Source organism: Streptomyces sp. NPDC020597, assembly GCF_044335095.1.
In the GTDB taxonomy this organism is placed as follows: Bacteria; Actinomycetota; Actinomycetes; order Streptomycetales; family Streptomycetaceae; genus Streptomyces.
In genome coordinates, this window is record NZ_JBIRUL010000004.1 from 391,048 (window position 1) to 446,893 (window position 55,846).

Sequence of the window (55,846 nt, forward strand, 5' to 3'; positions counted from 1 at the left end):
CGCACCTCCGACTATCTGCCCTGGCTGAAGTGGCCGGTGCTGGTCGGCGGGCTGACCGCCGCGCTCGGCCTGGTCTTCGCGGGCCGCATCAACCGGCGGCTCGCCCTGGCGGCGGCCTCCGTCGGCCTCGTCGCCGCGCTGGCGGGACCGACGGCGTACACCGTCAGCACGCTGCAGCAGGGTCACACCGGCTCCATCGTCACCGCAGGTCCGGCCGGCGCCGGGATGATGGGCGGCGGCCCGGGCGGCGGCCGGGGCGGCTTCGGCGGCGGCATGCCCGGCCAGAACGGCAACGGCACCACGCAGAACCAGGGCCAGGGCCAGAACCAGGGCGGCCAGAGCCGGCAGGGCGGCGGCACCGGCGGCTTCCCCGGCGGCGGTCTGCCGGGCCAGAACGGCAACGGCACCACACAGCAGGGGCAGGGCCGGAACCAGCAGGGCGGCATGCCCGGCGGGCAGACCGGTGACGGCGGCGGCATGGGCGGTGGCGGTGGCGTCGGCGGCCTGCTGAACGGCGCGAGCGTCTCCGCCGAAGCCGAGAAGCTGCTGGAGACCGACTCCGGGAAGTACACGTGGGCCGCGGCGGCGATCGGCGCGCAGAACGCCGCGAGCTACCAGCTCGCCACGGGCGAGGCGGTGATGGCGATCGGCGGCTTCAACGGCACGGACCCGTCTCCGACGCTGGCGCAGTTCAAGCAGTACGTGGCCGACGGCGAGATCCACTACTTCGTCAGCAGCGGTTCCGGCGGCGGCATGGGCGGCAGCGGCAGTGGCACGTCCTCGCAGATCACCTCGTGGGTCGAGGCCAACTTCAAGAAGGTGACGGTCGGTTCGTCCACCTTCTACGACCTGACCCAGAAGGCGAGCGTTTCTGAGACGGATTCCTGAGACGGATTCCTGAGACGGTTTCTGCGAATGCTTCTGAGACGGGGCGGTGGCTCGGTGCCACCGCCCCGTCTCCGTCTTCCGGGACGGTGTGACCGCAGCCCCGGTGGGGACCGCACCGCTGCGGAGCGAGGGCCGCCGCTTAGCATCGTCCTCAGTGACCGGGAGTTCAGGAAGGTGCCGCGCGATGGCCGAGACCGCCAAGAACCCCGCCCCGCACACCAGCGTGTGGCTGGAGGGCAAGGCGCGTCGCCGCGGCCGTGGCGCGGGCAAGCCCTCCGGGCTCGACCGGGACCGGATCACCGAGGCCGCCGTGCGGCTGCTGGACGCCGAAGGACTGGCCGGGTTCTCCATGCGGCGGCTTGCGGCCGAGCTGAACGTGACGGCGATGTCCGTCTACTGGTACGTCGACACCAAGGACGACCTGCTCGAACTCGCCCTGGACGCCGCCTTCGGCGAGTTGGCGGAGCTGCTGCCCGATCCGGCGGACGAGGACGTGGACTGGCGCGACCAGCTGCGCGCACTCGCCCGGGCCTACCGCGACCTGCTGGTCCGGCATCCCTGGCTGTCGCCGCTGGCCGGCACGTTCCTCAACGTCGGCCCCGAACACCTCGCCTTCACCCGGGTCGTGCAGCGCGTCGTCCGCCGCACCGGCGTCCCGACGCGCGGCCTCATCGCGGCCGTCGCCGCCGTCTTCCAGTTCGTGTACGGGTTCGGCACCGTCGAAGGTCACTTCCTCGCCCGCTGCACGGCCGTCGGCATGAGCCCGGACGACTACTTCCGCCGTGCGATGAGCGAGGCCGGCCAGGTCCGACCGGCCGCCGACGTGGTCGAGGAGGCCAAAGACATCATGGCGGCCCGCGGCGGCGACACGGTGGAGGAGATGTGGGAGCGCGACTTCGACTTCGCTCTGGACCTGCTGATCGCGGGCATCGAGGCGATGGCCGAGCGCGGCTGACGGACCGCGGCGGACGGAGCGCAGCTGACCGATCGCGACCGGGCACGACCGCCCGGGCACGACCGCCCGGGCACGACCGCCCGAGCGCGACCGCCCGAGCACGGCTGACGGACCGGACCCGGCGGAGCCCCCCTCCCGCCGGGGTACGTACGGCCTACGCGTCGGAGTCGACCAGGCGTGCCGGGAAACCGCCGGTGGCCACCGGGCCCCAACGCTCCGGTGTGATCCGGATGATCGACTTGCCCTGCTTCCGCATCGCCTGCCGGTACTCGTCCCAGTCGGGGTGCTCGCCGGCGATGTTGCGGTAGTACTCCACGAGCGGTTCGACGGAGTCGGGTGCGTCGACCACCTCGGCGGCCCCGTCGATCTGGACCCACGGCCCGTTCCAGTCGTCGCTGAGCACGAGGACGCCGACGCGCGCGTCCCGCTTGGCGTTGCGCGTCTTGGCCCGCTCGGGGTACGTCGAGACCACGATGCGCCCCGAGTCGTCGACCCCGCAGGTCAGCGGCGACGCCTGCGGGCTGCCGTCGGCACGCCGGGTCAACAGGATCGCCCGGTGGCGGGGACGGACGAAGTCCAGCAGCTCGTCCAGGGAGACCTTGGTGTTCGTCGCGATGTTCGGTGCCATGCCCTCAGCCTAGGCCGCGGCACGTCCGGTCCGGCTGACCCTGCTGCGCCTACGCCCGCGGCGTCGCCGAACTGCGGCGTTGCCGGACTGCTGCGTCGCCGGACTGCGGCTTTGCCGGACTCCTGCATCGCCGTCGCCGTCGCCGTCGCGGACCGTCCCGGTGCTGTCTATGCCTCGAGCTGCGGCAGCGCGTCCCCCTGCACCGCCTGGACGTCCAGCTCGACCTTCAGCGTCGTCCCGATGGCCGCGATGCCGGCCTGGACGACCTGGTTGTAGTTCATGGCGAAGTCCTCGCGCCGCAGCTGCGCGGTCGCCCGGAACGCGGCCCGGGTGCCGCCCCAGGGGTCGGATCCCGTGCCGAGGTAGGCCAGGTCCAGCTCCACGGGGCGGACGACGCCGCGCATGGTCAGCTCTCCGTGGACCGTCCAGCGGTCGGGGCCGGCCGGGGTCAGTCCGGCGGAGCGGTAGACGATCTCCGGGTACCGCTCGACGTCGAGGAAGTCCGCGGAGCGCAGATGGGCGTCGCGCACGGCGTTGCCGGTGTCGATGGAGGCCGCCCGGATCACCGCCTCCACCCGGGACTTCGTGACGTCGTCCGGGGCGACCTCGACGGCCGCCGAAAACTCCGTGAACCTGCCGTGCACGCTGGAGATGCCCAGGTGCTGGGCGACCGCGCCGACGGCGGAGTGCGCCGGGTCGACGGTCCAGGGGCCCGGCGGGGGCAGCTCCGATCCGCCCTGCCGGGCCAGGGTCACGGTCCCGACCTCCGCCCTTCCGCTCGCCGTGACGATCGCGCTGGAGGCCGTGGGCGCGTACCCGACGGCGGTGACGATCACCGTGTAGGCGCCGGGGGCGAGTTCGGTCGCGTCCCGGACGGCCCCTTCCGCGTCGGCCTCGGCGCGCAGCACCTGACCGCCCGTCATGTCGGTCACCGTGACGATCGCGTGCGACACGGCCCACCCGTCCCGCGTGCGGATCTTCGCGGTCAGTCCCATCTCACGTACTCCTCGACTGGAACCGGCCCGGTGCGGGGGGCTTTCCCCGCACCGGGCCGGAGCGATTTCTGCGACAACAGGCCGGTCTCCGGCTTACGGCGTCCGGCTTACGGCATCCGGCCTGCGACTACTCGCCGGGGTGGGCGAGCTCGATGTCGTGGCCGTCGACGCCGGGTCCCGCGACGGTCAGCGCGGTGGCCACCGGCGGGTAGCCGGTCGCGATGACCGTGTACTCGCCGCCGTCGAGGTCGGCGAAGGCGTACGCCCCGTCGGGGCCCGTGGTGGCGGTGCTGACCACGTTGCCCGCCGCGTCCACGAGCGTCACGCGCGCGTCGGCAAGCGGCCCGTGCGGGGCCCGGACGACGCCCTGGAGCAGGGCTCCCGCGTCGAGGACGACCTCCGCGCGGGTCACGCCCGTGACGCCGATCTCGACGGGCAGGGCGCGCGGTCGGAAACCGACGGCGTTCACCGCCACGGTCACCGCGCCCGGCACCAGCTCCGCGAACGAGAACTCGCCCTGCTCACCGGTGGTTCCGGTGGCCAGCAGATCGCCGCGCACGTCGGTGACGATCACCATCGCGTCCTTGACGCCCTCGCCGGACTCGGCTGCCCGCACCGCACCGGTGAGCCCGCTGGTCCCGCTGAGCAGGACGTCGTACGCCACCGGCTCCGCGCCGTTCACCACGATCGTGCAGGCCTGGGGCTGGAAGCCGTCTGCCGAGGCGATCAGCACGTACGAACCCGTGCCCGGGGCGTCCACCGCGTAGGACCCGTCGGCCTGCGCGACCGCCCGGCCGAGCTGCCGGCCGGTCAGTGAGATCAGGGTGACGGCGGCCTGTGCGACGGGCGCGTTCTCCGCGCCACGGACGAAGCCGTGCACGGGGATGCCGCCCGAGCGGGCCTCCCGGGACTCGCCTGCGACCGCCACCGCAGCCGTCCCCGCGGCCGGAGCCGCAGCCGTCCCCGCGGCCGGGGTCTCCGCGTTCGCCGGGGTCTCCGCGGTGGCCGCGGTCTTCTCGGACGCCGCGGTCTCCGTGGCGGCCGGGGTGTCGCCCTCCGCCGCCTGCGCCAGCGCGCCCTTGGTCCGCAGCGGGACCTCCTTGATGAACAGGGTGATCAGGAAGGCGAGCAGCGCCAGCACCGAGGCGATCAGGAAGACGTCCGCGATGCCGTGGCCGTAGGCGCTCTCCATGACCGTGCGCAGCGGCGCGGGCAGCTTGTCCATGTCCGGGATCTGGTTCGAGGAGTCGGAACCGGACGCGAGAGCGGCGTACTTCGGGTCGAGGCCGGCGATGCCGTCCTTGGCGTAGTCGGTGATGCGGTTCGCCATGACGGCGCCGAGCGCCGAGACGCCGATCGCACCGCCGAGCGAACGGAAGAACGTGACCGTGGAGCTGGCCGAGCCGAGGTCGGACGGGTCCACCTGGTTCTGCGTCGAGAGCACCAGGTTCTGCATCATCATGCCGATGCCGAGACCCAGCAGCGCCATGAAGACCGCGGTCTTCCAGTAGTCCGTGTCGTAGCGGATCGTGCTCAGCAGACCGAGGCCCGCGGTGATGAGCACACCGCCGCTGACCAGCCAGGCCTTCCACTTGCCGGTGCGGGTGATGAGCTGACCGGAGACGGTGGAGGAGACGAACAGGCCGCCGATCATCGGGATCGTCATGATGCCCGACATCGTCGGGGACTCGTCCCGGGCCAGCTGGAAGTACTGCGCGAAGAAAACGGTTCCGGAGAACATCGCCACGCCCACGAACATCGAGGCGATCGACGACAGCGTGATGGTGCGGTTGCGGAACAGGCGCAGCGGGATGATCGGTTCGGCGGCCCTGGTCTCGACGAGCACGAACAGCAGCGCGAGCACGACCGAGCCCGCGATCATCGTGTACGTCTGCCACGACAGCCAGTCGTACTTGTCACCGGCGAAGGTGACCCAGACCAGCAGCAGCGAGACCGCGGCCGAGATGAAGAACGCGCCGGCCCAGTCGACCTTCACGTCCCGCTTCACGACCGGCAGGTGCAGAGTCTTCTGCAGCACGATCAGCGCGATGACGGCGAACGGGACGCCGACGTAGAAGCACCAGCGCCAGCCCAGCCAGGAGGTGTCGGTGATGACGCCGCCGAGCAGTGGTCCGCCGACGGTCGCCACGGCGAAGGTGGCCCCGAGGTAACCGGAGTAACGGCCGCGCTCACGCGGGGAGATCATCGCCGCCATGACGATCTGCGCCAGGGCGGAGAGACCGCCCACGCCGATGCCCTGCACGACACGGCAGGCGATCAGCATGCCCGGGTTCTGCGAGAGCCCTGCGGCCGCCGAACCCAGCACGTAGACGACGAGCGCGATCTGGACGAGGGCCTTCTTGCTGTACAGGTCGGCGAGCTTGCCCCACAGCGGGGTCGTCGCCGTCATCGACAGCAGGGTGGCGGTCACGACCCAGGTGTAGGCGGACTGTCCGCCGCCCAGGTCGCCGATGATCTCGGGGAGGGCGTTCGAGACGATCGTGGACGACAGGATCGCCACGAACATCCCGAGCAACAGCCCGGAGAGCGCTTCCATGATTTGCCGGTGGGTCATCGGGGCGTCCGCGGCGGAGCCGTGGGACCCTCCGCCGTGCTTCGCGTGGGCCCGCACACCGGCTGGTGTGGTCGTTGCCATGAGCTTCCTTCTCCTACGTCGCTTGTGCGGGTGTACGGGTGGTCTGCATCCGTTCGCCTTCGCGAACGGGATTCGGGGGTCCGGGCGGCCGGTGCGCAGTGGGCGGCGGCGGGTCGGGCGGCGGCGGGTCGGCCGGGGAAGGGCCGGCCAGTGAAGAGCCGGGCAGGGAAGGCGGCCGGTGGGCGACGGTCCGGCAGTCGCCGAAGCTGGCGCGCAGCCGGGTCAGCAGTCCCACGAGCTGGCCGACCTCGGCGTCGGTCCAGTCGCCCAGCCGCTCGGCCAGCAGGTCCGTGCTGCGGCGGTACAGGTCGGAGAGGATCGCGTGGCCCTCGGGGGTGAGGTGCAGGATGCGAGAGCGTTTGTCCGCCGGGTCGGGCGAGCGCAGGATCCAGCCCCGCTCGGCCAGATGCGCGGCGTGCCGGCTGGTCACGGACATGTCGACGGCGAGCAGTTCGGACAGGTTGCTCATGCGCATGTCCCCGTGGCGGGCCAGCAGCGTCAGCACCGCGGCCGAGCCGGCCGAGCAGTCCTGCGGCAGGATCCGCCCGAGGTCACGCTTCACGGCCCCGACGGCACTGAGCTGATGCGCCAGCTCCTCGAACTGCGCCTGCTCGGCCATCACACCTCCCGGATTCGTTGCTTGAGGCAACCATAGGAGCTATTGGTTGCTACAGGCAAATAAATGAGCTCGCTGTCGGCGCAAAAAGTTGGCAAAGGCAAGTATTGCGGCGGTAAACGACCAGGTCGGAGCGAGAAGGAGGCCGGCATGAACCCACCGGTCACACCGGGCCGGCCGCGCCCCGGCAAGGTGCTCCGCACCACCCCCACTTGGGCCCGCCCACCCGTTTTCGCTAGTGTCTCGGCCCATGGCTAACACCCAGGGCCCCCAGGGCAACCACGACCCCGCCGGCAGCACCCAGATGTTCCGCGCGTTCGTCGACGAGGGCGCACCCCGGGCCGCCGCGCCGGCTCCCGCGCAGGGCGGCTCCCGCATCGGCCTGATCGTGGGCGTCGTCGCCGCGCTGGTGATCGTCGCCGCGGTCGCCTGGCTCGCGATGAAGTAACCGGGCGTCCCGTGCACCCGCGCGACGGGTGCACGGCCCCCGGCCGACCCCGGCTCGCCCGACGGGGCTGACCGACTGGCGAACGGCCCCGCGCCGGCAGTCTCCGCGCGGCTCGCTCTCCGATGCCGTGTCAGCGCCCCGAGCGCCGGACCCGGGCCCGCGTGCGCCGGACTCGGGCCACGTGCGCCGCACTTGGGCACACGTGTGCCGTCTTGGCGTCCCCGCATGCCGTCTCGTTGTCGAGCCGCCCGTCGGCGCGCTCGCGCCGGAACTCCGCCGACACGCGGGAATTCACCTCGCACCGCCGTCGGCGTCCCGCACCGGGCTGCGGCCGGCGTCGTACCCGCGCTCCGCACCACCGGCCCGCACCGGAACCCCGTCAGCCCGCCGCACGTGCACCCCGCACCGGAACTCCGTCAGCCCGCCGCGACGGGGACGTCCCGCACCGGACTGGGTCACCGGAGGTTGTTCACCGGAGCTTCGTCACCGCCGCCGCGTCGGAGTCCCGCACGGGAGCTTGGTCAGCGCCACCGCACCGAGACGTCCCGGGTCTCGATGTGCATGCCCAGCGGTACGCGCCACGCGTCGACGCACACCGTCCAGGTCTTCTCCTTCCGTGCACCCGCGCGGATCGGAGTCGGCAGCGGGACCGTCGACTCGCGCGTGGCCCAGTCGATGCCGAGTGAGTCGACGACATGGGCGCCGAACGCGACGGTGCCGGAAGCGACCGCTGTGCCACCGGAGTTGTGGAAGACGAGGGTCACGTCCTCGCACCACCGCTGCTCCGTGCCCGCGCGGACCGGCTCGCTGACGGTGAGGGCGGCCGGACCGGGGGACGAGGGCCCGGAAGGGGTCGTGGGGCCGGGTGAGGACGGGACCGAGGGCGTTCCGCCACCGGGGCCGCCCGCGGCGTCCGAGGCCCGGGGCGGCAGCGGCGCGGAGTCGCCCGGTTCGACCGGCCCCGAAACGTTCGACGCGCCGGCCGCTCGCTCTCCCCCGGCATCGGCGTCGGTATCGGTACCGCCATCGGCACCCGCACCCGCACTCGTACCGCTGCCGGGAGGCCGGGCCTTCGTACCCGGACGAGAGCCTGGGCCCGGGGCTCCGGTGGGAGATCCGCTCTCGCCGTCCAGCGGAACGAGCCGAATCCCGCCCGTCGGTCCCTCGGACCCGGATCCGCCCGTGCCCGGACGGGCGGAATCGCCCGCAGAGCCGAGGGCGACGTAGCCGCCCCCACTGCCGTCTCCGCCGCATCCGGCGAGCAGGCCTGCCGCTCCCACCGCGACGACGACGGCGGCCGCCGACGCGCCCCAGAGGGCGCCCCGGCGGCCATGTGCCCGCGTCGGACTACGCATCGCGCCAGTGTGTCTGACGCACCGTCAGGGAGGAACCCCCGTGCGTGCGGCGGCGTGCGACGACCTGTTCGTGCCCTAGTCGGAGATGAGGCCTTCGCGCAGCTGGGCCAGCGTCCGGGTGAGGAGACGCGAGACGTGCATCTGGGAGATGCCGACCTCTTCGCCGATCTGGGACTGGGTCATGTTGGCGAAGAAACGCAGCATGATGATGCGGCGCTCGCGCGGCGGGAGCTTGGCCAGCAGCGGCTTCAGCGACTCGCGGTACTCCACGCCCTCGAGCGCGGTGTCCTCGTAGCCGAGGCGGTCCGCGAGGGAGCCCTCGCCGCCGTCGTCCTCCGGGGCGGGGGAGTCCAGCGAGGAGGCCGTGTAGGCGTTGCCTACGGCGAGGCCGTCGACGACGTCCTCCTCGGAGACGCCCAGCACCGCGGCGAGTTCGGCGACCGTCGGGGAGCGGTCCAGCTTCTGCGAGAGCTCGTCGCTGGCCTTGGTGAGCGCCAGCCGCAGCTCCTGCAGACGACGCGGGACGCGCACCGACCATGACGTGTCACGGAAGAAGCGCTTGATCTCGCCCACGACCGTCGGCATCGCGAACGTCGGGAACTCCACGCCGCGTTCGCAGTCGAAGCGGTCGATCGCCTTGATCAGGCCGATGGTGCCGACCTGGACGATGTCCTCCATCGGCTCGTTGCGCGAGCGGAAGCGGGCCGCCGCGTAGCGCACGAGCGGGAGGTTGAGCTCGATGAGGGTGTCCCGGACGTACACGCGCTCGGGGCTGTCCTCGGCGAGCGTGGCCAGTCGCAGGAACAGGGAGCGGGACAGGGTGCGGGTGTCGATGGCCCCCGTGGCCGTGAGAGCCGGGGCCTGCGGGGCCTCGGGGGCTGTGACGTCGTCGAGCACGTCGGGCTCGACAGGCGCGACGGGCGCGGACTCGCTCGGCGTGAGCGTGAGCGTGAGCACCTTCGAGCTGCCCTGTTCTGCGGACATGCCACCCCCTTTGGGTCGCGGGACGGTCGCGGCGCAACGCCCCCGCTTGAGGAACGTCAGCCTTCACCTGAATACCGGAGCCGAAGCCCCGGCAAACGCTCTTCCGGCAGAATGTCACATGTCGGCAACACGCTGTAGTGACATGTCGACATGTGAGTGACGAATCAGCCCTGGAAAAAGGGGGTGTGACGGTTTTTCAGAGGGGATCCACCAGGAAGGATCGAGGTGGGCGATTCGCTCCCAGTGGTGACGTGTCGGTCGTGCTTGCGATACCCCATCGAGCTACGTGTCGGGCGACCCCGAAGGGGAAGCCCGGGGGAAGCCCGGGGGCAGGGCGTGAGGCAGGGTGCCCGGGACCGGCAATCCGGGACCAGGGATCCGCGATCCGCAGTCGGCGGTCGGGGACCGGAGTCGGCGGTCGGGGACCGGAGTCGGCGATCCGGGATCCGGAGTCGGCGATCGGGTACCCGGAGTCATGCATCGGATACCCGGAGTCGGGGATCGGGGTCAGGCCTCGATGCGGTTGGCGGAGCGCAGTCGCTGGAAGCTGCGCGCCAGCAGGCGCGAGACGTGCATCTGGGAGACGCCGAGTTCCGCGCTGATCTGGGACTGCGTCAGATTGCTGTAGTAGCGCAGCAGAAGGATGCGCTGCTCGCGCTCCGGGAGCTGGACCAGGAGGTGGCGGACGAGATCGCGGTGCTCCACGCCGTCCAGCGCCGGGTCCTCGTAGCCGAGGCGGTCCAGCAGGCCGGGCAGGCCGTCGCCCTCCTGGGCGGCCTCGAGTGACGTGGCGTGGTACGAGCGGCCGGCCTCGATGCAGGAGAGCACCTCGTCCTCGCCGATGCGCAGCCGCTCGGCGATCTCCGCCGTCGTCGGGGTGCGGCCGAACGCGGTCGTCAGGTCCTCGGTCGCGCTGTTGACCTGCACCCACAGCTCGTGGAGCCGGCGCGGTACGTGCACCGTGCGGACGTTGTCCCGGAAGTACCGCTTGATCTCGCCGATGACCGTGGGCATCGCGAACGTCGGGAACTGAACGCCCCGTTCGGGGTCGAAGCGGTCGATGGCGTTGATCAGGCCGATGGTGCCGACCTGGACCACGTCCTCCATCGGCTCGTTGCGGGAGCGGAAGCGGGCGGCCGCGTAGCGCACGAGCGGGAGGTTCGCCTCGATGAGCGCCCCGCGCACGCGGTTGTGCTCCGGCGTGCCCGGCTGGAGGTCCTTGAGCTTGCCGAAGAGCACCTGGGTGAGCGCCCGGGTGTCGGCGCCGCGGCGTCGCTCCGGGGCCGGAGCGGGCTCCGTGGACTCCCCTGGCGGCGAGGTCTCCACGGCCTCCAGGGCGGGCGACGGAGCGGGCGCCGGGGTCGAGGCCGTGACCGGGCCCGGGCCCGGAACGGGGGCCGGGGCCGACGCCGTGACGGGTGTCGGGGGTGCCTCTGTCTGAGGCGGCGCAGTACTGGCCGACAAGGTCAACGCCACCTCTTCGTCAGGTCAACATCGGTCAACTCATCCGTCAAAAGCGGTCATAGCATCACAAGACATGTGCACTGTGTGCAAGCACCCCATAACGCCGTGTTGAGGGGTGAGGAGGTGCCGGCCCTGAACGGGGGCACGCAAAAGCCCCCCGCCGGCACGGCGGAGGGCTCCATGTCGACGATGTCGTCGTCGGGCGCCCGGCCTCCGCAGGCGGCCACGGTGGGCCGCTCGGACCTCGTGGACGGTGGGCGGCTCGGACCTCGTGGACGGTGGGTGGCTCAGACCTCGTGGACGGTGGGCGGCTCAGACCTCGTAGTCGGCGACCACCCACGTGGCGAACTCCCGCCACAGCGCGACGCCCGCCTGGTGGGCCGGGTGCTCGAGGTACCGCTTGAGGGCGTCCGCGTCCTCGACCGCCGAGTTGATGGCGAAGTCGTAGGCGATCGGCCGCTCGCTGATGTTCCAGCCCAGCTCCCAGAAGCGCAGCTCGTCGATCTGCCCGCCCAGGCCCCGGAAGGCCGCCTCGCCCTGCACCACCCGGGGGTCGTCGCGCTCGACGCCCTCGTTGAGCTTGAACAGGACCAGGTGGCGGATCATGGGAACTCCCGGTGCGTACGACGGTCTCGGCTACCGCGCCCCGTCGGCGAGCCAGGTGAAGAAGTCGCCGATGGCCTGGGCCGCGTCCGATATGCCCTCGAAGCCTATCTGGACGTAGTCCGCCGCCTTCGCCGGGTCCGTGATGATCACGTACAGCACGAACACCACGAGCACGTAGACGGCGATCTTCTTGGCGTTCACCGCCACCTGGCCTCCCCTGTATGTGGCCGCTCGGGCCCCGCTGACGGCGGCGAGTGTATCCGTAAGTGCGATTTACACACCGCTTTTGATCGCGTGCGGCGCGTTCGTGAACGCTTTCTGCGGCGGAGTCGTACCGCCAGGGCTTGTTCCGGCTCGTCGTCTTCGCCGGAGCGACCAGCCGGCCGTACGGCTCAGGAGCAGATGCCGCGCGAGGAACGTCGTTCCGGGTACGGCCCGCAGCGTCAGCGGACGGACCCGGGGACGGCCGACACGAAGTCCCACGCCGGGACGCCGAGCCGTGGACTGCCCTCACGGCTCGTGGACCCGTCGGCGGGGATGCCCCGTAATCCTGCGGTCCATGAGCAGGGCGCCCGCGGCCGGCCTCTGCCCGCTCCTTGCGGTCTTCTCGGCTCAGTGCCTGTCGGTCATGCTTGCCGACAGGCACTGAGCTGGATTGCCGTTCGCTTTGGGGCGCAGGTCGCGGCGGGGGGAGCGCATCGTGTCACGCAGAGGACAACCTGTTCGTCGTCGACGGGCCCGACATGAACCACGCATGGAAGACGTATGCGAACAGCCGTCCAGCAGGCTGATCATGATGGCGGGATGTGGCGGCCTCGCCACTCTGGCCGCCGCTGCCGTCTTCTCTCCGGAGTACGCCAGGAAGATCACCCGGCGATTCGATACGTCCAAGCCACTCGCGTTGATCCTCTCGGTGGAGGACATGAACGGTTACGTGGCCAAGCCCAAGATCGTCGCTTGGAAGCATTTCACCCGGCCGACCGGCGACTGAACCGCCGCCTGCTCGCGAACTGTCAGGGTGGCGACGGAACCGAGACGGGAACTGAGACGGGAACCGAGACAGAAGCAGAAGGGGCGTCCGGTTCGATGAACCGGACGCCCCTTCTATCTGCGGTAGCGGAGGGATTTGAACCCTCGGTGACTTGCGCCACACTCGCTTTCGAGGCGAGCTCCTTCGGCCGCTCGGACACGCTACCGAGGGAGACCTTACAGCAAGGTGGGGCCCGCTTTGAAATCGGTTCTGCGGCGAGTGGATCAGCGCTCGCGGAAGAAGTCGGTGAGGAGTTCCGCGCACTCCTCCGCGAGCACGCCCTCGATCACCTCGGGCCGGTGATTGAGCCGTCGGTCGCGGACGACGTCCCACAGGGAGCCGGCCGCGCCCGCCTTGTCGTCGCGGGCGCCGTAGACGACCCGGTCCACCCGCGACTGCACGAGGGCGCCCGCGCACATCGTGCACGGTTCGAGGGTCACGACGAGCGTGCAGCCGGACAGCCGCCACTCGCCGGTCGCCTCGGCCGCCCGCCGGACGGCCAGCACCTCCGCGTGGGCCGTCGGATCTCCGACGGCCTCGCGTTCGTTGTGGCCTCGGGCGAGGACCGTGGCACCGTCAGGAGCCAGCACCACGGCGCCGACCGGGACGTCTCCGCCCCGGGCGGCCAGCCGGGCCTCGTCCAGGGCGAGCCGCATCGCGGCCCGCCAGGGGGCGCGTACGGGGTCGGCCGGCGCCTCCGGTGCCGTCAGCGGACCGTCTCCAGGACCGCCGAAGCGCCCAGGGCGTCGGCGATCTCGGTGAGCGCGTCGTCGGACAGCCCCTTCAGTTCCTTCTCGCTGACGCCGAGATCGTCGAGGATGCCGGCGTCGCCGACCGGGCCGTGCGGCACGGCCTCGGCGGAACCGCCGCTCGTGGCGCCGTCGGAACCCTCGTCCTCGTCGTCGTCCTCACCGTCCTCGGTGCCGTCGAGATCAAGGGCGTCCAGGTCGTCGTCGTCCGGATCCCTCCCGAGCAGTTCGTCGGTGAGCAGGATCTCGCCGTACGAGCTGCGGGCGGCGGCGGCGGCGTCGGAGACGTAGATGCGGGGATCCTCCTCACCGTCGATGCGGACGACCCCGAACCAGGAGTCCTCCTGCTCGATCAGCACGAGCACCGTGTCCTCGTCCGGAGACGCCTCCCGGGCCAGGTCGGCCAGATCCGACAGGGTCTCCACATCGTCGAGCTCCGTGTCGCTCGCTTCCCACCCGTCTTCGGTGCGCGCGAGCAGTGCGGCGAAGTACACCGTGACTCTCCCACTGGTCCTAGGCGTGCCGGTTGGGGGTCCCCCCGGCGGAGGTTGTCTGGGCGGAGAGCTCGGGCTCCGAGCCCCGCCCACTCGGAATCGTGGCAGAAACAAGGCGTTCAGGGGACGTCTTCGGCTCCCTGTGTCCGGTGGTTTTGATCGCACGTCCGCGGTCACGTCCGTGCGGGACTCACCAGCGCACTCGTTGCCGCCACGAGCGGATCGTACGCGGCTTTCCCGAGAGGCCACGCACGCCCGCCCCACGGGACACTCCGCGCGACACCCGTGACGGTGGTGATCTTCCCCGTATGCCCCAAGTCCGGTACGCCGCCGCCCGCCGGGACTACCAGCGGAACGTGCGCATACGCATCGCGTGGCGCAGGCGGGCGGTCTTGGCGCGTCGCGGCTGGACCCGGTCACGCAGTTCACGGGCCTCGGCCAGCTCGCGCAGGAATCTGGCGCGGCGCCGGCGGCGTTCCGCGTCGGTCTCGGGCGGCCTCGTCGGCGGGTCGCCGTCGGTCGGGTCGGGCAGGTCAGGCATCAGCACACCACCCCGGGTACCCCGGTCCGTCTCCATATCCGCCTCCCACTTTCCCTCCGATGGGCGGCGCGACGCCAGCGAACGGCCCACGCCGGGGAAAGTTCGGGGGAAAGGTTCACCGAGTGTGGGGACGCCGGGCAGGACGGGCCCGGTTACTGTTGTCGACATGCGTCTCCACGTCGTCGACCACCCTCTGGTCGCCCACAAACTCACCACGCTGCGCGACCAGCGCACGGACTCCGCGACCTTCCGCCGGCTGGCCGACGAGCTGGTCACCCTGCTCGCCTACGAGGCCACGCGGGACGTGCGCACCGAACAGGTCGACATCACGACGCCGGTCGCCTCGACCACCGGCGTCAAGCTCTCCTACCCGCGCCCGCTGGTCGTCCCGATCCTGCGCGCCGGCCTCGGCATGCTGGACGGCATGGTCCGGCTGCTGCCGACGGCCGAGGTGGGCTTCCTCGGCATGATCCGCAACGAGGAGACGCTGGAGGCGTCCACGTACGCCACGCGCATGCCGGAGGACCTCTCCGGCCGCCAGGTGTACGTCCTCGACCCGATGCTGGCCACCGGCGGCACGCTGGTCGCGGCGATCCGCGAGCTGATCCGGCGCGGCGCCGACGACGTCACGGCCGTGGTGCTGCTGGCCGCCCCGGAGGGCGTGGCGATCATGGAGCGCGAGCTCGCGGGCTCTCCGGTCACCGTGGTCACGGCGGCCGTCGACGACCACCTCAACGAGCACGGATACATCGTCCCGGGCCTGGGCGACGCGGGGGACCGGCTGTACGGGGCGGCGGAGTAGCGCCGTCGTCCCGACCACAGGAGACCGTCACATCGAGATCCTGACGTCGAGATCCTGACGTCGAGATCCTGACGTCGAGGATTCTCACGTCGGATCTCACGTCGGGGATGTCTGCGGAGGATGCTGACGCCGCAACCGGGCGGCCGGGACCTGCCGACGGTCGGCGATGGGGCCGTCAGCAGCCCTTCTTCTTCGTGGTGGCGCCTGCCGTCGGGTGCGGGGCGCTCAGCGCCGTCAGGGCCTTGGTCGCCTCCGCCTGGCTGGTGAGGGCCTTGAAGCCGTTGCCGATGATCAGGTCGACCGCCGTGCCCGCGCGCGCGGCGTCGGTGCGGCGCTCGGCGGTGACGAGCTGCGTCGCGAGGACCGGCAGCGAGGTGTTGAGCGAGGACGCGGGACCCAGCAGCATCCCGGTCCCGGCGACCTTCTTGTCGTACTGCTTGGCGGCGTTGCCCACCTCGCCGATCTTGAAGCCGCGTCGCTTCAGCTCGTCAGCGGTCGTCTTCGCGAGGCCGCTGCGGGTGGTGGCGTTGAAGACGTTCACCGTGATCTGCGCGGGCTTGGGCACCGCACCCGCACCTGCTCCGGCCGGATTGCCCGCACCGGCGTCGGTGCCCTTGGCGGCGGACGCCGACGCGGAGGCCGCGGGGCCCGCCTTCGTCGTGTTCTTCGGGCAGCCGTCCGCCGCCGTGGCGGTGCCTCCGCCGCCCGTGAAGACGTCGATGAGCTGCAGGGTGCCCCAGCCGGCCACGCCGAGCACGGCGCCGCAGGCGACGACCACGACGGCAAGCCGGCCGCGTCGACGATGGGGACGCATGCGGGGGTATTTGTCCCCCGTGATCCGGTACTTGCCGCCCATGCCGGGGGGAGTCAGCATGCTCATGGGCGCAGCGTAGTGCGCCCGGGCGGCCGTGACTAATAAACGATCATCCGACACCGCGCGGGGCGCGGGAATGAACCCGAAAGGGTCAATCCGGAGGGCGCGGCAGGCCGGGTCGAGGCCCTGCCGGAGGCGCGACGAAACCCGGCGGCGACCCGAGAAACCGACGAATGTCCCGCCGAGGTCCGACGGAGGCCTGGCAAAAACCTGCGGAGGTCCGGGCGACGGCCCGGCCGGGCTCAGTCCAGCTCGAGGACGCGGGCGTGCAGCACCTGTCGCTGCTGGAGCGCCGCCCGCACCGCGCGGTGCAGGCCGTCCTCCAGGTACAGGTCGCCCTGCCACTTCACGACGTGCGCGAACAGGTCGCCGTAGAAGGTGGAGTCCTCCGCGAGCAGGGTTTCCAGGTCGAGCTGCTGCTTGGTGGTCACCAGCTGATCGAGGCGGACCGGGCGCGGCGCAACGTCCGCCCACTGCCGGGTGCTTTCCCGGCCGTGGTCGGGGTACGGCCGGCCGTTTCCGATGCGCTTGAAGATCACACGGAAAGCCTACCGGTCCCGACGTTCCGGGCGCAGCCATGGAGACGGAGTGCGACGCTGGAAAAGACATGATGAACGGGGGTAAAAGGGAACGATGGGCTGCCGATGAGCGAGCCGACTCGCGCAGGCTGACATCGCCGCCGGGTACGCCTTCAGCGGACCCGCCCTCGACCTGGGCGCCCTGTTGTGGGACGGGACGTGTCTGCCCGAGTCCCCCGTCCGCATCCCCCTCCCCATGCTGAACAGGCACGGTCTGGTCGCGGGCGCCGCCGGCACCGGGAAGGCCAGGCGCTCCAGCTGATCGCCGAGCAGCTCTCGGCGCAGGGGTGACGGTGTTCCTGGCCGACGTCAAGGGCGATCTGTCGGGAATCTCGGCGCCGGGGCAGGGGGACGACCGGGTGTGCGGGCAGGCCACGGAAGTCGGCCAGAAATGGGCGGCATCGGGTTTCCCCGCCGAGTTTGCACGCCCTCGGCGGCCTGTCCACAGCGACAGCCGCCGCCGGGGTGATCCTGCGGTAGCTCACCGCCTTCGAGGCGCAGGGCATGGCGAGCTTCTTCGGCGAGCCGGAGTTCGACACCGCCGAGTTCCTGCGCATGGGGCCGGACGGCAGGGGGACCGTGTCGGTGCTGGAGCCGGCCGCCGTCCATGACAAGCCGCAGCTCTTCTCTACCTTTCTGAGGTGGCTGCCGGCCGACCTCTTCCGCGTTCTTCCCCCTTCTCCGCCGACGCCTCGAAGGCGTTCCTCGACACCGTCACGCAGACGGTCCAGCTGCTCCGCTCGAAAGGGGTCGGCGTGTTCTTCGTCACGCAGCCCCCAAGGGCGAGCCCGGCGACGCCCTTGCCCAGCTCGGCAACCGCTTTCAGCACGCCCTGAGGGCCTTCACCCCTGACGGTATGCACAGGCTGTGGACAGAGAGTCGGCGTTCGGGAAGCTGTCCGCAGCGGTAGCCGCAGCCGCTGCCCGGCAGCCGCTGCCCGGCAGCCGGTAGCCGGACGGGCGTACCCCGTCGGCCCCGCCGGCGCCGGCGCCGGCGCCGACGCAGACCAGGACGGCGACGGCGACGGCGGCATCGAGGAGTGCCCCCGTCTCGGCCACCCATCCGGCTCCTTCCCCGGCCGAGCGCGACCCGTCCGTCGTGGAACAGGTGGTGAGCAGCGGAAACCTCAAGTGGCTGGCCCGCTCGGTCGGCACCCGGCTCGGCCGGGAGATCACCCGCTCCCCCTTCGGTACGTCCTGCAGAAGGCGCTGATTCCTGACGGGGCCGAGACCGGGGCCGATGCGCTGCTACCGCTCCCGGTGGCCCGAAGGCCTCTGCGGGCGGGTCGGCTGCTGGGCGGGGGGCTTGGGCGCGGTGCGGTCGGTGCGGGCGGCCTCCGCGCGGAGCAGGGCGCGCAGGACGGCGTACGGGTCTGTGGGCATGGTGATTCCTCGCAGGGTGCAGGTTGCTTGCCGACGGTTCCGGGGGACGGCACCGGTCAGCAGCGCAGGATCACCGTGCGCAGCAGGGACGAGGGGTGCGGGCGGTGCGGGAGTCGCGGATCCCGTCGCGGCGGGGGGAGCGGCCGGGCGGCCGGGTCGCCCGGCGGGGGAAGGGCAGGCCGCAGGGGGGCGGCAGCGGAACGGTGGAGGCAGGAGGCCGGGCGCAGCGGGGGGTCGAGGACGTCGTGCTCGACGGTCTCCGAGGCGGCGGCCGGGGGCGCGGCGAACCCGGTGGGAGCGGTCGGCGCGAGCAGGACCAGGAGCACGACGAGCACGCGCAGCCAGGTGTGGCTGCGCGGGTGCCTGCGTGCGGTGCTCATGGGAGGTCATCTCCCCGCGACACGCCCGGCGTTCAGCATGCCGGGCGGCAGAATCACCTGTTCGGAGCAGGGATGCACGGAGGACGAAGGCGCGGGATCCTGTTTCGCGACCGGCTTCCCGGCTTCCCGGCTTGCCCGGCCGTGCCTCCCGGTTACCGGGCTGCTTCCGGGGCTTGCGGTCGGGCTTGCTTCGAAGCCGGCTTCCGGGAATTGCTGTGGGGAGTGTTTCGAAGCCGCTTTCGCGGGCTTGCCAAGGGGAGTGTTTCGAAGCCGCTTTCGCGGGCTTGCCAAGGGGAGTGTTTCGAAGCCGCTTTCGCGGGCTTGCCAAGGGGTTTGTTTCGAAGCCGGTTTCGCGGGCCGCTCATCGGATTGCTACGAGGCCGGTTCCCCACGTTGCCGCCCCGGTTGCCTTCCAGCGGTTCCTCAGGCCGCCGTCCGGGCTACCTCGCGGCTACTTCCCGGCTGCTTTACCGGCTTTACCGGCTTTACCGGCTTTACCGGCTTTCTCGGCCTTGGCGGCCTTCGCCGCCGCCTTCATCTCCTGTTTGTGCGCCCGGACCTTGCTCAGCGACTCCGGGCCGGTGATGTCGGCGACGGACCGGAAGGACTTCGGCTCGCCGTAGGAGCCTGCCGCCTCCCGCCAGCCCGTGGGCCGCACGCCGAGCTGTTTGCCCAGCAGCGCGAGGAAGATCTGCGCCTTCTGCCGGCCGAACCCGGGCAGTTCCTCGAGGCGCTCGAGCAGTTCCCTGCCGGTGCCGACGTCCTTCCAGACGGCGGCCGCGTCCCCGTCGTAGTGATCGACGAGGTACTGGCAGAGCTGCTGGATGCGCTTGGCCATGGAGCCGGGGTAGCGGTGGACGGCCGGTTTGTCGGAGAGCAGCGCGGCGAAGGCCTCCGGGTCCTGGACGGCGATGTCCTGCGCGTCGAGGTCGTCGGCGCCGAGCCGGTCGGCGATCGTCCGGGGTCCCTTGAACGCCCACTCCATCGGGACCTGCTGGTCCAGCAGCATCCCGACCAGCGCGGCGAGCGGGGACCGCCCGAGGAGCTCGTCGGCCTCGGGATCCTGGGAGAGGTGAAGGGTGACGTCCATGGGTCGATGATCCCGCCTGGGCGGTCAGTCCGCGCGCCAGTACCCCAGGGCGTGCACGCGTTCCTTCGCGACGCCCAGCTCCTTGCGCAGGTACGCCGACAGCGTCCTGGTGGTGTGGGTGTCGCAGGCGATCCAGACGTACGGATCGGGGGTGGCCCCCAGCCGTTCGGGCAGCTCGGCCCTGACCCGCTCGACCAGCTCCGCGCCGGAGTCCCGCCGGGGCACGTGCCGTATCTCGTGGCGGGCGGGGTCGGTCCGGAAGGGCAGGCCGTCTGCCTCGCCCTCGAACCAGACGGTGGCCGGGAAGGAGCCGAGCGCGCCCTCGCCCTCGCCGAGCAGTGAGTTGATGGCCGGCAGCGAGGCCGGGTCGCCGATGACGAGGACGTGCGAGGGAGCCGGGGCGGGCGGCGCGAAGCCGGTGCCCTGGAGGGTCGCCTCGATGGTGTCGCCGGGCACGGCCGCCCGGGCCCAGTCGCTGGCGGCGCCGTCGTGCAGGGCGAACTCCAGGCTGAAGGAGCCGGCCGCCGGGTCGGGGTCGACCAGCGTGTAGGCCCGCTGGTGCGGCCGGCCCGCGTTGTCGAACCAGAGCCGCACCCACATCGTCGGGTGGACGCCGGTCGAGGCGAGCAGTCCGCCGTCCGACACGTGCAGCCGGCGGTAGTCGCCGGTGACGTCCTCCGCGTCTGTCACGGTGAGGGTGAAGTCCTTCGCCCGCATCAACTTGAGGACCGCGCCCTCCCAGCCCCGCCCCTGTGCCATGCCTTCTTCACCTTTCACGTACGATTCCGCAGTTACTTAGGAAAGCCTAACCTTATGGGAAGTGGGGCCGCAGGGTGACCACCGAGATCTACCGCGACGCCTGGGGCGTCCCGCATCTGCGCGCCGCCGACGCCCGGTCGCTCGCCCGCCTCCAGGGGCTGGTCACGGCGCGGGACCGTGCCTGGCAGCTCGAGGTGGAGCGGCACCGCGCGCGTGGCTCCTCGGCGTCGTTCCTCGGCCCCGACGCTCTCTCCTGGGACCTTCTCGTGCGCCGGGCCCGCCTCGACGACACGGCGCGACGCTGCTTCGACGACCTGGTCAGGCGTGACCCCGAGACGGCCGACTGGACGCGCGCGTACGTCGACGGCGTCAACGAGGGCCTGCGGGAGACGTCCCACGCCGGCGTCGCCCCCGAGTTCGCGCGCGTGGGCCTCGCGCCCGGCCGCTGGGAACCGTGGACTCCGCTGGCCGTCTGGCTGGCCACCCACATCCTGTTCGCCGGGTTCCCCGCCAAGCTGTGGCGCGAGGAGGCCGCCCGGCATCTCGGCCCCGAGGCGGTCGGGCTGTTCGCCACGGACGGGCCCGGCACCTCCGGCAGCAACGGCTGGCTGGTCGGCGGCGACCGCACGGTCACCGGGCAGCCGGTCATCGCCGGCGATCCGCACCGGTTCGTCGAGGAGCCCGGCGTGTACCAGCAGATCCGGCTGGCCTGCGACGAGTTCGACGTCGTCGGGCTCGCCGTCCCCGGCGTCCCCGGCATCGCCCACTTCGGGCACACCGGCACGGTCGCCTGGGCCATCACCAACGCCATGGCCGACTACCAGGACCTCTACCGCGAACGCCTGCGGCGCACCGGCGCGGGCGTCGAGGCGCTCGGCCCGGACGGCGGCTGGCGGCGGGTGGCCCGGCACACCGAACTCGTCCGGGTGGCGGGGGAGGAGCCCGTCGAGGTCGAGGTGCTCGAGACCGAACGGGGCCCGGTGATCGCCGGAGGACCGGAAGGCCTGGACGACGACGGCGCCCCCGGGACCCCGGCCGCCCCCAGGACTCCCGGCATCCCCGGAACCCCTGGTACCGCTGGCGGCCCCGGGACCCCCGGGACCCCCGGAACCCCCAATCCCCCCGGCCGGCCTGACGGACTTCCCGGCGACGTCGCCGGCGCGGGCCCCGACGACGACGTCTTCGGCGCCCCGCTCGCGGTGAGCCTGCGCTATCCGCCCCGCGTCACCTCCGACCTCGGCTTCCAGGCCCTGCTCCCGCTGCTGCGGGCCCGCCGGGTCGCGGACGTGGACCGGGCCTTCGACCAGTGGGTCGAGCCCGTCAACGTCGTGCAGGCCGCCGACACCGAGGGCGGTCTGCTGCACCGGGTCGCGGGCCGGGTGCCGCGCCGCGCCGCTGCCAACGGCACCCGGGTCGTGCCCGCCTGGGAACCCGGCCACGAGTGGACCGGCTGGCACGAGACGCCCCGCGCGGGGCTGACCGACGGCGTCGCGGTGATGGCCAATCAGCGAGGCCCGGCGGCGGGGCTGGGCGTCGAGTTCGCCGCGCCGCACCGCGCCGACCGGATCCGGACGCTGCTGGCGCGGCGGCGGAAGTGGTCCGCTTCCGACATGGCGGCCGTCCACACGGACACCCGTCTCGCGTCCGCCGAGCCCCTGCTGGAACACGTGTCCGCGCTCGACGGCCTGACCGGCCCGGCCGCCGCACTGCGCGAGCGGCTGCTGCGCTGGGACCGCCGGATGGACGCCGACAGCGAGGACGCCGGCGCGTACGCGGCCCTGCGCGGTGCCGTCGTCCGCCGGCTCGCCGCGCACCCGGCCTTCGCCGCCCTGACGGCCCCGCCCGCCTACCCCGACGTCCTCCTCCCCTGGCTGGCGCTCCTCCCGCGGATCGGATTCGCCCTCGAACACCTGCTGCGCGCCGAGGAGTTGTACGGGGTCGACCGGTCGCGGCTGGTGCGGGAGGCCCTCGAGGAGACGGCCGGGCAACCGGCCGCCCGCTGGGGCGACACCCACCGCCTCGCCCCCTGGCGGGCGCTGCCGGACCCCTCGTACCGGGGACCGGCTCTCGCGGGCGACCACGACTGCGTGCTGTCCACCTCGTCCGTGCCCGGCGGGACCGACCTCGCCGCCCGCGGCCCCGCCGCCCGCTACGTGTGGGACCTGGCCCGCCGCGAGGACAGCCTGTGGGTCGTCCCGCACGGCGCGTCCGGCGTCCCCGGACACCCCCACCACCACGATCAGCTCCCCTTGTGGCTCGAGGGCGCGCTGGCTCCCGTCGTCACCGACTGGGCGCTGCTGAAGAAGGAGAGCGACCATGACTGAACGTTCCGTATCGGACCTTGACCGTTCTCTGCCGGTGAATGGTCGTTCCGTTCCGGAAGATGCTCCCGGCGAGACCCGCGGGACACCCACTGGGACACCCACCGGGACACCCACTGGGACGCCCACTGGGACAGCCCCCGCGACGGCCACCGACGCAGCCTCCGCTACCTCCCTTGCGACCGCGACCGCGACCGCCCCCGTGCCCGCGACCGCCCCCGCGCCCCCGTACGTGCACCGGCAGACGGTCGGCGGGTTCGGCGCCGTCGCCATCCGTCCCGTCGTCGCCGACGCCGACGCGGACGTCCTCCACGGGTGGGTCCGCGAGGAGCGGGCCGCGTTCTGGGGCATGAACGGCCTGACGCGGGACCAGGTCGCGGACGTCTACGCGCACATGGCCGGCCTCGACACCCACCGGGCCTTCCTGGTCGAACTGGACGGCGCCCCGGTCGCCCTCCTCCAGACCTACGAGCCGACCGCGGACCGGGTCGGCGACTGCTACGACGTGGCCCCCGGCGACCTCGGCATCCATCTGCTGCTCGCGCCGGCGGACGCGCGGGGCGCGCGCAGCGGCTGGTCGTCGGCGCTGATGGGCGTGCTCGCCTCGTACGTCCTGCTGGTCCTCGACCGGCCGCGGGTCGTGGTGGACCCCGACGTGCGCAACGAGAAGGCGATCGCCCGCTTCCTGCGGCAGGGCTTCGAGGCGGGCCCGGTCGTCACCCTGCCCGAGATCGACCTGCCGGACGTGTATCTGCCCGAGAAGACGGCCCAGCTGGCGTTTCTGCGCCGGGAGGTAGCCTTCCCCGCGTGACGGCCACGCCCGCCCCGTGAGGCGGCCGCGAGGTGAACCGGATGGCCTGTGCACGCGTACGTATCCGCGAGTACGCGGGTCTCGGATTCTCGAGCAAGACGGAGCGGTGACGTGAGCGAAGGGCGCGATGGCGGGCGACCCCAGGGCCGGCACGGCGACGGGCCCGGACCCGACGGCGCACGCCGCAGTCGGCTCGGCGGCGGACTCGACGGTGATCCTTCAGGCCCGTCCCGTCGCGGGTGGGTCGGCGGATGGTTCGACGGTCGGTTCGGCGGTCGGTTCGACGGCGGGCCGCGCGTCGGCCGAAGGCGGCGGTTGCAGGGGCTGATGCTGCTAGGCGCGGTACTGGTCCTCCTCGGCCTCGGCGGCGGACCGGCCTCGGCCCACGCGGCCCTGCGCGGCGCCGACCCGGTGGACGGAAGCGTCGTCAAGACGTCCCCCGGCTCGATCACCCTCACCTTCACCGAGTCGGTGGGCCTGCTCGACGACTCGTTCCGCGTCTTCGACCCCGACAACAAGCGGGTGAAGACGGGCGCCGCGGGGCACGCCGACGGCCGCGCCGACACCGCGCGCGTCACCCTGCCCCGCAAGCTCGGCACCGGCACGTTCACGGTGGCCTGGCGCGTGGTGTCCGCGGACAGCCACCCCATCGCCGGCGCCTTCACCTTCTCCGTGGGCAAGCCGTCCGCCATCCCGCCGGCCCTGCCCAGCACCTCGGTGGAGGACCCGGCCACCAGCGGTCTGTTCAACATCGGCCGCTACGTCGCCTACGTCGCCGCCGCCCTTCTCATCGGCACCGGCGTCTTCGTCGCCGTCTGCGGCCCGCCGGACGTCCGCCCCCTGCGCAGGCTGCTGGTGGCCGGCTGGTGGGCGCTCGCCGGATCGACGGTGTGGCTGCTCCTGCTCCGCGCCCCTTACGAGACCGGTGCCGGCCCCGCGCAGGCCCTGGACCTCCCGGGCCTCAGCCGCACCCTCGGCACCCGTCCCGGCCTGGCCCTGGTGGCGCGGCTCGTGCTGCTGGCGGCGGTCGCGGCCCTGCTCCTGCGGCAGCGCACGCTCCCGCAGGGGCAGCGGCCCTCGCGCGCGTCGCTCGTGACGGGCGGCGCGCTGGCCGTGGCCCTGACCCTGACCTGGGCCGCCGCGGAGCACGCGTCGGCCGGCATCCAGGTCCCGGCGGCGATGACGTCCTCGGTGCTGCACCTGCTGGCGATGGCGGCCTGGCTGGGCGGTCTGACAGCCCTGCTCACCCTGCTCCACCGGGCGTCCGTCCCCTCGTACGTGGTCACCCGCTTCTCCCGGACGGCCGGCCTCTCGGTCGTCGTCCTGGTCGTCACCGGCGTCTACCAGTCCTGGCGCGGCCTCGGCTCCGCGTCCGCGCTGACGGACACGACGTACGGCCGGGTCCTGCTCGCGAAGCTCGCCGCGGTGACGCTCCTGCTGATGGCGGGGGCGTGGTCGCGCCGCACGGTCCGCGACGCGACGACGCCGAGGAAGACGACGGCGCCGAAAACGGCGAGGACGTCGACGGGGCCGAAGACGGCCGGCGCGGTGAGCGCGGCGACGACACCGGGGAACGTGATCACGGAGTCGGCCCGTGCGACGGAGGCGACCGGGACGAGTGCTTCGACCGAGGCGGTCGCGAAGCGGGAGTCCCGCGTGCCGCAGCCGGTGGGAGGAAGGGCAGCCGAGGCGGCCGACGCCGACCGCACCGCCCACCGGCCCGGCGCCCGCACCGACGCCGGTTCCGATACCGCTGCCGACGCCGACGCCGATGCCGGTTCCGACGTGCACCCGCCGCAGGCCGACGACGGTACGGACACCCGCCCGACGGCCGCCCGCGAGCCGGTCGACCCGCGCCGGTCGCTGCGCCGGTCCGTGCTGGTCGAGGTCACCGTCGCGGTCGTCGTGCTCGTCCTGACGACCGTGCTCACCGGCACCCTGCCGGGCCGGGCCGCGGCCGAGGCGGCGACGCCAGGGCAGGACGCCGGACTGCCCGTGGCCTCCGTGACCGACGTCCCCTTCGCCTTCGGCTCACCGGGCGTCAGCAACGTCCGGGGCAAGGTGCAGGTCACCCTCGACCCGGGCCGCGTCGGCGACAACAACCTCCAGGCGGTCGTCTACGGCCCCGACGGCGGCTTCGTCAGCGTTCCCGAACTGCGCGTCTCGTTCACCCTCCCCGACCAGAACGTCGGCCCCCTCGACGCCAAGGTCACCGACAGGGGCGGCTACTGGGGCGCCACCGCCGTCAACCTGCCCATCCCCGGGGAGTGGGAGATGAAGGTGACGATCCGGGTGTCGGAGGTCGACCAGGTGAGCGTGACGAAGCCGGTCCGCATCGAGCGCTGAGGCGGGCCGTCCGACGCCGTCCCGGGGCGCATCAGAGGTCAGCGTCCCGGCTCGGCGGTGGCGTGGCGGGCCGCGAGGGCGAGTTCCTCTTCCTCGAGACGGCGCGAGCAGCGGGCGTCGGGGTCGTACGCGACGGCCGTGCTGACGCAGGTGCAGAACACGCGGGCGTCTCGGGTGACGCGGCTGGTGACCCGGAAGGACGAGCGGCGCAGGTCGCCGATGGTCGTGACGATGGTGACCGGCTCGGGCTCCAGCACGAGCGGCTCGGTGTAGTCGAGCTCGTGGCGTGCGTACACGAACCGCGGGCGGATCTCCTGCCCGGGCAGCCCGGGGCGCAGGTAGAACAGGTCGATGTGCGCGTCCTGGATCATCTCGAGCAGTCGTGCGTTGTTCACGTGCTGCATGGAGTCCAGGTCGCTCATACGTACCTGACGGAGATAGAGGTGCGGCCGACGGTCCGGCGCGTCGTGGGGCGGGCGCGCGGTGCTCGTGCGGCGGACGTCGGACGCCAGGGTGTGGATCAAGGGGTCGCTCCTCGGAACAGGGTCCCGGCCTCCCGGGCCGGTGTGTGGTCCCGGCGCCGCGGCTGCCGGGACGGCGGGCCCTCTTGGCGGCGGGCCCCGGTGACTGCGGTCTACAGGGCCCGCTCGATCAGGTCGGCCGCGGCGCCCGCGCCACCGGCCTGCGTGATCTCCCGGCGCATGGCGGCCACGCCCGCGCGGATGTCCCGGTCGGACGACACCCGCAGGACGGCCTCGCGCAGCGCCTCGGGCGTGACGGTCTCGCGCGGCAGATGGACGCCGAGCCGGAGCTGTTCGATCCGGGCCGCGTTGACCCGCTGCTCGGCCATCTGCGGCACCGCCACCAGCGGCACGCCGTAGTGCAGCGCCTCCATCGTGCCGCCCATCCCGGCGTGGGTGACGAAGGCGTCCGCGTGGGCCAGCACAGCCAGCTGGGGCACATGCTGATGGACTTCGACGGTGTCGGGGAGCGGCCCCAGCTCGTCCGGCGCGACGGCGTGGCCGACGGACATCACCACATGCCAGGGCAGCTCCGCGAAGGCCTGCACGCAGGACCGGTAGAAGTCGGGCCGGCGGGTGAACTGGGAGCCCAGCGACACCAGCAGGACCGGCAGGTCCGGCCGCGGGGGCTGCCAGGAACCCTGGTAGGAGCGGTCCCCGAGCGCGGGCCCGACGTACGCGACATCACGCGCCGCGACGGTGTCCGCCCTGCGCTGGAAGGCGCGGGGGAAGAAAGCGACGGCGTGCTCGGGGTGCACGAGTTCGAGGATCCGCGCACTGTCCACCCCGTGTTCCGCGAAGGCGGCGGTGAGTTTCCCGAAGCCCGGGATCTGCGGCAGCCCGGGTACGCCGAAGAACTCGGGGACGATGCCGTCGTAGGCCAGATGGGTCGGGGACGCCACGACGACGGGTGTCTGCCGGCTCGCCCCCAGCAGCAGTCCGGCGAAGGCGTAGACGTCGCACAGCACCAGGTCCGGACGATCCCGGTCGAACGCCCGGCTCAGGGTGGGCAGTGAGGCCAGCGCCGTGTCGACGACCCGGGCGAAGCCCTCGCCCATCTCCTCCGGCGCCTCCGAGCCGTCCCCCGCGTCCGGGTAGAGCACGGGCTCGGCGCCCGCCGCCTTCACCTGGTGCACGAACTCCTCGGTGACGGCGTAGGTCACCCGATGCCCCCGTCGTACGAGCTCCTCGACGACCCCCAGCGTCGGATTGACGTGCCCGTGCATCGGAACGTTGAACACGGCGATGTGCGCGGGGTGCGGTTGAGGACCAGGCACGACAGACGACTCCTGTCCGGCGCGAGGCCGGTGCGGTGGACGGGAACGGGGCGTCCGAAGGCGGACGCGGAGTCCCGATTAAAGGCGCTCCGACGCGGTCCGCGTCCGCAAACCTGCGGCAGTGTCACCCCATCAGGGAGCCGTCACGGCCGTGCGTTGACACCCGCGGGGCCCGCAGGACGTGACCGCCGCCCGGATCGGCCGTTGGAGGGACAGGACCTCGTCCTCCGATGGCCGCCCCGCGCGGGGCGGCCCCCGCCAGGGACGCCCACGACAGGAGCAGTCTCATGCCCGGATCGCATCTGCCCTTGATGGAAGAGGGCATGGCCCGCTGGCCGTTCGGCCCGCCCAACGCCGGGATCGCCCTGGACTTCACGGGCGTCCCGCCCGCGCTGGAGGAGCTGCGGGCGCTGGTCGGCGACCGCTGGAAGGCGCTGCCCCGGCTCACCCAGACCCTCGTCGCCCCCGGCGGCCCCCGGACGGGCCTCGCCTGGTGGACCGGCCGGCATCGCTGGGCGCGACGCGACGGACACGACCTGGGCCGGCAGGTCGACGAGGCGGACGGCACCCTGCGGGACGCCGTACGGCTGTGGTTCCACACGCCGTTCCCCGCCGACCGGCCGCCGTGGAGCCTGCACCTGCTGCGCGGCTCCGCCGAGGGGGAGTTCTCCCTCCTCTTCCGGATGCACCACAGCCTGCTCGACGGCCGTTCGCTGACGACCCTGCTGCGGGCCCTGTTCGACGACGGCGGCCCGCTCGACGGCGCCGCCTCCCTGGCGGTGCCGGGCCCCCGGCGACGGACGGTCCGGCCGGCGCCGAGCGCTGGGGCCCCGCCGGGGCTGCTCACCGCGGGACGCGCGGTCCCCCTGCCGCACCGGGGGACGCGGGAGCCGGCCTACACGGTCGTGCGACTGCGGACCGACGTGCTGCGGGCCGCGCGCGAGGCCGCGTCCGCCCGCACGGCGACCACCAACGAGGTGTTCCTCGCGACGGTCTCGGGCGTCCTGCGCTCGTGCCTGACCGCCGCGGAAGCCGCCCCACCCGCCACCGGGACGGTTTCCGGCGGCGACCGGGGCCGGGGCAGAGAGCCGGGGCGGGAGCCGGGGCAGGTCTGGCTGTCGGTCCCGGTCGACGAACGCCCCGACGACTGCGGTGAGTTCCTGGGCAACGCGTTCGCCAACGTCCGCGTGCCCGCGCCGGTGACCCTGTCCGACCCCGCGGCCCGGCTGACCGCGTGCACCGGTCTGCTGACCCCCGTCACCCGGCCCCGCCGCACCTCCGAGAAGCTGTTCGAGGGCACGCTCGCCGCGGTGCCCGGGGCGACCATGGCCCTGGCCGGCGGGAAGATCTTCGCGCCCTCGTACGCACCGGCCGCCTGCTCCTACGTCCACCTGCGCGAACAGGGCCAGACCCTGGCCGGACGACCGTTGCGCCGCCTGACCATCGTCCCCATGGTGCCCCCGGCCGACACGGCCACCTTCGCGCTGGGCGGCTGCACCCGGGGTCACACGCTGAGCGTCGCCACCAACTCGGGCAGCCAGGACGCCGACCTGCTGGCCGAGGCCTTCCTCGACGAACTCACCCTCCTCGCCGAACGCACCCCGTGAACACCCGCATCACGGCCCGGATCGTGGCGGCGAGATCGTCTCGCCCGGCCTGCGCGCCGACCCGCAATCGTTCTCCGGGGCAGGGCCGGGCCGTCCGGTGCGCGCGATGTCGTGTCGGCCACGCCGTGAGCGTCGCGGCAGAGGCGGCCGCCGCGGAGTACGTCGGCCCGCCGAGTGAGGACGGAGCGTTGTCGCGGCACGAGGTCAGCCCTGTGCGAGGTTCGCCTCACAGGTGGCGCACCGCCGGACGGCCCGCCGCCTCGGATTGCCCGCGGTGGCGGTCGCCGGACAGGCGCTGCTCAACCGATCCCAGAGCCCGGACGGAGGATTCGGGATCCATCCCCAGCGCGGCGGCCGTACGTCGTCCTCGCTCATGTGGTCGCACCATCCCGGCCTGTGCGCGCACTGGGCCGGGGAGATCAGGATCGTGTCCTCCGGGTGAGCACGCCACTCCGTCTTCGCGAGCGTGCTCGTCGAACGCGGGACGGCTGACGCCGACGAGGACGAGCTTGGCGGGCATTCGCACCCGAGCCCGATGATGATCTTGCTGCCGCACTCGTCGCAGCGCTCTGCTTCCACTGACCTCGTACCACCCTCACGCCGTGCCGGAGTCGACCCGCCGGTCTGAGGGCAACGACGAAGGGCCCCACCTTGCGGTGGGGCCCTTCGACATCGTGCCCGGTGAGGCACTGGCGGAGGATACGAGATTCGAACTCGTGAGGGTGTGAACCCAACACGCTTTCCAAGCGTGCGCCCTAGGCCACTAGGCGAATCCTCCGCGGCAAACAATACAAGACGTTGAGGAGTGCTCGCGAACTCGTTCCCCCCGCTCGGATCCTGTAGCCTGTGCGGAGCCCCTCACGCGGCGCTATCTGACTGAACTCCCCCAGGGCCGGAAGGCAGCAAGGGTAGGTCGGCTCTGGCGGGTGCGTGGGGGGCGCTTGCGTTCCCGGGGCCGGGCCGGGCCCGGGCCGGGTGGGCGGCGGGACTGGGCGTGGGACCGATGTCGGTGGTCGCCTATAACCTCGTATGCGTGTCTTCCCTCGCGCTGTACCGCCGCTATCGCCCGGAGTCGTTCGCCGAGGTCATCGGGCAGGAGCATGTCACCGACCCGCTGCAGCAGGCGCTGCGGAACAACCGGGTCAATCACGCGTACCTGTTCAGCGGGCCGCGTGGGTGCGGGAAGACCACCAGCGCGCGGATCCTGGCCAGGTGTCTGAACTGTGAGCAGGGACCCACGCCGACCCCGTGCGGGGAGTGCGAGTCCTGCAAGGACCTGGCGAGGAACGGGCCGGGATCCATCGACGTCATCGAGATCGACGCCGCTTCGCACGGAGGCGTGGACGACGCGCGTGACCTGCGGGAGAAGGCGTTCTTCGGGCCAGCCCGCAGCCGCTACAAGATCTACATCATCGACGAGGCCCACATGGTCACGTCGGCCGGCTTCAACGCGCTGCTCAAGGTCGTCGAGGAGCCGCCGGAGCATCTGAAGTTCATCTTCGCCACCACCGAGCCCGAGAAGGTCATCGGGACCATCCGGTCGCGTACGCATCACTATCCGTTCCGGCTCGTCCCGCCGGGGACCCTGCGGGAGTACCTCGGCGAGGTGTGCGGGCAGGAGGGCATTCCCGTCGAGGACGGCGTGCTGCCGCTCGTCGTGCGCTCCGGCGCCGGGTCCGTGCGTGACTCCATGTCCGTCATGGACCAGCTGCTCGCCGGCGCGGACGACGCCGGTGTGACGTACGCCATGGCGACCTCCCTCCTCGGGTACACGGAGAGCTCGCTGCTCGACTCCGTCGTCGAGGCCTTCGCCACCGGCGACGGAGCCGCCGCCTTCGAGGTCGTGGACCGGATCATCGAGGGGGGCAACGATCCGCGGCGGTTCGTCGCCGACCTGCTGGAGCGGTTGCGGGACCTCGTCATCCTCGCCGCCGTTCCGGACGCGGCGGAGAAGGGGCTGATCGACGCCCCGGTCGACGTCATCGAGCGCATGCAGGCCCAGGCCGGGGTCTTCGGCGCCGCCGAGCTGAGCCGGGCCGCCGACCTCGTCAACGAGGGCCTCACGGAGATGCGCGGAGCGACCTCCCCCCGTCTCCAGCTGGAGCTGATCTGCGCGCGCGTGATGCTGCCCGCCGCCTATGGGGACGAACGATCGGTCATGGCCCGCCTCGACCGCATCGAGCGCGGGGTGCAGGCGGCGGCGCAGGGCGCACCCGTCATGCAGGCGGCCCCGATGGCCGCGATGGCGCCGACGCCGTCCGCCACGCCGGCCATGGGGTACGTGCCGGGGCCGGAGGCGCACGGCGGCGGGGCGGCGGCGGCCCGTGCGGCCGTACGAGGCCAGGGGCAGGCGGCGGGACAGCCGCAGGGCCCGGGGCAGGCGCCCGGGCAGGGGCCCGGCGCGCATGTGCCGACGCCCGTTCGGTCCGCGCCGCCCGCCGCATCCGCCGCGCCTGCCCCCGCAGTCCAGCCCGCCGCCCCGCCGGCGGCTCCGGAGACGGCCGCGCCGCCCGTGGAGGAGGCTCCCGCACAGCCCGCCCCCGGCGCCTGGCCGACCGCCACCGCGGCGGGCAGCGGGCGTCGGCCCGGCGGCTGGCCCACGGCCGCGCCGGCAGGAGGCGGCGGTCGGCCTCCGGCGGCACCGGCGGCACCCGGCCCGGCCGCTCCGGCGGCCGCGCAGGGCGTGCCGTCCGCACCGGCCGCCGCGCCCGCCGGGTACGCGCCGCCCGCCGGTGGCCCGGACCCCCGGATGCTCTGGCCGAACATCCTGGACGCGGTCAAGAACCGCCGCCGGTTCACCTGGATCCTGCTCAGCCAGAACGCCCACGTCGCCGGCTTCGACGGCACGACGCTGCAGATCGGCTTCGTCAGCGCCGGCGCCCGGGACAACTTCGCGAGCAGCGGCAGCGAGGACGTGCTGCGGCAGGCGCTGTCCGAGCAGTTCAACGTGCAGTGGAAGATCGACGCGGTCGTCGACCCGTCCGGCGGTTCGGCGCCCCCGTCCACCGGAGGGTTCGGCGGAGGGTTCGGCGGAGGCGGCGGTGCCGCGGGCGGAGCCCCGGGTGGGTACGGCGGTCACGGCAACGCCGGTGGGCACGGCGGTTCCGGCGGTCCGGGCGGCTACGGCGCCGCCGGTTCGGCCGGGCCGTCGGCGATGGCCGCGAGCGGGTCGCCGGCCGCGTCCGCATCCGCCGGCCCCGCTCGCCAGGCGGCCTCTCCCGGCGCTCCCGGGTCGGCGGCCCCCGCAGCCGACGCCTCCAGACCTGCGCCGGCCCGCCCCGCCGTCCCCGAGCCGGTGGCCCCCGAGGACGACATCCCGGAGGACGACGACCCCGACCTCAACGAGTCGGCCCTCTCCGGTTACGAACTGATCGTGCGCGAGCTGGGCGCGACGGTGGTGGAGGAGTTCACCAACGAGTAGGGGGCCGCCGCCCTGGCTCCTGGAGGAACGCACAGGCCCGAGCCGCCCCGTTCTTCGGAAGCCCGCACAAGGAGCCGCGGGCTCCGCCCGTTAGGCTGACCCCGTGAACGTCCTCGTCATCGGCAGCGGCGCCCGCGAACACGCCCTGTGCCGCTCACTGTCCCTCGACCCCGCCGTCACCGCGCTGCACTGCGCGCCCGGCAACGCCGGCATCGCCGAGGTCGCCGAGCTGCACCAGGTCGACGCCCTGGACGGCGGGGCCGTGTCGGCGCTGGCCGTCGAGCTGGGCGCCGAACTGGTCGTCGTCGGCCCGGAGGCGCCCCTGGTCGCCGGGGTGGCCGACGCCGTGCGCGAGGCCGGCATCCCGGTCTTCGGCCCCTCGAAGGAGGCCGCGCAGCTGGAGGGCTCCAAGGCGTTCGCCAAGGACGTGATGGCTGCGGCCGGCGTGCCGACCGCCCGCTCCTACGTCTGCACCACCCCGGAAGAGGTGGCCGAGGCGCTCGACGCGTTCGGCCCGCCGTACGTCGTCAAGGACGACGGTCTGGCCGCAGGCAAGGGCGTCGTGGTCACCGACGACCTGGCGGCGGCCTCGGCGCACGCGGCCGCCTGCGACCGCGTCGTCATCGAGGAGTTCCTGGACGGCCCGGAGGTCTCGCTCTTCGCGGTCACCGACGGCGTGAGCGTCGTCCCGCTCCAGCCCGCCCAGGACTTCAAGCGAGCGCTCGACGGCGACGAGGGTCCCAACACGGGCGGCATGGGCGCGTACTCGCCGCTGCCCTGGGCCGATCCGAAGCTGGTCGAGGAGGTCCTGGAGACGGTCCTGCAGCCGACCGTGGACGAGATGCGCCGTCGTGGCACCCCGTTCTCCGGGCTGCTCTACGCCGGCCTCGCGATCACCGGCCGCGGCGTCCGGGTCATCGAGTTCAACGCCCGCTTCGGAGACCCCGAGACGCAGGTCGTCCTGGCCCGTCTGAGGACGCCGCTGGCCGGTGTCCTGAAGGCCGCCGCCACCGGCGACCTCGCTGATCTGCCGCCCTTGCGGTGGAGCGACGACGCGGCCGTCACCGTCGTCATCGCCTCCCACAACTACCCGGAAGCCCCGCGCACCGGCGACCCCGTCACCGGCCTCGCCGAGGTGGCCGCCCAGGACGCCCCACACGCGTACGTGCTGCATGCCGGGACCAGGCAGGACGGCGACGCGGTCGTCAGCGCGGGCGGGCGCGTGCTGTCCGTCACCGCGTCCGGCGCCGATCTCGGCGAGGCGCGCGAGCGCGCGTACCGGGCGGTCGCGCGCATCGGACTCGACGGCTCCCAGCACCGTACGGACATCGCCGCCCGGGTGGCGGGCGCGTAACGCCCGCTCGGGCTCGAGCGGGCGTTACGCGCGCCCCCGGTTCCCGGCCCACGCGTCTCCGGCCCACGCGGCCCACGCGTCCCACCAGGCGACTTCCCGACAGAATCCAGGCCCCGGGCCTCCACGGAACCCCTCATCGAGGGGCCGTGGAACCCGGGGCCTGATCGTTGCCCTGCGTCATACACCTTTCCCCAAAGCCATTCCATCGAGTGAGCGCTGTGCTATCCGGCTGACGGGGGCCGGAGCGCCAACTAGGGTGCGGCGCAAGCGTCCCGGTCGTCGTTCCGGCACTTGGCCCACCGGCATTGCGATGTCGGTGGCGGGTGCCACAGTGGGGGAGTGAGCACTGCGAAGACAGCCGGGGGACACAGGACTGCAGGGAGGGGGTGAGCTCCGGTCATGACCGGTATGGGTGTGGAGATGGGCGCGCGGGCGGCGCGCGCCCGGGCACTGGCCGTGCTGCGCATCCGCAGCCGCGCCCTCGCCCTCGCGCTGTTGCCCGCGGCCGCCGCCGTGATCCTGCTCGTGGGCGGGGCCACCGGGCATCTCGTGGGCGCGGGCTGGGACGCCGTGCGCTGGGCGGTGTCCGTCGTCGCGGTCGCCGTCCTGCTCTCGGCCGGGGTGGTCGCGCTGGTGGTGGCCCGCGCCCGGCCCGCCGTCAGCCCCACGGTCGCCGTCGCCGAGCAGGCGGCCCCCGATCTGTACCGGCTGGTCCGCGACCTCGCCGACCGGCTGGACGTCCCCGCGCCCTCCGCGATAGCCCTCACGCCGGACTGCGACAGCTGGCTGGAGGACCGCACCCACCGGGCCCACGGCTCGCCGCCGTCCCGCGGCGCCGACGAGATAGCCGGCCCCGGCGGCTCCCCCGGCCCCCTGCGCCGCCGCACAGCGACGGCGCCGGTACTCGTCATCGGCTCCCCGTTCCTGTGGTGGATGCGGGTGGGCGAGCTGCGGGCCGTCCTGGCGCCGGTGGTGGCCGGTACGGGCCCCTCCGCCCACCCCGACATAGCCGCGGCCCGGCGGTACGTGCGCGGGCTGGACGCCGCGGTGGCCGTCTGCGCCGAGCGCGCCGGGCGGAGCGCGGTCCTGCGCCCCTTCTGTTCCGGGATCGGCTGGGTCGCTCGGTTGATGCTGCGCGGCTGCCAGGTCCACGCCGGCGAGATGGAGCGGGGGGTGGCCGCAGCGGCCGCCGAGCGCGCACAGGCTGTGGACTACGGGCTGCGCATCGTGGCCCAGGAGCAGGTGGGTCTGGCGTACGCGGGCTGGGACCGCCTCCTCACCCGCGTGGCGCTGCCCGCCTGGCGGATGGGCCGCTGGCCCTCCCGGCTGGACGCGGGCGTCGTGGCCGCCCTCACCGAGCTGTCCCGCCGCGACCGGCTGGCCGAGGGCTTCGCCTCCCGTCTCGGCGAGCGTCCAGCCTGCGACCTGCTGGAAGAACCCGGCGTGGTCGACGAGGCCGCGTCGCTGCTCGCCGCCCGCCTCTTCCACGGCGGTCCCGCGGAGTCCGGCCCGCACTGGTCGCCGGTGGCCTGGGACGACTACCCCGACGAGGTCGTGGACCGTAAGTGGCGCACCGACGCGGCCCGTCTCCACCGGGTGCTGGACGCCCTCGGAGTCCGCCGTGCCCCCGACCCCACGGCCGCCGCCCACGCGGGCGGCCCCACCCTGGCCCGCGTTCTGGACCACCTCACCGACACGGCGATCACGGCGACGACGGGGACTCCTTCGGCCGACGGCCGTTTCGGGGCGGACACCCTCCGCTCGTCGCCCGCGCCCGCGTCGGCGGACCCGTCCCCCGCGCTGCCGTCGGCGGACGCGCCCGGCCCGCTTCCCGGCGCCGCAGCCGCCGAAGCCGCCGGCTCCGCTCCCGGGTCCGTTCCGGCCGTGGACGCGGCCCCGCGGCCCGAGGCCGGTCCCGACGGCGACGAGCCGCCGGCCTCCAACCCGCGCAGCGCCGCCCTCGCCGCCCGCATCGGCGCCGAGGTCGGCAAGGAGGAGGCGGCGACCGCGGACGCGGCTCCCGTCGGCCCTCCGGCGTCCGGGCAGGGGCCCGACGCGGCCCTCTGGGACGACGACGCGCTCCCCCTGTTCCCCCTCCAGCCGCCGCGCACCGACCGGGAGCTGCTCGCCGACCACGTGACGGCGATGGTGTGCTGCGCGGCCATGGACACCGTCGGCGCCACCCCGGGCCTCGACTGGCTGGACGGCCCGACCCTCCTGGTCGACGGCGAGCGGGTGGCGGACCTCGCTCCCCGCGTCCTCAGCCTCGTCGAGGACGGCGACGCGGTCCCCTTGCGGACCTGGCTGGTGGAACTGGGGATACGCCCCGAGAAGCCGGTGCGGCTGGGTTGAGGGCGAAGACGCGCCCAGCGCCCCGCCCGGCGGTCCCCCACCGGAGCAGCCTCTTCCACTTTCGGCCAATCCGCAACGAATCGTGACTGTCTGCGCGCGTTATGTGATGTGCTGGGATCGAACGAGCCCATGGCAAGGGCGCGGGACATAGGACAAGCCGCAGGGGCGTGCGGCGGGGGCGACCGGCGCGGGCCGACGGGCGACGACGGAGCGGCGGGCTGCCGGCCGCCGCCGGGCACCTGGCGCCGCGCACCGCGCTCACCCGCGCATGAGCGGCCTCCCGTCGCCACGAGTCGTCACAGGGCACCACGAGTCACCAGCCGCCACACGAGTCACCAGCCGTCACGGGGCACAGGGGAGGGGAGCACCATGGGACCCGGACCAGGACCGAAGCACATCCGCCGATGGGAGTCGGGGGCGCTGGCCCACGCCGTGACGGACCCCTTCGGCCAGGGCCCCGTCCCCTGGCTGCGGGGCAGCGAGACGTACTTCGACGACACCGGTCAGGTCGTCCCCTGGTACGTGGACCCGAACCCGGCCCCCGGCGCCGCCCAGAAACCCGGCGGTCCCCGCATCCCCGCCCCGCGTACCGCGCCAGGATCCGGCGCCCCCCGGTCCGCCGACGACGTCCGGCGGCAGATCAAGGGGTTCGTCTCCACCGGCGCGGTCGCCCCGGGCGAGGCCGTCGACTTCCACATCACGGTCGACCCGCCCCAGGAGTTCAGCGTCGACGTCTACCGCATCGGCCACTACGACGGCGACGGCGCGGCCAAGATCACCACCAGTCCGCGTCTGTCCGGGATCGTCCAGCCTCCGCCGCTGACCGCCGACCGCACGGTCTCCTGCCACCACTGGTGGCTCTCCTGGCGGCTGCAGGTCCCGTCGTACTGGAACGTCGGCGCGTACGTCGCCGTCCTCACCACCGTCGACGGCTACCGGTCGCACGTGCCCTTCACGGTCCGCGACCGACGTCCCGCCGATCTGCTCCTGGTCCTGCCGGACGTCACCTGGCAGGCCTACAACCTGTATCCCGAGGACGGCCGCACCGGCGCCAGCCTCTACCACGCGTGGGACGACGAGGGGCGGCTCCTCGGTGAGGCCGACGCGGCGACCACGGTCTCCTTCGACCGTCCGTACGCCGGCGCGGGTCTCCCGCTGCACGTGGGCCACGCCTACGACTTCATCCGCTGGGCGGAGCGCTACGGCTACGACGTCGCCTACGCCGACGCCCGCGACCTGCACGTCGGCGCCGTGGACCCCACCCGCTACCGCGGCCTGGTCTTCCCCGGCCACGACGAGTACTGGTCGACGCGTATGCGCCGCACCGTGGAGCTCGCCCGCGACAGCGGCACCTCGCTGGTCTTCCTCTCCGCCAACTCCCTCTACTGGCAGGTCGAGTTGGGCCCGTCGCCGGCGGCCGTCCCGGCGCGGCTGCTCACCTGCCGCAAACGCAGGGGGCCCGGGCGGCCCGTGCTGTGGCGTGAGATCGACCGGGCCGAGCAGCAGCTGATCGGCATCCAGTACGCGGGGCGCGTGCCCGAGCCGCATCCGCTGATCGTCCGCAACGCCGGACACTGGCTGTGGGAGGCGACCGGGGCGGGCGAGGGCGACGGAATCGAGCGCCTGGTCGCGGGTGAGGCCGACCGGTACTTCCCGCGGACCGCGCTGCCGCCCCACGAGGACCGCATCCTCCTCGCCCACTCCCCGTACAGCGACAGCGAGGGCGTCCTGCGTCATCAGGAGACCTCCCTCTACCGCGCCCCCTCCGGCGCCCTGGTCTTCGCGTCCGGCACCTTCGCCTGGTCCCCGGCCCTGGACCGGCCCGGCCATGCCGATCCCCGCGTCCAGCGCGCCACGGCCAACCTCCTGGACCGCATCTGCAAACGCGACTGACGCCCGTGCACCCACCCCGCTGTCCCCGTACGCCCACGCTGCCGTTCTCGCGCGCCCGCCCCGCTGTTCCCGCTCGCCCACCCCGCTGTCCTCGGTCGATCCCGATGTACGGGACAATCAGGCCACTGAGACAGAACCACGGGGAGGAACCGTGTCCGGATTCGTAGAAAAGCCCGAGCCCCTCCAGGTGCCGGGCCTGGTGCATCTGCACACCGGCAAGGTGCGCGAGCTGTACCAGAACGAGGCGGGCGACCTCGTGATGGTCGCCAGCGACCGCACGTCCGCCTTCGACTGGGTGCTGCCGACCGAGATCCCCGACAAGGGCCGCATCCTGACCCAGCTCTCCCTGTGGTGGTTCGACCAGCTCACCGACCTGGTCCCGAACCACGTCCTCAGCACGGAACTGCCCGCCGGCGCCCCCGCCGACTGGGCCGGCCGCACCCTGGTCTGCAAGTCGCTGCGGATGGTCCCCGTCGAGTGCGTGGCCCGCGGCTACCTCACCGGCTCGGGCCTTGCCGAGTACCGGGAGTCGCGCACGGTCTGCGGGCTCGCCCTCCCCGAGGGCCTGGTCGACGGCAGCGAACTGCCCGCCCCGATCTTCACCCCGGCCACCAAGGCGGCCGTGGGCGAGCACGACGAGAACGTCTCCTACGAGGAGGTGGCCCGTCAGGTCGGCGCCGACACCGCCGCCGCGCTCCGTCAGGCGACCCTCGCCGTCTACGGCCGCGCCCGCGACATCGCCCGGGACCGGGGCGTCATCCTCGCCGACACGAAGTTCGAGTTCGGCTTCGAGGGCGAGAACCTGGTCATCGCCGACGAGGTCCTGACCCCGGACTCGTCCCGCTTCTGGCCGGCCGACCAGTGGCAGCCCGGCCGCGCGCAGCCCTCGTACGACAAGCAGTTCGTGCGCGACTGGCTGACCTCCGCCGAGTCCGGCTGGGACCGGCATGGCGAGCAGCCCCCGCCGCCGCTTCCCCAGCGGATCGTTGACGCGACCCGCGCGAAGTACGTCGAGGCCTACGAGCGCCTCACCGGCGTCGGCTGGGAGTGACGGAGAAGGCCCCGGTCGATGACCGGGGCCTTCTCGATGGAGCGGACGACGAGGCTCGAACTCGCGACCTCAACCTTGGCAAGGTTGCGCTCTACCAACTGAGCTACGTCCGCAGTGCGCCGGTGTGAACGTGCCGTGGCGCGAGGCCAACTATACCCAACCCCGCTCCCGCGCGAGCCGCACCGCGGCGTGCCGGTTCTCCGCCCCGAGCTTGGAGACGGCCGACGACAGATAGTTCCGCACGGTGCCCTGCGACAGCGCGGCCCGCTCCGCGATCTCCGCGACGGGAGCCCCGTCGGCCGCGAGTTCGAGCACCTCCGCCTCGCGCGGGGTCAGCGGCGAGTCGCCGGCGGAGATCGCGTCGGCGGCCAACTCCGAGTCGATGTAACGGTTCCCGGCGTGCACCGTGCGGATGATCTCCGCGAGCCGTTGGGCGCTCAGCGTCTTGGGGACGAACCCGCGCACACCTGCCGCGAGCGCCCGATTGAGATGCCCCGGCCGTCCGTGACCGGTGACGATCAGTGCCTGGCAGCCGGGCAGTTCGGCGCGCAGGGATGTGGCGACCTTCACACCGTCCGCGCCGGGCATCTGCAGATCCAGGACGGCGACGTCCGGGCGGTGGGCCCGGGCCATCGCCAGCGCCTCCGGCCCGGTGGCCGCCTCGGCGACGATCGTCAGGTCGTCCTCCAGGGAGAGCAGCGCGGCCAGGGCGCCCCGGATGAGGTGCTCGTCGTCGGCGAGCAGCACCCGCACCGTCATGAAGTGACCTCTTTCACAGCGCTCTCCCCGTCCAGTGGCACCTGGGCGACCACCCGGTACCCGCCCGTCCCGACGAACCCCGCCTGCAGCGTCCCGTCGACCCTGAGCAGCCGCTCCCGCAGCCCGGCGAGCCCCGACCCGCCCCGGCCCCCGCCGCCGGCCACCGTGCCGCCGCCGCTGTGCACGGCGTCGCCCGGTCCGGGGTCGTGCCGGTCGGTGTCACCCCGGCCCATGGCATCGCGGCCGGTGTCGCCCCGCTGCGTGCCCGGCGCGGGATCCGGCACCGGATCCGGCCGGGCGCCGTCGTTCTCCACCGTGAGCACCACGCACCCCTCCGTCCTCCGCAGGGCTACCGAACACCGCTCCGCGGCCCCGTGCCGCAGCACGTTCGTCGTACTCTCCCGCACCACCCAGCCGAGCGCCGACTGCACCTCGGCGGGCAGCGCCCCGGCGTCCCCGTGCACCTCGCACGCGATCCCGGCCGCCCTCAACACCCCTTGTGCTCCTGTGAGTTCGGCCCCGAGGTCGGCCTCCCGGTAGCCCCGGACGACGTCACGCACCTCACGCTGCGACTCCTGCGCGATGCGCTGCACCTCGATCATCTGCTCCACGGCGTCCGCCCGCCCGCGCCGGGCCAGCTGCACGGCAAGCTCGCTCTTCAGGGCGATCACCGCCAGGTTCCGGCCCATGACGTCGTGCAGATCCCGCCCGAACCGCAGCCGCTCCTCGGCGACGGCGAGCCGGGCCTCGACCTCGCGGGCCCGCTCCGCCTCCCAGAGCACGGACAGGGTCCAGGCGCCGCAGCGACCGGCCAGCAGCGAGAAGAGCGTTGCGAACGCGGTGAGCATCCCGACCGTCGAAATCCCGGCGAGGTCCGGCTCGGTCCAGGCGAACGCGGCCATGAGCACCACGGAGAGCACGAGAGACCGCCGCAGGAACACCGGGACGGGCACGACCAGCCCGTACAGGAGCCCGACGGGCAGCAGCACGGCGCCGATGAACAGCCTGACCGCCACCGCGTCGGCGCCGCCCTGCACGGCGAGAGCGAGGATCAGCGCCAGCTCCAGGGCCAGCAGGACGACGGAGGGGCGCAGCTCGCGGGGCGGGAGCTCCGCTCGGCCCAGGTAGTGGTCGAGCGCCGGCCGGGTGCGCCGGTTCGCCTCCACGCAGCTCAGGGCGCCTCCGAGGAGCAGCAGCCCGCCGAGGGCCAGCGGCAGCGGCCGCCTGCCGACGGAGCCCACCAGCGGCAGCGCCAGCCACGACAGGGAGAAGAACCAGGTCGTGACGTACCAGGTGACCACGCTCTGCAGTTCGACCCGCTCCGCCTTGCTGCGCTCGCGCCAGTGGCGTCCGTGCCACCCCCGTATCCAGCCGAACACCGTTCCACCGCTCCTCAGCGCCTCGGCTCCCACCGGAACCACCGCCGTACAGCAAACACCGCGAGCAGGGTCCAGACCAGGGCGGTCGCCAGCGCCCCGAGGGCTTCGGGGGCGGACAGGCTCCCGGTCCAGCCGCCCCGGATCAGTGTGATCACCGGAGACAGCGGCAGCAGCTCACAGAAGGACGCGAGGCGGTCGGGGAGCAGTTCCAGCGGGACGGCCATCCCGGAGCCGGCCATCGACACCAGCACCAACGGCGCCGTGGTCACCTGGGCGCTCTCCACGGTCCGGGTCAGGGCGGCCGTGAGCGCCGCGAACGCCGCGCACATCACGAGCCCCGACAGCAGCCCGAGCACGGCGAGCTGGGGCGCCTTCGGCGCCGGTACGTCCAGCAGGACGGTGGAACCGGCCACCAGCACGAGGGACTGCGCCAGCCCCGTGACGAGGATCGGCAGCGCCGATCCGCCGAGGATCTCGGCGTCCCGCAGTTCGCCGGTGCGCAGCCGCTTGAGCACCAACTCCTCGCGCCGGGCGGTGTAGACGGACGACAGCGCCTGGTACACCCCGAACAGCAAGGAGAACCCGATGGCGGCGGGCAGCAGGACCAGGCCGGCGGTGAGCCCGACGTCCGCCACGTCCATGCCGTCGACCGCCGAGGCGAGGCTGACCGGCAGCACGAGCGGCACGAACAGGGCCAGGGCGAGTGTGCTCCTGCTGCGCACGAGAAGGGTCAGCTCGGCCCGGCCGAGGGCGGCGATGCGGCCCGGGCGCGTCGTGACCGCACGCGCGGCCGTCCGACCGGCGGCGCCCTCCGTCACCGTCCCGCCCGCCGCGCCCGTCCCACCCGTGCGGACGGCCCCCCTCGTTCCGCTCATTTCAACCGTTCCGTCTGTTCTGCCCGTTCCGTGTGCTCCGCTCATGCCGCCCGCCTCGCTCGTACGACGTGCTCCGCCGGTCCCGCGCGCCCCGCTCATGCCGTTCTCCCCCCTCGTGCCGTGGCCTTCGCACCGCGACCATCTGCGCCGTCCCGGCCGTCCCGCCCGCCCCCGTCGCCCTCGGGGTCGTCCGACGCCTGCCGGGCGATGCCGAGGAACGCCTCCTCCAGCGAGGCCGACCGCACGTCCAGCCCGCGCAGTCGCACTCCGGCCCGGTCGGCCCACACCAGCAGTCCGGTCGCCGCCCGCTGCAACTCCCGTGTGTGCAGCCGTACGACGCGACCTTCGACCTCGTGGCCGGACACCCCGAGCTCCCCCAGCGGCGGCAGGTCGCCTGCGAAGTACCCCTCGGGCAGCTCGAAGGCGATCCGGGAGGGCTGGGCTCCGGTCACCTCCGCGGGCGTTCCGGAGACGGCGATGCGGCCCCGGTGCAGGATGGCCAGCCGGTCGGCGAGGTTCTCCGCCTCCTCCAGGTAGTGCGTGGTGAGCAGGACCGTCGTGCCGGCGTCGCGCAGAGCGCCCACCAGGTCCCAGGTGTCGCGCCGGCCCTCGGCGTCCAGGCCGGTCGTCGGCTCGTCGAGGAACAGGACTTCGGGTTCGCCGAGCAGCGCGAGCGCCAGGTCGAGGCGGCGCCGCTCGCCCCCGGACAACTGCTTGACCCGGACGTCCGCCCGTTCGGCGAGTCCGACGAGTGCCAGCGCCTCCACGGCCGGGCGGGCGCCGCTCACGCAGCCGGCCCACATCCGCGCGGTCTCGGCGACGGTCAGTTCGGAGGGGAAGCCGCCCTCCTGGAGCATCACGCCGGTGCGCGGCCGCACGGCGGCCCGTTCGGTGTAAGGGTCGTGCCCGAGGACCCTGACCCTGCCGCCGTCCGGAGGCGCGAGCCCTTCCAGCAGTTCGACGGTCGACGTCTTCCCGGCCCCGTTGGTGCCCAGCAGCGCGAAGACCTCACCGCGGCGCACGTGGAAGGAGATTCCACGGACCGCTTCGAACTCGCCCCCGTACACACGCCGGAGGCCGGTGACCTCGATCACGTGCTCATGTGTGTCCATGTCCCGAGCGTCCCCGCGGAGGGGAGGACCCGGCAGTGCGAGGTGTCACCGGTGCGTATGACAAATGTCAGACGACGGACGACTCCTGCGGCGCCCAGGCACTCCGGGTGGTTGGAGCACACGGACCGCGGGACGCATGGACAGTGGGACGCACGGACGCACGAAAAAGACCCTGATCCAGTGGATCGGGGTCTTTTCGATGGAGCGGACGACGAGGCTCGAACTCGCGACCTCAACCTTGGCAAGGTTGCGCTCTACCAACTGAGCTACGTCCGCATTGCCTCCGACCGGCTTTCACCGATCGGCGCGAGCACCAGCCTACCTGATCCACAGCAGTGGTCGGATCGGCGATGCAGAGCGGGTGACAGGAATTGCACACTGCGCCTTCCCCCTGGAAGGGGGATGTTCTACTACTGAACTACACCCGCGTGTACTCCGTGAGCTGGGCCTTTCGGCCTTGCCCGGCGGCGTGCTCCAGACTCTAGCTGACCGGGAGGGGTGCAGCGCAAGTCGGTTCCCGCCGTGGGCGGCTGACCTGCCGTCGGCCCAGCACTCGGGGCGGAGCTCACTGTGCGTCGGCGAACGCCTCGTAGACCTTCTTGGGGATGCGGCCGCGGGCCGGCACGTCCATCTTGTTGGCCTGGGCCCAGGCGCGGACGGCGGCGGGGTCGGGGGCGACCTCCGTCTGCTTGTACGCCTTGCCGGACCTCGACCGCTTGCGGCCGGCGTCCACGTAGGGCGCGAGCGCCTTACGCAGTTTCTCGGCATTGCCTTCATTCAGGTCGATCTCGTACGACTTGCCGTCCAGCCCGAAGGCGATCGTTTCCGCCGCTTCCGAGCCGTCGATGTCGTCAAAGAGAGTGACCACGACCTTCTGCGCCACGAATATCGGTCCCTTCGTGCGACAGCTCTGCGATGACGTGCCAGGACGCCACGGAGATGTCGACTGTTCGCCTGTTATGGGGCAAAGTATCGGCTATTGACAATTCATTTGTACAGTGCCCGGCATTGCAATGTGAAGCCCGACTAAATCTGCCCGCGTGTCCCGGGGCAATAGGGAACGCGGACGCACCCCGGATCTTTCCCTGAAATTTCCGCGAAGGCACTGGTCCGATACCTGATCGTGATGGCGCTCACGTAGTTTCCTACAACTCTACTCGCGTAGAAATTTTGTACGGGTAGTCTGAAGAGACCTGTTGGAGACACCTGCAGGAGCCTGCTCAGCACCACACCACCGGGAGTGCCAGTGGCACGCGTCGTAGTCGACGTCATGCTCAAGCCGGAGATCCTCGACCCCCAGGGCCAGGCGGTGCAGCGCGCACTGCCGCGGCTGGGTTTCGAAGGCATCTCCGACGTACGTCAGGGAAAGCGATTCGAACTGGAAGTTGACGGGCCGGTCGACGAGGCCGCCCTCGCCCGCATCCACGATCTTGCGGAATCCTTCCTCGCCAACACCGTGATCGAGGACTTCACCGTCCGGGTCGAGTCGGAAGAAGCCGTCGCGGGGGCCGCGAAGTGACCGCTCGTATTGGCGTCGTCACTTTTCCCGGCAGCCTCGACGACCGGGACACCCAGCGCGCGATCCGCCTCGCGGGCGCGGAGCCCGTCGCCCTGTGGCACAAGGACAAGAACCTCCACCAGGTCGACGCCGTGGTGCTGTGCGGAGGTTTCTCGTACGGCGACTATCTGCGGGCGGGCGCCATCGCCCGTTTCTCCCCGGTGATGGAGCCCCTCATCGAGCAGGCGAAGGCCGGTCTGCCGGTCCTCGGCATCTGCAACGGCTTCCAGATCCTCACCGAGGCCCACCTGCTGCCCGGCGCGATGCTCGGCAACGACCACCTCCACTTCATCTGCCGCGACCAGAAGCTGCGGGTGGAGAACGCGGACACCGCCTGGACGACCGACTACTCGGCCGGCCAGGAGATCCACATCCCGCTGAAGAACATGGACGGCCGGTACGTCGCCGACGAGCGCACGCTCGACGAGCTGGAGGGGGAGGGCCGGGTCGCCTTCCGCTACCTGGACGTCAACCCCAACGGCAGCCTCCGTGACATCGCCGGCATCACCAACGAGGCCGGCAACGTCGTGGGCCTCATGCCGCACCCGGAGCACGCCGTGGAGCCGCTCATCGGCTCGGGCCGCACCGACGGCCTCCCGTTCTTCACCTCGATCCTCAAGAAGCTGGTCAACGCATGAGCCGGACGCCTCTGGACACGGTCGAGCACGCGACCGAGACCCCCGACGTCGAGCTGCCCTGGGCCGAACTCGGCCTCAAGAAGGACGAGTACGAGCGGGTCGTGGAGATCCTCGGCCGCCGCCCGACCGGCGCCGAGCTCGCCATGTACTCCGTCATGTGGTCCGAGCACTGCTCGTACAAGTCCTCCAAGGTTCACCTGCGCCAGTTCGGCGAGAAGGCCCCCCAGTCGGACGCCCTCCTCGTCGGCATCGGCGAGAACGCGGGCGTCGTCGACGTCGGACAGGGCTACGCGGTCACCTTCAAGGTCGAGTCGCACAACCACCCCTCCTACGTCGAGCCCTACCAGGGCGCGGCCACGGGCGTCGGCGGCATCGTGCGCGACATCATCGCGATGGGCGCGCGGCCGGTCGCGGTCGTGGACCCGCTGCGCTTCGGCGCCGCCGACCACCCCGACACCAAGCGCGTCCTGCCGGGCGTCGTCGCCGGCATCGGCGGCTACGGCAACTGCCTGGGCCTGCCGAACATCGGCGGCGAGGTCGTCTTCGACGCCTGCTACCAGGGCAACCCGCTGGTCAACGCCGGAGCCATCGGTGTGATGCGGCACGAGGACATCCACCTGGCGAAGGCGTCCGGCGCGGGCAACAAGGTCATCCTCTACGGGGCCCGGACCGGCGGCGACGGCATCGGCGGCGCGTCGATCCTGGCCTCCGAGACCTTCGACGACGCCAAGCCGTCGAAGCGCCCGGCCGTGCAGGTCGGCGACCCCTTCCAGGAGAAGCTGCTCATCGAGTGCACCCTGGAGGCCTTCAAGGAGAAGCTGGTCGTCGGCATCCAGGACCTCGGCGCGGCCGGGCTGTCCTGCGCCACGTCCGAGCTCGCCTCCAACGGCTCCGGCGGCATGCGCGTGACGCTGGACGACGTACCGCTGCGCGACTCCACGCTCTCGCCCGAGGAAATCCTCATGAGCGAGTCGCAGGAACGCATGTGCGCGGTCGTCGAGCCGGCGAAGGTCGACCGCTTCCTGGAGATCTGCGACAAGTGGGACGTCATCGCCACCGTCATCGGCGAGGTGACCGACGGCGACCGTCTCGAGATCTTCTGGCACGGCGGCAAGATCGTCGACGTCGACCCGCGCACGGTCGCCCACGACGGTCCGGTCTACGAGCGCCCCTACGCCCGCCCCGACTGGCAGGACGCCCTCCAGGCGGACGACGCGAACAAGCTGCCCAGGCCGACCACGGGCGAGGAGCTGAAGGACCAGGTCCTGAAGCTGGTGTCCTCCCCGAACCAGGCGTCGAAGAAGTGGATCACCTCGCAGTACGACCACTTCGTGCAGGGCAACACCGTCCTCGCCCAGCCCGAGGACTCCGGCATGATCCGCATCGACGAGGAGACCGGCCTCGGCGTCGCCATCGCGACCGACGGCAACGGCCGGTACGCCAAGCTCGACCCGTACGCGGGCGCGCAGCTGGCCCTCTCCGAGGCGTACCGCAACGTGGCGACGACCGGCGCCAAGCCGCTCGCCGTCTCCGACTGCCTGAACTTCGGCTCGCCCGAGGACCCGGCGGTGATGTGGCAGTTCGCGGAGGCCATCCGCGGCCTCGCCGACGCCTGCCAGCAGCTGGGCACCCCGGTGACCGGCGGCAACGTCTCGCTCTACAACCAGACCGGTGAGGCGGCCATCCACCCGACCCCGGTGGTCGCGGTGCTGGGCGTCATCGACGACGTGGCCCGGCGCACGCCCGTCGCCTTCCAGGAGGAGGGCCAGCTGCTCTACCTCCTCGGCGACACGCGTGAGGAGTTCGGCGGCTCGGCCTGGTCCCAGGTCGTCCACGACCACCTCGGCGGACTGCCCCCGAAGGTCGACCTGGAGCGGGAGCGGCTGCTCGCCGAGATCCTGATCTCGGCCTCCCGCGACGGCATGATCGACTCCGCGCACGACCTGTCGGACGGCGGTCTGATCCAGGCGGTCGTCGAGTCGGCGCTGCTCGGCGGCAAGGGCGCGCGGCTGGTCGTCCCGGACGGGCTCGACGCCTTCACCCTCCTGTTCTCCGAGTCGGCGGGACGTGCCGTGGTGGCGGTCCCGCGGTCCGAGGAGGTCCGCTTCAACGACATGTGCGGCGCGCGTGGCCTGCCCGTCACGCGCATCGGCGTCGTGGACGGCGACACGGTCGAGCTCCAGGGCGAGTTCGAGCTGTCGCTGGAGGAACTGCGCAAGGCCCACGAGGACACCATCCCGGCGCTCCTCGCGTAGCCGCCGCGGTATCCGCAGCCGGCGAAGGCCCCGCCCGTTCCCACGGGCGGGGCCTTCGCCGTGACCGCCAGCCGGGCGGCGCGCCCTCCCGCCGGGCCCGGGCGGCCCGGGTGCCGCGGCGACGGACGGCCCCGGTGCCGCGGACGGCCCCGGTGTCACAGGCGGCCACTAGGCTCGCCGTCATGTCTCCCGCCAGGAAGCGCGCCCGCGCCTACGACCCCGCCAGGACCCGTTCCGCGGTGACGGCCCAGTTCGGGAACGTGCGACGGGCCGTGGCCGGCCTCACGCCCGAGCAGCTCGCGCTGCCCACGCGGCTGCCGGGATGGACCGTGCGGGAGCTGGCCGCGCACGTGACCATGGCGGTGGAGACCGTCAGCCGCAACATCGACCGGGACGAACCCGCGAAGGCCGATCTCACGCTCCTGCAGTGGCCGTTCGCCACGGCCGCCCGCGCCGCCGACATCGGCGAGCGCACCCGCGAGCTCGCCGCGGCCGACCCCGATCCGGACGTCCTCTTCGCCCGCACCGAGGAGCGTTTCGCCGCCGCCCTGGCCGCCGTCCCCGGCGACCGGTTGCTCGCCACCCGCACCGGCGCCATGAGCCTGGCGGACTACCTCGTCACCCGCACCGTCGAGCTGGTCGTGCACACCGACGACCTGAACGCGGCCGTTCCCGGTCTGGACGTCCCGTACGACCGCCAGGCGCTGGCCGCGGCCACCCGGCTCCTCGCCGACGCCCTCGCCGACAGGGCGCCCGGGGGTGCGACCGAGGTGCGGATCCCGCCGTACGCCGTCGTGCAGTGCGTCGAGGGCCCCCGGCACACCCGGGGAACCCCGCCCAACGTCGTCGAGACCGACCCGCTGACCTGGATCCGGCTGGCCGCCGGCCGGGTCACCTGGCAGGACGCCGTCCAGCAGGCGAAGGTCGCGGCGAGCGGTGAGCGGGCGGACCTCTCGGCGCTGCTCCCTCTGATGGCCTGAGCGCCCGACGGAACCGACCACCCGGCCTGCCCCGTCGAACCGACATGTCCAGGCAGAGGCACGACCCCACGGACCCGCACCCCCACCCCCACCCGCACGGGGAATCGCACCGGCACCCGCACCCGTACCGGCGCCGCACGGCGTTGACCGCCGCCGTTCTGCTCGTCCCGCTCGCCGCGGCCTGCGGCGGAGGGAGCGCGGGCGGCGAGCGGCCCGGCAGCGGGGAGGTGCGCGTCGAGCAGCCCGTCACCGGCGTCCGGTGGAGCGTCGAGAGCGTGACCGTCGGCGGAGCCCTCCAGCAGGCCCCCTCGGGCGCCTACGTCGAGATCGAGGACGGCAGGGCGACGGGCGACTACGGCTGCAACCACTTCACCGCGAAGGCCGCCGTTGAGGGCGACCGCGTCCGGTTCAGCGACGCGCGGTCGACCAGGATGGCCTGCGAGAAGCAGCGCATGGCGTTCGAGCGCACGCTGGCGGGCACGCTCGCCGACGGGACCCTCACCGCCGAGGTCGACGGCGCCACGCTGACCCTCGGCACGGCCGACGGCGACCACGTCCGACTGACCGGGAAATGAGACCCGGCCGGCGTCCGGCGCCCCTGAGCGCCCCTATTGGTGTGCGACAGCTCACTCATGCCCGCACAGCGGCCGCCCGCCCGGTCGCTCCCGCGGCCTGCCCGATCCCGGAGTGGATCACCAAACCCTGCACCTGACCTGCGCATACGCGTGGATCATGAACGTCCCGAACTGTCGGTGATCCAGTTACCGGCGGGTATCCCCAATTCGGACCAGTGGTCGATCTCGCCTACACTCGGTGGCGTGCCACGTGGTGACGGTCGACTCAGTCATGATCTGCTCCCCGGTGAGAAGGGCCCCCAGGACGCATGCGGCGTCTTCGGTGTCTGGGCTCCCGGTGAAGAGGTCGCCAAGCTCACTTACTTCGGGCTCTACGCCCTACAGCATCGAGGTCAGGAATCCGCGGGGATCGCGGTCAGCAACGGCTCGCAGATCCTCGTCTTCAAGGACATGGGCCTGGTGTCCCAGGTCTTCGACGAGACCTCACTCGGTTCGCTCCAGGGTCATATCGCGGTCGGTCACGCCCGCTACTCGACCACCGGCGCCTCCGTGTGGGAGAACGCCCAGCCGACGTTCCGCGCCACCGCGCACGGTTCGATCGCGCTCGGTCACAACGGGAACCTCGTCAACACCGCCCAGCTCGCCGAGATGGTCGCCGACCTGCCCAAGCAGGAGGGCCGCACCCCTCGCGTCGCGGCGACCAACGACACCGACCTGCTCACCGCGCTCCTCGCGGCCCAGGTCGACGAGGAGGGCAAGCCGCTGACCATCGAGGAGGCGGCCCACCAGGTCCTCCCTCAGGTCAAGGGCGCCTTCTCGCTCGTTTTCATGGACGAGCACACGCTCTACGCGGGCCGCGACCCCCAGGGCATCCGCCCGCTGGTCCTCGGCCGGCTCGAGCGCGGCTGGGTGGTCGCCTCCGAGTCCGCCGCGCTCGACATCTGCGGTGCGAGCTACGTCCGCGAGATCGAGCCGGGCGAGTTCGTCGCCATCGACGAGAACGGCCTGCGGACCTCCCGGTTCGCGGAAGCGAAGCCCAAGGGCTGTGTCTTCGAGTACGTGTACCTGGCTCGCCCGGACACCGACATCGCCGGGCGGAACGTGTACCTCTCCCGTGTGGAGATGGGCCGCAAGCTCGCCAAGGAAGCGCCGGTCGAGGCCGATCTCGTCATAGCGACACCGGAGTCCGGCACTCCCGCCGCCATCGGCTACGCGGAGGCGTCGGGCATCCCCTTCGGCGCGGGCCTGGTGAAGAACGCCTACGTCGGCCGGACGTTCATCCAGCCCTCGCAGACGATCCGCCAGCTGGGCATCCGCCTGAAGCTGAACCCGCTCAAGGAAGTCATCAAGGGCAAGCGCCTGGTCGTCGTCGACGACTCGATCGTGCGCGGCAACACCCAGCGGGCCCTGGTCCGCATGCTCCGCGAGGCGGGCGCGGCCGAGGTGCACATCCGCATCTCCTCGCCGCCGGTGAAGTGGCCCTGCTTCTTCGGCATCGACTTCGCCACGCGCGCGGAGTTGATCGCCAACGGCATGACCATCGAGGAGATCGGCACCTCCCTGGGCGCCGACTCGCTCTCGTACATCTCCATCGAAGGCATGATCGAGGCGACCACCATCGCCAAGCCGAACCTCTGCCGCGCCTGCTTCGACGGCGAATACCCGATGGAGCTCCCCGATCCCGAGCTGCTCGGCAAGCAGCTCCTGGAGACGGAGCTGGCCGCCGGTCCGGCCGCCACGGCCGCGGCCGACGCGATCCGCCGTCCGTAGCCCGTCCGACACATCCGTCACACCTGCCGTACGACACGAAAGTTCTCACCGTCATGTCTGAGACAACTGGTGCCAGCTACGCAGCTGCGGGCGTCGACATCGAAGCGGGCGACCGCGCCGTGGAGCTCATGAAGGAGTGGGTGAAGAAGACGCAGCGCCCCGAGGTCCTCGGCGGCCTCGGCGGCTTCGCCGGCCTCTTCGACGCCTCCGCCCTCAAGCGCTACGAGCGTCCCCTCCTCGCCTCCGCGACCGACGGCGTCGGCACGAAGGTCGACATCGCCCGCCGGCTGGGCGTGTACGACACCATCGGCCACGACCTGGTCGCCATGGTCATGGACGACATCGTGGTGTGCGGCGCCGAGCCGCTGTTCATGACCGACTACATCTGCGTCGGCAAGGTCCACCCCGAGCGCGTCGCGGCCATCGTCAAGGGCATCGCCGAGGGCTGTGTGCTCGCCGGCTGCGCCCTGGTCGGCGGCGAGACGGCCGAGCACCCGGGCCTCCTCGGCGAGGACGACTTCGACGTCGCCGGCGCCGGCACGGGCGTCGTGGAGGCGGACCGGCTGCTCGGTCCGGATCGCATCCGCACGGGTGACGCGGTGATCGCCATGGCGGCCTCCGGCCTTCACTCGAACGGGTACTCGCTGGTCCGGCACGTCCTGCTGAACCAGGCCGGCCTGTCCCTGGACGCACGGGTCGACGAGCTCGGCCGCACGCTCGGCGAGGAGCTCCTGGAGCCCACCAAGATCTACTCGCTGGACTGCCTGGCCCTCACCCGCACCACGGACGTGCACGCCTTCTCGCACATCACCGGAGGCGGTCTGGCGGCCAACCTGGCCCGCGTGATCCCCGACGGGCTGCACGCCGTCGTGGACCGTTCCACCTGGACCCCGGCCCCGATCTTCGACCTGGTCGGCAGGACCGGTTCGGTCGAGCGGCTGGAACTGGAGAAGACGCTCAACATGGGCGTCGGCATGATGGCGATCGTGCCCGAGGAGTCGGCGGACGTCGCGCTCGCGACGCTGGCCGACCGCGGCGTCGAGGCCTGGATCGCCGGCGAGATCACCGAGCGCGGCGAGCACCCGACCGGCGCGGAGCTGGTCGGGGACTACACCGCGTAGAACCGCCGCAGGGCGGGCGACCGCACAGGCAGCACAAGACCCGGTCGGTGACCGAAGCCACCGACCGGGTGAGTGCTCAGTACAAGGTCAAGCGCCGCGACGGTGTTGCGAGGAGTCCTCGCCGTCATCCTCGTCGTCGTCCCCGTACAGCTCGGCGTACCGGGCGTACGGGTCGTCGTCTTGCTCATCGTCATCATCCTCGAACGGTTGACCGTTCGGCGGAATGTTCGATGGCGATGCGCCCAGCTCTTCGGCCAGACGCGAGAGATCTGTCCCGCCGCTGTTGTACTTCAGCTGGCGGGCGACCTTCGCTTGCTTGGCCTTGGCCCGGCCGCGCCCCATGGCTCGACCCCCTCAACGACGGGGCTCGACGGCCCCAGGTTGACACGCGTTCATGATCCAGAACGGCCTCTCCATGGAGAGCCCGTCGTAGGGCTCCCACGGTACCTGAGCCCACGCCCGTACGGTACGTCGCCCGTACCACGCGCGTGTGCGCAGCACCCTTCGAGCGCCCCGTCCTCGCTGGTCAGTGGCGATTTTAACCACTTATCGGCGGGCGACCCGCCGGGAGGAGTGAGAGTTCTCTCTAACTTTCCACCGGCCGGTACCGCCGAAACCCTGGGACGGGACGCCCTGGGGCCCCGCCGGAAGATCACCAGCCGCGCGCCCGAGCCGCCTCGTGCATCCGCTGCTCGGCGATCCGGTCGGCCGCGGCGGCCGGCGGAATCCCGTCTTCCTTCGCACGTGCGAAGATTCCGAGCGTGGTGTCGAAGATCTTCGCCGCCTTCGCCCTGCACCGGTCGAAGTCGAAGCCGTGCAGCTCGTCGGCGACCTGGATGACCCCGCCGGCGTTCACCACGTAGTCCGGCGCGTAGAGGATCCCCCGGTCGGCGAGGTCCTTCTCCACGCCCGGGTGGGCGAGCTGGTTGTTGGCCGCACCGCACACGATCCTCGCCGTCAGCACCGGCACGGAGTCGTCGTCGAGCGCCCCGCCGAGCGCGCAGGGGGCGTAGACGTCGAGACCCTCGACCCGGATCAGCGCGTCGGTGTCCGCGACGGCCGTCACGCCCTCCGGGTGCCGCTCGAGGATCCTGCGCACCGCGTCCTCGCGGACGTCCGTGATCACGACCCGGGCGCCCTCCTCGCGCAGGTGCTGCACGAGGTGGTGGCCGACCTTGCCGACGCCCGCGATGCCGACGGTGCGGTCGCGCAGCGACGGATCGCCCCACAGGTGCTGTGCGGAGGCCCGCATGCCCTGGTAGACGCCGAAGGCCGTCAGCACGGAGGAGTCGCCCGCGCCGCCGTTCTCCGGTGAGCGCCCGGTCGTCCAGCGGCACTCGCGCGCCACGACGTCCATGTCGGCGACGTAGGTCCCGACGTCGCAGGCGGTCACATAGCGACCGCCGAGGGAGGCCACGAAGCGGCCGTACGCGAGCAGCAGCGCCTCGGACTTGATCGTGTCGGGATCACCGATGATCACGGCCTTGCCGCCGCCGTGGTCCAGCCCGGCCATGGCGTTCTTGTACGACATCCCGCGCGCGAGGTTCAGCGCGTCGGCGACGGCCTCCGCCTCGGTCGCGTAGGGATAGAAGCGGGTGCCGCCGAGGGCGGGGCCCAGAGCGGTGGAGTGCAGGGCGATGACGGCCTTGAGGCCGCTCGCACGGTCCTGGCAGAGCACGACTTGCTCATGACCACCCTGGTCCGAGTGGAACAGGGTGCGCAGTACATCAGCAGGTGCGCCGGATACGTCGGTCACTGTGGTGACTCCCGGGTAACTAGCGGCGGTCGGGACACGGGCACCGTAAGGGTGGCGGGGCCCGTGCTCTGAGCGTAGAGCCTGCACGGCCCGCCGATCCCGCGGTGCGGGGGATCACCTTCTCCCGGAGTGGCGCCGTGCGACGATTCGCAGGGGTTTCCCCGTCGGCCGAAAGGGGAGGGAGCAGGCGTGCCCAAGGTGTCCTCGGTGATCGTTCCGTACGCGGTCTATCTGCGCGTGTACGAGCCGCTGGCCGCTTTCCCCGAGCCGGAGCGCACCCACTGGGCCCGCTACGCACGCCGCCCCGAGCTGCCCTCCTATCAGGACGAACTGCGCCGCTCGCTGGAAGGACTGCTGCCCACCCCGCCGGTCGCGGCGCCGGTGCACGAGAGCGGCGACGCGTTCGTGACCGAGGTGGACGGCGTGCTGTGCGTCTGCCCCTGGCGCACCCGGCTGCGCGGCTGGCTGGCGCTGGCGGAGGTCGACGAGGAGCTGCCCCGGCCGGTTCTGGAGGCGGCGCTCCCCGAGGTGGTGCGCCGGCAGGCGGCCCAGGACCACGAACGCTGGCTGGAGAGCAACCCCGACGCCCGCCCGTGGATCCGCACGGCGGTCTGGCAGGTGCCGCTCCACTGGTTCGTGCTGGTCTCCGACGAGGAGCGCGCGTACGAGAAGGGGACCGGGGAGGTCGCCCCGGTGCTGCGCTACCGCACGCCGATGGTGCAGGCGCGCCGCCGCGTGGCCCGCTCGCTGCGCACGCTGAAGGACTCCACGGACGAGGGACCGCTCGTCGAGGGCCTGTTGGACGTGGGCCGCTGGCTGGAGGAGTTCCATCCGCGTTCGCTGGTGGAACTGGATTACGGCGGCCTGGTGCACGTGCTGCCGGCCGGTGACCTCGAGGACGATCACTCGGCGAGGGACGTGGCCGAGGGCATCGAGGCGCTGCGGACCGGGGACGGCGCGGCGGCCGGCGAGGCCTACGGGCGACTCGTGGAGCGGTGGCGGTCGGTGCGGGACCGGCGGTCGGCGAACTGACCGCGCAGGCCCCCGGCCGAGCTGTGAACTGACGGTGTGACAGATATGACAGCGCTTTCATTCGTGACCTGCGTCACGGCCGTGAAGCGGTCGAACAGCGTACGGTCGGCGCACTTCACGGAACTGACGGGGCGTAGGTCCCGATCCGGGCTTTTGTCGCAAGGGTGACGGACCGCACGTACACGGCCCTTGCGCCGGTTGCCCCTCCTCGTGCCAAAATAGGACAAGGAGTCCGGGGAGGGCTCCGTCCGCCTACTTATGCTCCATCGTGGGGGGAAATCTCAGCATTGCACGCTTTGCGGGGTCTGGCGGTTCGCGATCACCCTGTGACTGATCGTCACAGCGGCGTGACTGTCCGCTATGGCATGGTCCATCGGCTTCCGTCGCCGATGAACACCTGGGGGGCAATTCCATCGGTTTGGCCGACGCGGCTGGACGGATGGTGTAGTTGTAGTGCCGAGGACAAGCCGTTCGTCCTATAACCGACTCGACCCGCATCCGCCATTTCGGGCAACGCGGGTCAAGGTGCAGAATTTAGAGGAAAGAACCGAGAACGATCGGTTCTCCCGAGGAGGCCGCTCATGACCGCTCGCACCCCTGATGCTGAGCCGCTGCTGACCCCGGCTGAGGTCGCCACGATGTTCCGCGTCGACCCCAAGACGGTCACGCGGTGGGCGAAGGCCGGCAAGCTCACGTCGATCCGCACGCTCGGCGGGCATCGCCGTTATCGCGAGGCTGAGGTCCGCGCACTGCTCGCGGGTATCCCGCAGCAGCGCAGCGAGGCCTGACAACCGCATATCGGGCAATC

At 72.4% G+C, this 55,846-nt stretch carries 52 protein-coding genes, 5 tRNA genes, 1 other RNA gene and 1 pseudogene (1 of these 59 cut by a window edge); 26 read left to right on the plus strand and 33 right to left on the minus strand.

All coding sequences use genetic code 11. The features are described 5' to 3' along the window. Positions 1-888, plus strand: the 3' end of a protein-coding gene (locus ACH4ZA_RS10385; protein ID WP_398428827.1) for an ArnT family glycosyltransferase. 1,341 nt of this gene lie to the left of the window's left edge; 888 of the gene's 2,229 nt are visible here — the last part of the coding sequence; its start codon lies beyond the left edge, outside the window; its stop codon occupies positions 886-888. 184 nt (positions 889-1,072) lie between these two features. After that, positions 1,073-1,843 carry a TetR/AcrR family transcriptional regulator gene (locus ACH4ZA_RS10390; protein ID WP_319279620.1) on the plus strand — a complete coding sequence of 257 codons (771 nt, stop codon included), beginning with the start codon at positions 1,073-1,075 and terminating at the stop codon, positions 1,841-1,843. 154 nt (positions 1,844-1,997) lie between these two features. Here the strand turns inward: ACH4ZA_RS10390 and ACH4ZA_RS10395 are convergent, their stop codons facing one another. The 4 genes from ACH4ZA_RS10395 to ACH4ZA_RS10410 form a co-directional block, all read right to left on the minus strand. Further along, positions 1,998-2,471, minus strand: coding sequence for a PPOX class F420-dependent oxidoreductase (locus tag ACH4ZA_RS10395; protein ID WP_319279619.1), 474 nt, complete (start codon positions 2,469-2,471; stop codon positions 1,998-2,000). Positions 2,472-2,638: 167 nt separating this feature from the next. Further along, complete coding sequence (locus tag ACH4ZA_RS10400) at positions 2,639-3,466, minus strand: YceI family protein (protein ID WP_398428828.1); 828 nt, start codon at positions 3,464-3,466, stop codon at positions 2,639-2,641. 127 nt (positions 3,467-3,593) lie between these two features. After that, on the minus strand, positions 3,594-6,122 hold the full coding sequence (locus ACH4ZA_RS10405; RefSeq protein ID WP_398428829.1) for an MFS transporter: 2,529 nt from the start codon (positions 6,120-6,122) through the stop codon (positions 3,594-3,596). Between the two features lie 13 nt (positions 6,123-6,135). Continuing rightward, a complete protein-coding gene (locus ACH4ZA_RS10410; RefSeq protein WP_398428830.1) occupies positions 6,136-6,741 on the minus strand; it encodes a MarR family winged helix-turn-helix transcriptional regulator in 606 nt (201 codons plus the stop codon). A 247-nt stretch (positions 6,742-6,988) separates the two neighbouring features. Between ACH4ZA_RS10410 and ACH4ZA_RS10415 the strand changes: the two genes are divergently transcribed. After that, on the plus strand, positions 6,989-7,186 hold the full coding sequence (locus ACH4ZA_RS10415) for a hypothetical protein (protein WP_319279615.1): 198 nt from the start codon (positions 6,989-6,991) through the stop codon (positions 7,184-7,186). Positions 7,187-7,707: 521 nt separating this feature from the next. Here ACH4ZA_RS10415 and ACH4ZA_RS10420 read toward each other — a convergent pair. From ACH4ZA_RS10420 to ACH4ZA_RS10440, 5 genes are all read right to left on the minus strand, one after another. Next, a complete protein-coding gene (locus ACH4ZA_RS10420; RefSeq protein ID WP_319279614.1) occupies positions 7,708-7,950 on the minus strand; it encodes a hypothetical protein in 243 nt (80 codons plus the stop codon). A gap of 666 nt (positions 7,951-8,616) precedes the next feature. Further along, positions 8,617-9,525, minus strand: coding sequence for an RNA polymerase sigma factor SigF (locus ACH4ZA_RS10425; RefSeq protein WP_319279613.1), 909 nt, complete (start codon positions 9,523-9,525; stop codon positions 8,617-8,619). Between the two features lie 507 nt (positions 9,526-10,032). Then, a complete protein-coding gene (locus tag ACH4ZA_RS10430; RefSeq protein WP_398428831.1) occupies positions 10,033-10,989 on the minus strand; it encodes an RNA polymerase sigma factor SigF in 957 nt (318 codons plus the stop codon). A gap of 312 nt (positions 10,990-11,301) precedes the next feature. Next, on the minus strand, positions 11,302-11,595 hold the full coding sequence (locus ACH4ZA_RS10435; protein ID WP_319279612.1) for a Dabb family protein: 294 nt from the start codon (positions 11,593-11,595) through the stop codon (positions 11,302-11,304). Between the two features lie 30 nt (positions 11,596-11,625). Next, positions 11,626-11,802 (minus strand): hypothetical protein, encoded by a 177-nt coding sequence (locus ACH4ZA_RS10440; protein ID WP_173985603.1) that lies wholly within the window; start codon positions 11,800-11,802, stop codon positions 11,626-11,628. A 547-nt stretch (positions 11,803-12,349) separates the two neighbouring features. On the opposite strand from ACH4ZA_RS10440, the gene ACH4ZA_RS10445 reads away from it, so the two are divergent. Then, the gene (locus tag ACH4ZA_RS10445; protein ID WP_319279611.1) at positions 12,350-12,586 is read left to right on the plus strand and encodes a hypothetical protein; all 237 of its coding nucleotides are present in this window, start codon (positions 12,350-12,352) and stop codon (positions 12,584-12,586) included. Positions 12,587-12,706: 120 nt separating this feature from the next. On the opposite strand, the gene ACH4ZA_RS10450 is transcribed toward ACH4ZA_RS10445, so the two are convergent. The 4 genes from ACH4ZA_RS10450 to ACH4ZA_RS10465 form a co-directional block, all read right to left on the minus strand. Then, positions 12,707-12,791 (minus strand) — tRNA-Ser (locus ACH4ZA_RS10450). 58 nt (positions 12,792-12,849) lie between these two features. Next, positions 12,850-13,281 (minus strand): tRNA adenosine(34) deaminase TadA, encoded by a 432-nt coding sequence (gene tadA / locus ACH4ZA_RS10455; RefSeq protein WP_319279610.1) that lies wholly within the window; start codon positions 13,279-13,281, stop codon positions 12,850-12,852. 50 nt (positions 13,282-13,331) lie between these two features. Further along, positions 13,332-13,868, minus strand: coding sequence for a hypothetical protein (locus ACH4ZA_RS10460; protein ID WP_319279608.1), 537 nt, complete (start codon positions 13,866-13,868; stop codon positions 13,332-13,334). A 343-nt stretch (positions 13,869-14,211) separates the two neighbouring features. Then, positions 14,212-14,409, minus strand: a complete 198-nt coding sequence (locus ACH4ZA_RS10465) for a hypothetical protein (protein WP_319279607.1) — start codon at positions 14,407-14,409, stop codon at positions 14,212-14,214. A 166-nt stretch (positions 14,410-14,575) separates the two neighbouring features. Here ACH4ZA_RS10465 and upp point away from each other — a divergent pair, with 166 nt between their 5' ends. Continuing rightward, positions 14,576-15,211: a uracil phosphoribosyltransferase gene (gene upp, locus ACH4ZA_RS10470; protein WP_319279606.1), complete on the plus strand. Its 636-nt coding sequence runs from the start codon at positions 14,576-14,578 to the stop codon at positions 15,209-15,211. Between the two features lie 175 nt (positions 15,212-15,386). On the opposite strand, the gene ACH4ZA_RS10475 is transcribed toward upp, so the two are convergent. Then, positions 15,387-16,067: a LytR C-terminal domain-containing protein gene (locus ACH4ZA_RS10475; RefSeq protein WP_319279649.1), complete on the minus strand. Its 681-nt coding sequence runs from the start codon at positions 16,065-16,067 to the stop codon at positions 15,387-15,389. Between the two features lie 260 nt (positions 16,068-16,327). Then, entirely contained in the window at positions 16,328-16,624 is a 297-nt protein-coding gene (locus ACH4ZA_RS10480) for a type II toxin-antitoxin system VapB family antitoxin (RefSeq protein WP_004943146.1), read from the minus strand. A gap of 133 nt (positions 16,625-16,757) precedes the next feature. Between ACH4ZA_RS10480 and ACH4ZA_RS10485 the strand changes: the two are divergent. Then, positions 16,758-17,531 (plus strand): annotated as a pseudogene (locus ACH4ZA_RS10485) (helicase HerA-like domain-containing protein); the annotation flags it as partial. Here ACH4ZA_RS10485 and ACH4ZA_RS10490 read toward each other — a convergent pair. From ACH4ZA_RS10490 to ACH4ZA_RS10510, 5 genes are all read right to left on the minus strand, one after another. Further along, entirely contained in the window at positions 17,506-17,721 is a 216-nt protein-coding gene (locus ACH4ZA_RS10490) for a hypothetical protein (protein ID WP_398428897.1), read from the minus strand. The pseudogene ACH4ZA_RS10485 and the gene ACH4ZA_RS10490 sit on opposite strands and share 26 nt — an antisense overlap. 189 nt (positions 17,722-17,910) lie before the next feature. After that, positions 17,911-18,045, minus strand: a complete 135-nt coding sequence (locus ACH4ZA_RS10495) for a hypothetical protein (protein WP_319279605.1) — start codon at positions 18,043-18,045, stop codon at positions 17,911-17,913. Positions 18,046-18,101: 56 nt separating this feature from the next. Further along, on the minus strand, positions 18,102-18,425 hold the full coding sequence (locus tag ACH4ZA_RS10500) for a hypothetical protein (RefSeq protein WP_398428834.1): 324 nt from the start codon (positions 18,423-18,425) through the stop codon (positions 18,102-18,104). Between the two features lie 451 nt (positions 18,426-18,876). Then, positions 18,877-19,515 carry an HhH-GPD-type base excision DNA repair protein gene (locus tag ACH4ZA_RS10505; RefSeq protein WP_398428835.1) on the minus strand — a complete coding sequence of 213 codons (639 nt, stop codon included), beginning with the start codon at positions 19,513-19,515 and terminating at the stop codon, positions 18,877-18,879. A 24-nt stretch (positions 19,516-19,539) separates the two neighbouring features. Further along, positions 19,540-20,274 carry a siderophore-interacting protein gene (locus ACH4ZA_RS10510; RefSeq protein WP_398428836.1) on the minus strand — a complete coding sequence of 245 codons (735 nt, stop codon included), beginning with the start codon at positions 20,272-20,274 and terminating at the stop codon, positions 19,540-19,542. A 74-nt stretch (positions 20,275-20,348) separates the two neighbouring features. On the opposite strand from ACH4ZA_RS10510, the gene ACH4ZA_RS10515 reads away from it, so the two are divergent. The 3 genes from ACH4ZA_RS10515 to ACH4ZA_RS10525 all read left to right on the plus strand — a co-directional run bounded on the left by ACH4ZA_RS10515 (position 20,349) and on the right by ACH4ZA_RS10525 (position 25,752). Beyond that, positions 20,349-22,598, plus strand: coding sequence for a penicillin acylase family protein (locus tag ACH4ZA_RS10515; RefSeq protein WP_398428837.1), 2,250 nt, complete (start codon positions 20,349-20,351; stop codon positions 22,596-22,598). A gap of 199 nt (positions 22,599-22,797) precedes the next feature. Next, a complete protein-coding gene (locus ACH4ZA_RS10520; protein WP_398428839.1) occupies positions 22,798-23,406 on the plus strand; it encodes a GNAT family N-acetyltransferase in 609 nt (202 codons plus the stop codon). A gap of 327 nt (positions 23,407-23,733) precedes the next feature. Continuing rightward, positions 23,734-25,752 carry a copper resistance CopC/CopD family protein gene (locus tag ACH4ZA_RS10525; RefSeq protein ID WP_398428841.1) on the plus strand — a complete coding sequence of 673 codons (2,019 nt, stop codon included), beginning with the start codon at positions 23,734-23,736 and terminating at the stop codon, positions 25,750-25,752. Between the two features lie 38 nt (positions 25,753-25,790). Here ACH4ZA_RS10525 and ACH4ZA_RS10530 read toward each other — a convergent pair whose 3' ends face one another. Both ACH4ZA_RS10530 and ACH4ZA_RS10535 read right to left on the minus strand, forming a co-directional pair. Then, the gene (locus ACH4ZA_RS10530) at positions 25,791-26,276 is read right to left on the minus strand and encodes an acyl-CoA thioesterase (RefSeq protein ID WP_319279598.1); all 486 of its coding nucleotides are present in this window, start codon (positions 26,274-26,276) and stop codon (positions 25,791-25,793) included. Positions 26,277-26,386: 110 nt separating this feature from the next. Next, positions 26,387-27,550, minus strand: a complete 1,164-nt coding sequence (locus tag ACH4ZA_RS10535; RefSeq protein ID WP_398428843.1) for a macrolide family glycosyltransferase — start codon at positions 27,548-27,550, stop codon at positions 26,387-26,389. Between the two features lie 287 nt (positions 27,551-27,837). On the opposite strand from ACH4ZA_RS10535, the gene ACH4ZA_RS10540 reads away from it, so the two are divergent. Further along, positions 27,838-29,157: a wax ester/triacylglycerol synthase domain-containing protein gene (locus tag ACH4ZA_RS10540; protein ID WP_398428844.1), complete on the plus strand. Its 1,320-nt coding sequence runs from the start codon at positions 27,838-27,840 to the stop codon at positions 29,155-29,157. Positions 29,158-29,389: 232 nt separating this feature from the next. Further along, the gene (locus ACH4ZA_RS10545; protein ID WP_398428845.1) at positions 29,390-29,599 is read left to right on the plus strand and encodes a hypothetical protein; all 210 of its coding nucleotides are present in this window, start codon (positions 29,390-29,392) and stop codon (positions 29,597-29,599) included. Positions 29,600-29,847: 248 nt separating this feature from the next. On the opposite strand, the gene ACH4ZA_RS10550 is transcribed toward ACH4ZA_RS10545, so the two are convergent. Next, positions 29,848-29,935, minus strand: a tRNA-Ser gene (locus ACH4ZA_RS10550). A gap of 71 nt (positions 29,936-30,006) precedes the next feature. Here ACH4ZA_RS10550 and ffs point away from each other — a divergent pair. The 6 genes from ffs to ACH4ZA_RS10580 all read left to right on the plus strand — a co-directional run bounded on the left by ffs (position 30,007) and on the right by ACH4ZA_RS10580 (position 39,228). After that, an RNA gene (gene ffs / locus ACH4ZA_RS10555) (signal recognition particle sRNA small type) lies at positions 30,007-30,105 on the plus strand. An 85-nt stretch (positions 30,106-30,190) separates the two neighbouring features. Continuing rightward, positions 30,191-32,578, plus strand: coding sequence for a DNA polymerase III subunit gamma and tau (locus ACH4ZA_RS10560; protein ID WP_398428846.1), 2,388 nt, complete (start codon positions 30,191-30,193; stop codon positions 32,576-32,578). Positions 32,579-32,681: 103 nt separating this feature from the next. After that, complete coding sequence (gene purD / locus ACH4ZA_RS10565; protein WP_319281302.1) at positions 32,682-33,932, plus strand: phosphoribosylamine--glycine ligase; 1,251 nt, start codon at positions 32,682-32,684, stop codon at positions 33,930-33,932. Positions 33,933-34,331: 399 nt separating this feature from the next. Then, positions 34,332-36,284, plus strand: coding sequence for a hypothetical protein (locus ACH4ZA_RS10570; RefSeq protein ID WP_398428847.1), 1,953 nt, complete (start codon positions 34,332-34,334; stop codon positions 36,282-36,284). A 369-nt stretch (positions 36,285-36,653) separates the two neighbouring features. Beyond that, positions 36,654-38,177 (plus strand): N,N-dimethylformamidase beta subunit family domain-containing protein, encoded by a 1,524-nt coding sequence (locus ACH4ZA_RS10575; protein WP_398428848.1) that lies wholly within the window; start codon positions 36,654-36,656, stop codon positions 38,175-38,177. 151 nt (positions 38,178-38,328) lie between these two features. After that, positions 38,329-39,228 (plus strand): phosphoribosylaminoimidazolesuccinocarboxamide synthase, encoded by a 900-nt coding sequence (locus tag ACH4ZA_RS10580; protein WP_319281307.1) that lies wholly within the window; start codon positions 38,329-38,331, stop codon positions 39,226-39,228. Between the two features lie 37 nt (positions 39,229-39,265). On the opposite strand, the gene ACH4ZA_RS10585 is transcribed toward ACH4ZA_RS10580, so the two are convergent. The 8 genes from ACH4ZA_RS10585 to ACH4ZA_RS10620 form a co-directional block, all read right to left on the minus strand. After that, positions 39,266-39,341: transfer RNA gene (locus ACH4ZA_RS10585), tRNA-Gly, on the minus strand. Positions 39,342-39,378: 37 nt separating this feature from the next. After that, positions 39,379-39,987: a response regulator transcription factor gene (locus ACH4ZA_RS10590; protein ID WP_319281310.1), complete on the minus strand. Its 609-nt coding sequence runs from the start codon at positions 39,985-39,987 to the stop codon at positions 39,379-39,381. Further along, positions 39,984-41,366 carry a sensor histidine kinase gene (locus ACH4ZA_RS10595; protein ID WP_398428849.1) on the minus strand — a complete coding sequence of 461 codons (1,383 nt, stop codon included), beginning with the start codon at positions 41,364-41,366 and terminating at the stop codon, positions 39,984-39,986. The genes ACH4ZA_RS10590 and ACH4ZA_RS10595 overlap by 4 nt, the downstream gene beginning before the upstream one ends. Positions 41,367-41,380: 14 nt before the next feature. Continuing rightward, positions 41,381-42,241: an ABC transporter permease gene (locus ACH4ZA_RS10600; protein WP_398428851.1), complete on the minus strand. Its 861-nt coding sequence runs from the start codon at positions 42,239-42,241 to the stop codon at positions 41,381-41,383. 95 nt (positions 42,242-42,336) lie between these two features. Next, positions 42,337-43,353, minus strand: coding sequence for an ABC transporter ATP-binding protein (locus ACH4ZA_RS10605; protein ID WP_398428853.1), 1,017 nt, complete (start codon positions 43,351-43,353; stop codon positions 42,337-42,339). A 200-nt stretch (positions 43,354-43,553) separates the two neighbouring features. Further along, a tRNA-Gly gene (locus tag ACH4ZA_RS10610) sits at positions 43,554-43,629 on the minus strand. Between the two features lie 80 nt (positions 43,630-43,709). Then, positions 43,710-43,781: transfer RNA gene (locus tag ACH4ZA_RS10615), tRNA-Gly, on the minus strand. 137 nt (positions 43,782-43,918) lie between these two features. Then, positions 43,919-44,236 carry an Lsr2 family protein gene (locus ACH4ZA_RS10620; protein ID WP_057576350.1) on the minus strand — a complete coding sequence of 106 codons (318 nt, stop codon included), beginning with the start codon at positions 44,234-44,236 and terminating at the stop codon, positions 43,919-43,921. Positions 44,237-44,599: 363 nt separating this feature from the next. On the opposite strand from ACH4ZA_RS10620, the gene purS reads away from it, so the two are divergent. The 7 genes from purS (at position 44,600) to purM (ending at position 52,250) form a co-directional block, all read left to right on the plus strand. Further along, the gene (gene purS / locus ACH4ZA_RS10625) at positions 44,600-44,872 is read left to right on the plus strand and encodes a phosphoribosylformylglycinamidine synthase subunit PurS (protein ID WP_057576348.1); all 273 of its coding nucleotides are present in this window, start codon (positions 44,600-44,602) and stop codon (positions 44,870-44,872) included. After that, on the plus strand, positions 44,869-45,549 hold the full coding sequence (gene purQ / locus ACH4ZA_RS10630) for a phosphoribosylformylglycinamidine synthase subunit PurQ (protein WP_319281318.1): 681 nt from the start codon (positions 44,869-44,871) through the stop codon (positions 45,547-45,549). The genes purS and purQ overlap by 4 nt, the downstream gene beginning before the upstream one ends. Further along, positions 45,546-47,804, plus strand: coding sequence for a phosphoribosylformylglycinamidine synthase subunit PurL (gene purL, locus ACH4ZA_RS10635; RefSeq protein WP_319281320.1), 2,259 nt, complete (start codon positions 45,546-45,548; stop codon positions 47,802-47,804). The genes purQ and purL overlap by 4 nt, the downstream gene beginning before the upstream one ends. Before the next feature lie 182 nt (positions 47,805-47,986). Further along, on the plus strand, positions 47,987-48,784 hold the full coding sequence (locus ACH4ZA_RS10640) for a sterol carrier family protein (protein WP_398428855.1): 798 nt from the start codon (positions 47,987-47,989) through the stop codon (positions 48,782-48,784). A 44-nt stretch (positions 48,785-48,828) separates the two neighbouring features. Further along, complete coding sequence (locus ACH4ZA_RS10645) at positions 48,829-49,359, plus strand: META domain-containing protein (RefSeq protein WP_398428856.1); 531 nt, start codon at positions 48,829-48,831, stop codon at positions 49,357-49,359. Positions 49,360-49,602: 243 nt separating this feature from the next. Continuing rightward, entirely contained in the window at positions 49,603-51,129 is a 1,527-nt protein-coding gene (gene purF, locus ACH4ZA_RS10650; RefSeq protein WP_319281324.1) for an amidophosphoribosyltransferase, read from the plus strand. 53 nt (positions 51,130-51,182) lie between these two features. Next, positions 51,183-52,250 carry a phosphoribosylformylglycinamidine cyclo-ligase gene (gene purM / locus ACH4ZA_RS10655; protein WP_319281325.1) on the plus strand — a complete coding sequence of 356 codons (1,068 nt, stop codon included), beginning with the start codon at positions 51,183-51,185 and terminating at the stop codon, positions 52,248-52,250. Between the two features lie 87 nt (positions 52,251-52,337). Here purM and ACH4ZA_RS10660 read toward each other — a convergent pair whose 3' ends face one another. Then, positions 52,338-52,592: a DUF3073 domain-containing protein gene (locus ACH4ZA_RS10660; RefSeq protein ID WP_057576334.1), complete on the minus strand. Its 255-nt coding sequence runs from the start codon at positions 52,590-52,592 to the stop codon at positions 52,338-52,340. 310 nt (positions 52,593-52,902) lie between these two features. Further along, positions 52,903-54,006 carry a Glu/Leu/Phe/Val dehydrogenase dimerization domain-containing protein gene (locus tag ACH4ZA_RS10665; protein WP_319281326.1) on the minus strand — a complete coding sequence of 368 codons (1,104 nt, stop codon included), beginning with the start codon at positions 54,004-54,006 and terminating at the stop codon, positions 52,903-52,905. Positions 54,007-54,195: 189 nt separating this feature from the next. Between ACH4ZA_RS10665 and ACH4ZA_RS10670 the strand changes: the two genes are divergently transcribed. Further along, positions 54,196-55,038 carry a hypothetical protein gene (locus ACH4ZA_RS10670; RefSeq protein WP_319281327.1) on the plus strand — a complete coding sequence of 281 codons (843 nt, stop codon included), beginning with the start codon at positions 54,196-54,198 and terminating at the stop codon, positions 55,036-55,038. Between the two features lie 581 nt (positions 55,039-55,619). After that, positions 55,620-55,826 carry a developmental transcriptional regulator BldC gene (gene bldC, locus ACH4ZA_RS10675; protein WP_003949541.1) on the plus strand — a complete coding sequence of 69 codons (207 nt, stop codon included), beginning with the start codon at positions 55,620-55,622 and terminating at the stop codon, positions 55,824-55,826. The last annotated feature ends 20 nt before the right edge of the window (positions 55,827-55,846 follow it).

Excerpts from the sequence above, each read along its gene's own strand:
- ACH4ZA_RS10390 (WP_319279620.1), top strand. The coding sequence starts at position 1,073 with ATGGCCGAGACCGCCAAGAACCCCGCCCCGCACACCAGCGTGTGGCTG.
- ACH4ZA_RS10395 (WP_319279619.1), bottom strand. The coding sequence starts at position 2,471 with ATGGCACCGAACATCGCGACGAACACCAAGGTCTCCCTGGACGAGCTG.
- ACH4ZA_RS10400 (WP_398428828.1), bottom strand. The coding sequence starts at position 3,466 with ATGGGACTGACCGCGAAGATCCGCACGCGGGACGGGTGGGCCGTGTCG.
- ACH4ZA_RS10405 (WP_398428829.1), bottom strand. The coding sequence starts at position 6,122 with ATGGCAACGACCACACCAGCCGGTGTGCGGGCCCACGCGAAGCACGGC.
- ACH4ZA_RS10410 (WP_398428830.1), bottom strand. The coding sequence starts at position 6,741 with ATGGCCGAGCAGGCGCAGTTCGAGGAGCTGGCGCATCAGCTCAGTGCC.
- ACH4ZA_RS10415 (WP_319279615.1), top strand. The coding sequence starts at position 6,989 with ATGGCTAACACCCAGGGCCCCCAGGGCAACCACGACCCCGCCGGCAGC.
- ACH4ZA_RS10425 (WP_319279613.1), bottom strand. The coding sequence starts at position 9,525 with ATGTCCGCAGAACAGGGCAGCTCGAAGGTGCTCACGCTCACGCTCACG.
- ACH4ZA_RS10435 (WP_319279612.1), bottom strand. The coding sequence starts at position 11,595 with ATGATCCGCCACCTGGTCCTGTTCAAGCTCAACGAGGGCGTCGAGCGC.
- ACH4ZA_RS10445 (WP_319279611.1), top strand. The coding sequence starts at position 12,350 with ATGGAAGACGTATGCGAACAGCCGTCCAGCAGGCTGATCATGATGGCG.
- tadA (WP_319279610.1), bottom strand. The coding sequence starts at position 13,281 with ATGCGGCTCGCCCTGGACGAGGCCCGGCTGGCCGCCCGGGGCGGAGAC.
- ACH4ZA_RS10465 (WP_319279607.1), bottom strand. The coding sequence starts at position 14,409 with ATGCCTGACCTGCCCGACCCGACCGACGGCGACCCGCCGACGAGGCCG.
- upp (WP_319279606.1), top strand. The coding sequence starts at position 14,576 with ATGCGTCTCCACGTCGTCGACCACCCTCTGGTCGCCCACAAACTCACC.
- ACH4ZA_RS10475 (WP_319279649.1), bottom strand. The coding sequence starts at position 16,067 with ATGGGCGGCAAGTACCGGATCACGGGGGACAAATACCCCCGCATGCGT.
- ACH4ZA_RS10495 (WP_319279605.1), bottom strand. The coding sequence starts at position 18,045 with ATGCCCACAGACCCGTACGCCGTCCTGCGCGCCCTGCTCCGCGCGGAG.
- ACH4ZA_RS10500 (WP_398428834.1), bottom strand. The coding sequence starts at position 18,425 with ATGAGCACCGCACGCAGGCACCCGCGCAGCCACACCTGGCTGCGCGTG.
- ACH4ZA_RS10505 (WP_398428835.1), bottom strand. The coding sequence starts at position 19,515 with ATGGACGTCACCCTTCACCTCTCCCAGGATCCCGAGGCCGACGAGCTC.
- ACH4ZA_RS10510 (WP_398428836.1), bottom strand. The coding sequence starts at position 20,274 with ATGGCACAGGGGCGGGGCTGGGAGGGCGCGGTCCTCAAGTTGATGCGG.
- ACH4ZA_RS10525 (WP_398428841.1), top strand. The coding sequence starts at position 23,734 with ATGCTGCTAGGCGCGGTACTGGTCCTCCTCGGCCTCGGCGGCGGACCG.
- ACH4ZA_RS10540 (WP_398428844.1), top strand. The coding sequence starts at position 27,838 with ATGCCCGGATCGCATCTGCCCTTGATGGAAGAGGGCATGGCCCGCTGG.
- ACH4ZA_RS10570 (WP_398428847.1), top strand. The coding sequence starts at position 34,332 with ATGACCGGTATGGGTGTGGAGATGGGCGCGCGGGCGGCGCGCGCCCGG.
- ACH4ZA_RS10575 (WP_398428848.1), top strand. The coding sequence starts at position 36,654 with ATGGGACCCGGACCAGGACCGAAGCACATCCGCCGATGGGAGTCGGGG.
- ACH4ZA_RS10590 (WP_319281310.1), bottom strand. The coding sequence starts at position 39,987 with ATGACGGTGCGGGTGCTGCTCGCCGACGACGAGCACCTCATCCGGGGC.
- ACH4ZA_RS10600 (WP_398428851.1), bottom strand. The coding sequence starts at position 42,241 with ATGAGCGGAACGAGGGGGGCCGTCCGCACGGGTGGGACGGGCGCGGCG.
- ACH4ZA_RS10605 (WP_398428853.1), bottom strand. The coding sequence starts at position 43,353 with ATGGACACACATGAGCACGTGATCGAGGTCACCGGCCTCCGGCGTGTG.
- purL (WP_319281320.1), top strand. The coding sequence starts at position 45,546 with ATGAGCCGGACGCCTCTGGACACGGTCGAGCACGCGACCGAGACCCCC.
- ACH4ZA_RS10640 (WP_398428855.1), top strand. The coding sequence starts at position 47,987 with ATGTCTCCCGCCAGGAAGCGCGCCCGCGCCTACGACCCCGCCAGGACC.
- ACH4ZA_RS10645 (WP_398428856.1), top strand. The coding sequence starts at position 48,829 with ATGTCCAGGCAGAGGCACGACCCCACGGACCCGCACCCCCACCCCCAC.
- purM (WP_319281325.1), top strand. The coding sequence starts at position 51,183 with ATGTCTGAGACAACTGGTGCCAGCTACGCAGCTGCGGGCGTCGACATC.
- ACH4ZA_RS10660 (WP_057576334.1), bottom strand. The coding sequence starts at position 52,592 with ATGGGGCGCGGCCGGGCCAAGGCCAAGCAAGCGAAGGTCGCCCGCCAG.
- bldC (WP_003949541.1), top strand. The coding sequence starts at position 55,620 with ATGACCGCTCGCACCCCTGATGCTGAGCCGCTGCTGACCCCGGCTGAG.